Source organism: Terrilactibacillus tamarindi, assembly GCF_009718825.1.
GTDB lineage: Bacteria > Bacillota > Bacilli > Bacillales > Sporolactobacillaceae > Terrilactibacillus > Terrilactibacillus tamarindi.
In genome coordinates this window covers 1-57,671 of sequence record NZ_WNHB01000001.1, presented here as the reverse complement: position 1 = coordinate 57,671, position 57,671 = coordinate 1, and the positions used below count along the sequence as shown (strand labels likewise).

Here is a 57,671-nt window from a genome sequence, read left to right as displayed (position 1 = left end):
ATGAAGTAAAATGGCCCCCGTTTGGTTACCTGTTAAAACCGTGTATTCACCTTCATTGTTTTTCACTGCCACTCCAACACGGTCGCAATCTGGATCTGTACCGAGAAGCACATCTGCATCAATCTTTTTACCATATTCGATGGCAATTTCAAAAGCGGCATGTTCTTCTGGATTCGGTGATTTTACAGTTGAAAATTCTGGATCAGGTTCCGCTTGTTCTTTAACAACTGTCACATTTGAAAATCCCCAATTTTTGAGTCCTTGTGTGACTGGAATATAAGATGTTCCATGAAGCGGTGTAAATACGATTTTCAAATCATCGCCAACTTGTTTAATCACATCTGGTTGGATTGACAACGTTTGAAGTTCCTTTTGATACGCTTCATCAATTTCTTGACCTACAATGGTTAATAAACCACTGGATTTTAATTCATCTTCATGACCAACGGCTACTTCTAGTTCATCCGTCACTTCATCAACATATTGAATCAACTGGCTCGCTTCCTCAAGTGGAAGTTGTCCCCCAAATTCGTTGTATACCTTATATCCATTATATTGAGGTGGATTATGACTTGCTGTAATTACAATCCCTGAAAAAGCCTTTAGATAACGAACGGCAAAAGATAGCACCGGTGTTGGTCTAAGGGATTCAAAAACATACGTTTTGATGCCATGCTTCGAAATGGTTTTGGCTGCTTCCATCGCAAACTCTGGTGAGTAGTGTCTGGAATCATAGGCAATAACCACGCCGCCGTTAATCGCTTTTTCTCCGTTTTTTAAAATAAACTGAGCAAGGCCTTCTGACGCTTTGCGTATCGTATAACGGTTTAACCGGTTGGTTCCTGGACCAAGTTCACCGCGCATGCCACCTGTACCAAATTCCAGGTTTTTATAAAAGCAATCCTCTAATTGAATTGGTTGATCACTAATGGCTTCTAATTGTTCTTTTAAATCAGGATCTAAATCTTTTTTTTGTTTCCATTTTTTATAGACGTTCTCCCATCCCAATCTTTCCACCTCCGAGTATGTATACAAAGCAAATTAAAATTCATTTCAGTTAAACAATTGTATTATTAAAAGGATAATTATAGGACAAGTATATCAAAAAAACAGGGTTTCTGACTAGAAAAAGATGGGTATATGGTAGAATTACAGTAAAATATTTTTTTACACAAAACAGCAAGAATCTCCTATTGAGATCCTTGCTGTTTTTTATGCCTACTTACTCGTGTTACATCCTCTACTTGTTCCACTTAATTTGATAGAGATCCTTCCGTCTATCTTTCAACTGTGTCACATTTCCAGCGTTCCGTTGACGTCTTAAAATTTCGAGATCAACATCCCCTACGACAATCGTTTCGATATTGGGAGCACACTCTTCAACAATTCCATCTCGAGGATAACTAAAGTCAGACGGGGAAAAGATACCCGATTGAGCATATTGAATATCCATATTTTCTACAGAAGGTAAGTTACCCACTGTTCCAGCAATCACCGTGTACACTTGATTTTCGATCGCTCTTGCTTGAGAACAATAACGAACACGTAAATAGCCCTGTCTCTCATCTGTACAGAATGGCGTAAATATGATATTAGCTCCTTGGTCTGTTGCATAACGCGCTAATTCCGGAAATTCAATATCATAACAAATGCATATTGCGATCTTTCCACAATCCGTATCAAATACTTTCATCTCATTACCAGGTGTAATTCCCCACCATCTGCGTTCGTTAGGTGTGATATGAATTTTATATTGTTTTTCAATTGTACCGTCTCTTCTAAAAAGATAAGCCACGTTATAGATATGATGGCCTTCCTCCACAAAATGTGAGCCTCCGATAATGTTAACATTATAACGGACGGAAAGACGTGAGAATAATTCTAAATATTGAGGCGTGTAAGTAGTTAATTTTCGAATGGCTCCGCTCGGGCTTTTCTCATCTAGAAATGACATGAGTTGTGTTGTGAAAATTTCTGGAAAAACGACGAAGTCAGATTGATAATCCGCAGCTACATCCGTAAAATATTCTACCTGCTCAGCAAAATCATCAAAACAACTTATTTTACGCATTTCATATTGGATCGCACTAATTCGAACTGGAAAGGATGTTTTATACAATCGCTTACTTTGTCTTTTAAAATCGATATTATTCCATTCCATTAAAGTCGCATTTGATTTAGATGCTTTATCATCAGGTAAATAGGCCGCATTAAGACGTTTTACAACAAAGCCATTTAGAAGTTGAAAAGTTAGAACAGGATCATAAATGTTATGTTCGATTACTTCATCTACATATTCCCTAGGCGTCATTTTATCTGCGTATTTTTGATAATTTGGGATTCTTCCGCCAATAATAATGCTTTCAAGATTCAAACGACGGGCTAAATCTTTCCTCGCATCATATAGACGGTGCCCTATTTTCATTCTCCGAAAGTCGGGATGCACCATCACTTCTATGCCATAAAGATTCAAACCTTCTGGATCGTGATTGGTTATATAACCTTTATCCGTAATTTCATCCCAAGTATGTTGATCACTGTATTCATCGAAGTTAACAATAAGACTAGAGCATGAGCCAATGAGTTTGTCTTCGTATGTGACACAAAATTGGCCTTCAGGAAATATACGGAGATGGCTCTGCAGTTGATCGACAGTCCAAGGATCCATGTTTGGAAAACAAAGGGATTGAACCTCTAGTAATTCAGGAATATCGTCTTCAGTTAAGTTTCTAAGTTCTATTTTCTTCTCAAATTGGGTTGTATCTATTTTAGGCATATCTGTTGTTCCCTTCGAAATTCAATGTTACGAAACTAAACGATTTAATTGATTAGGCTGTAAGGTTAGTCACTTACTTACTTTATCTTCAAACAATTGGATAATTGATTCAATTTGTACATTTTCCAACGTATCTAATCGGTGATCAACATGATCAAATGTCATATTTTTTGTAACAAAGTTTGGTACCACGACACAATATAAACCTGCATTTTTTGCACCTAATGACCCATTATAAGAATCCTCAATAGCCAGTGCTTCATGTGGTTCGACACCTAAACATTTAACAGCCTGCAAATATAATGCCGGATCTGGTTTTACTTTTTCTACGTCACCAGCCGTACGTATACAAGAAAAATAGTCTCTTAGTCCCAGACGTTTTAAATGTCCTTCAGCCCAACCCGCTTCCGAGCTTGTGGCTAAGCCTATTTTTAATCCTAGTGAATCAATCGTTTTGATTAACGCTTCGACACCTGGTAGAGGGGTTTCTTTTTGTGCTCTAGAGAGAAAAAGTTCATCTCGTTCTTTATAAAATGAATCAGAATCAATCCTTTTCCCCGTTTGTTCTTCTAGATATGCAATCGGGTCAAATCCACCGTGTGTCCCAACTGCTTTCCACCAAACCTCAAGGGGAAGATCAATTCCATATTTTTGATACATTTCCCGCATCGTTTTATACATCACGGTTTCACTGTCCATGATAACCCCATCAAAATCAAATACAACCGCTTTAATCATTTAACCAATCCTCTCATTCTTCATGTTGTTCTTGTTCTATCGTCTTTTTCATTCATCTCCATAATAACAAATATCACTACCCATATCTAAACATATCATAAACCTTAACTAAATTTACGAGATCTTAAATCATCCTTCCCGCTTATTCATTTACAAGAGTGTCGATATATTGGAGTGCATCTCCATAATAAAAGGAAATCGTGTTTCCATCACTTGTGACAACAATGGTCCCTAATAAATCGGTTCTATAGGTTGGTATTTTTAAATACCTAAGGCGATTGATAACAGCAGGCGCAGGGATCGATTTATAGTTATGTCGGCCTGTTGATATGATGGCTGCTTCAGGATTTACTTTTTTTAGAAAAGGTAACGTTGTGCCCGTATCCGCTCCGTGATGACCAATTTTTATGACATCCGCCTTTACATTAACATGTTTAAAGAGAAGTTCTGCTTCACTTTGTTCCCCAGCATCTCCCATTAAAAGGAACGAATTATGGTTATAAACGAGTTTTAAAACATAACTATAGTCATTCATATTATCGTATTTGCCCTGAACCGGTCCAATAAAGTCAATGGCCAAATGACGTGAAATTTCAATATTGTTTCCAGCTTTTGCTTTAAAAATCATGATGTTTTTCTTCTCTAAGCTTTTTTTAAGCGTTCGATATATTTTTGTATGATGGGTCATTTTTGGCATGTAGAAGGCTTTAATTTTAAAGGAATTTAATAAACTTGGGACCCCGCCAATATGATCATGATGCGGATGAGTGATAATCATCGCATCTAGTGTTGTTATCCCTTTATTTTGTAAATACTGTGTGACTTTCTTTGCATAACGCTCGGACCCCGCATCAACTAAAATATGCTTGTGATTCGGCGTTTCAATGAAAATACAATCACTTTGATCCACGTCAATAAAATGGATTTTCAATGGACCTTCCTCTGCTTGTCCTTTGGAACATGAGAAGCCAATCAAAAATAGACAGAGTAGTAGGCATGTCATGATTCGCATATGATACATCCTCCGTAAATCTCTATTTATTCTTTTGTTACGTTCCCCTTGACTTTTTGTTTTTATCCATTTTCCTATAGTCAAACCTAAACTGAGAAGAATCAAAAAAAGCGCTTAAAAAACATAGTCAATTTCATCTTTTTGTAAAAAATAAAGCAAATATTAGCTTGGTTTGCATAGAATAAAACAATCAACCTTTTTAATGATAAGGGAGATTGGATGATGTGTTCTTTAAGTCGGTGTTCACCTTATGACATGGTTAAATATAACTTTGACTTGGAAAAGTAAAGATTCATGCAGAATTTAAACGGTGATAATATGATCAGAAGGGAGCCCTATCCAATGAAGAATTTTTTAATTGCTGAGGAATCATGGGATTTACACCGAAAAGGTTATCAAGATCAACGGCGTCACGCTGAAAAAGTAAAAGAAGCGATTAACAGTAACTTACCTGATTTGGTGAGTGAAGAAAACATTATCATGTCAAATGGTCAGAATATTACAAGAATACCTATACGTTCTTTAGATGAATATAAAATACGTTATAACTTTGACAAAACAAAGCATGTAGGTCAAGGAAATGGTGATAGTAAAGTCGGTGATGTCATCGCAAAAGCGCCCGGATCAGGTAAGGCTAATAAAGGGTCTGGAAAAGGTGAAGGAGCAGGGGAAGAACCTGGCGTTGACTACTATGAGGCTAATGTATCATTATTAGAAATAGAAGAACTGTTTTTTAAAGAACTCGAATTACCAAATTTAAAACAAAAACAAGAAGCGGATATTGTTGTCGATTCCTTTGACTATCGAGATATTAGAAAAAAAGGTTTAATGGGGAATATCGACAAAAGACGTACCATCCTTTCTGCCATAAAACGAAATGCTTCCAAAGGAAAAGCTACAATCAATCCGATCAAAGAAGAAGATCTAAGATTCAAGACTTGGGAAACCATCGTTAAACCTGAAAGTAAAGCTGTTGTTCTTGCCTTAATGGATACCAGTGGATCAATGGGTATGTGGGAAAAGTATATCGCAAGAAGTTTCTTTTTCTGGATGACACGTTTTTTAAGAACGAAATATAAACACGTCGATATTGAATTTATCGCTCATCATACAGAAGCTAAAGTTGTGTCAGAAGACGATTTCTTTAACAAAGGGGAAAGCGGTGGGACCATTTGTTCATCGGCTTACAGAAAGGCTCTTGAAGTCATTAACTCTTCTTATCCCCCTGAAAAATATAATATTTATCCTTTCCATTTCTCAGATGGTGATAATCTCTCATCTGATAACAAAAAATGCGTGGAACTTGTTAAAGAAATTATGTCGATTACAAGTTTCTTCGGTTACGGTGAAATCAACCCATATAATCGGAAAAGTACACTGATGAATGCTTATCAAACGCTCCATGACTCAGAGGCATTTCAATATTTTGTATTAAAACAAAAAAGGGATGTATATTATGCGATGAAACATTTCTTTTCAAAAGAAGACGATAACAATAAAATAGCCGCATTAAATGTTTAATTAATGTTAGAATTCCTTATCACTAAGCTTAAGTAAGCGTAGTATTAAACGATCTAACTCAAGACTATCTCTTTTTTAATCAGTTTATACTTTGAGTGACAAAACCAACACCACTTATGGTGTTGGTTTTCACTGTATTATTCTTTATTTATCTGGGTTTGTTAGAAAGGAAAATTTAGACATCGGCCAGTATCTAACATTCACTTTACCAACCACTTTATTTAATTTGACCGGACCAAAAACTCGGCTATCAATACTATTTTGCCTATTATCCCCCATCACCCAGATGGTGTTTTTAGGTACGGTAATCGTCCCGTTGTTTGGGAAATCATAGGTGAGATCACCTTGTATATTTTCCTTATACCGCTTTAAATAGGGTTCCTTCATGGCTTTTCCATTAACATAGAGAACATCATTGCGATAAGCTATTTTATCCCCAGGAAGACCAATAACCCGTTTCACGTAGTCTTCCGTTTTCGTTGCATGAAAGATGACAATATCAAATCGATTAGGTTTACTAATCTCATAATCAAGTTTATTGACAATCAACCGATTTCCATCTTGTAAATTCGGCATCATTGATTTTCCCTCTACTACATAATTTGTAAAAATAAAACTTCGTACTAAAACCGCAATTATAACGGCAATTCCAAGCGCTTTAATCCATTCAAACGCTTCTTTTCGTGATTTCTTCATCAATATGCCTCCATCTATGTATGAACGTACTATCTTTAATTTACATGATAAATGATAAAAAAAGGATACTCAAGCTATCTTATCCCATTTTATACAGATCTATTTCTTTGTAAACCCTCGTCACCTTTTATCCCACCTTAACGGCAAGTAAAGACCCCCACCTCAGGATTATGAGTATTCAAAGAAGATAGGTGGGGGATCAACTGCCCGTAAAGGTCCGATTGGTTCAGCTAACCATCAGTGGGGGATGAAAAACCCCCCCACTGATGGAGTTTACACTTTATTCATTCGTTAATTTTTTCTTTTTTACTGCCCATTTACCTTTATTAGGTTAAAAAATCATATTAGACAAGAAAAAACCGTTCAAGAATCTTTATATGATTCTTGAACGGTTTTACGCTTTTATCGATTGAGTAAGCTACCGACATAGCGTAAGAGCTCATTAGCAGAAGTAGAATTATACCCATATTCATCAATCAGTCTTGCGATAACTTCATTAATCCGTTTAAGCTGTGTTTCATCTGGAGTTTTACTTGACGTCGTTATTTTGACGACATCTTTCAAATCAGCGAATAACTTTTTCTGGATTGCTTCACGTAAACGCTCGTGCGAATTATAGTCAAATCGCTTTCCTTTTCTAGCATAGGCAGAAATACGAATGAGGATTTCTTCACGAAAAGCTTTCTTCGCATTTTCTGAAATTCCTATTTGCTCTTCAATCGATCGCATTAACTTTTCATCAGGATCAATTTCATCTCCTGTAATTGGATCATATAATTTATTTTTATTGCAATAAGCTTCAACATTATCTAAATAATTATTCATCAACGTTTTAGCCGATTCTTCAAATGAATAAACAAAGGCCTTTTGAACTTCTCGTTTGGCCATCTCATCATACTCATGCCGTGCAACGGAGATGAAATCCATGTAGCGTTCCCGATCTTCTTTTGATATAGATGGGTGTTGATCAAGACCGTCTTTGATGGATCGCAGGATATCTAGTGCATTGATCGAGGGCACGCCCTTTTTAATAATGGCTGACGAAATTCGGTTAATGACGTACCGTGGATCAATACCACTCATACCTTCATCTTGATGTTCGTATTTTAATTCTTTTATGTCAGCTGAATTAAATCCTTCTACACTTTCACCATCATATAATTTCATTTTTTTAACAAGATCGATCCCACGACTTTTAGATTCTTTAAGTCGAGTAAGAATTGAAAAAATAGCGGCTGTTTTTAAAGCATGCGGCGCAATATGAACATTGGAAACGTCACTTTCACTAATCATTTTACTATATATTTTTTCTTCTTCGCTAACTTTCAAATTATACGGAACAGGCATCACAATAATACGAGAATGCAAGGCTTCATTCTTTTTATTGCTAATAAAGGTTCGATATTCTGATTCATTGGTATGAGCAATAATGAGTTCATCGGCAGAAATCAATGCAAAACGTCCAGCTTTGAAATTTCCCTCTTGCGTTAAGGACAGTAAATGCCATAGAAATTTTTCATCACATTTTAACATTTCTTGGAATTCCATTAATCCCCGGTTAGCCTTATTTAGTTCCCCATCAAATCGATAGGCTCTTGGATCTGATTCTGATCCATATTCAGCAATGGTGGAAAAATCGATGCTACCCGTTAAATCTGCAATGTCTTGTGATTTAGGGTCTGATGGACTAAAGGTACCAATTCCTACCCTTTTATCTTCTGATAGGAAAATTCGCTCTACTGGAACATCTTCAATACGACCACCATATTCCTTTTCAAGTCGCATGGTATTTAAAGGTGATAAGTTACCTTCAATTCGTATGCCTGTTTCTTCAAAGAATGATTCACGTAAATGATCAGGGATGAGATGAAGTGGATCCTCATGCATTGGGCATCCTTTTATGGCATAAAGAGCACCTTCATCGGTTCTAGAAAATTGTTCCAATCCTCTTTTTAATAGGGTGACAAGGGTTGATTTCCCTCCACTTACAGGGCCCATAAGTAATAATATCCGTTTTTTAACATCAAGACGTCTTGCGGCAGGATGAAAATATTCCTCTACTAATCTTTCAATGGATTCATCAAGACCATAAATACTATCATCAAAGAAATGATAATGTTTATGACCGTTTTTCTCAGATACACCTGCAGAAATAATCATATTATATAGACGTGAATGTGCGGATTGCGCTATTTCTGGTTGTTTTCTCACTAGTTCCAAATATTCTGCAAAGGTGCCTTCCCATTTCAATCGCTCTTCGTAGGCACGATACTCCTTGATTTTTTCAAGAAAGTCCATATAATCCCCCCAAAAAATTGTACAAATCGTATTAGATCGAGTGCAACGACTGTCCTTTATTTATAAAATCAAGCCTTTTACAAATTCATATTCGCTAGAATCGAAAAAAATGACCAATCTATCAAATTAATCTTGGCAAGATGAAAAAGGAATGAAAAGCTTAACTCAAAAAAGCGTACTTCCCATATCGCTGAGAAGTACGCTTTTTATTTACGATTTGTTCAACCAATATCAAAGCCATTCAAAAGTAAGATGGACGTTTTGATCAGGATTCAAATGAGGCGAGAGACCTCTGCCAACATTCTGTTACACAACTAAAAATGATCACTTTGGTTCTGAAAACTCAAGATCTGGATAACCTTGTTGTCTTAGGGCTTCAAACACCATAATGGCTGCCGTATTGGACAAATTTAAGGAACGCATCACTTTAGTCATTGGTAATCTTAAACAATGTTCTTTATTTTCTGCAAGAAGTTCTGGGGGCAAACCACTTGTTTCACGACCAAAAACAAAGAAATAATCTTTTGACGTATCACTATAATCAAAAGAACTATGGGGCTTGTCACCATGTTTCGTCAAATAGAAAAATTCGCCTTCACGGTATTTATCAAAGAATTCTTCTAATGAATCATAATAGCTAACATCAACATATTTCCAATAATCGAGCCCTGCTCTTTTCAAGGCTTTATCATCTGTTGAAAACCCTAATGGACGAATTAAATGTAACTTCGTATTCGTCCCTGCACATGTTCTTGCAATGTTTCCCGTATTAGATGGAATCTCTGGTTGATATAAAACGACATGTAATCCCATAAAAACTAGCACCTCTCACTTTTTTTATCATTATATCACTCAATGGTTATGATGAGCTTTGATCCTCAACATGAAAGAATTTATATTGAATATTCTTTGTGTAGGCTGGTGAATCTTCATAAGCCCAATAACGATGTCTCGTATTAATTGTATGTGCGTTAACAAGAGGCATTTGAAATGCATCCTGACTCGTTACAAAGGTGTTATGGTCCCATCTTCCATCGCCATTAAAATCATAACAAATGATGTCGCCGGGAACAAGCTGTTCGGGACTTGATACCTCAATCGTGCCCATAATATTTTTATCTGAACTTAAATACCACCTCAAGCTATTAGCGACGGTCCAGCTATAACTCCAATTGTCTCCCTCATACCACCAACCCCGTCCACGGTTATACTTTCCGACCATAGGAACATTACCGGCCCGGATACACTGAGAGACAAAGTTTGTGCAATCATCAGAAAATCCCTTATAGGCCGGATTATAACTATTCCACCATCTTTCAGCATAACGAACAGCCTTCAAACGATCGTAAGTAAAATTTCGAGTGTTTAGTTCAACTTCTATATCTTGCTGATGATGCCTGCTCTCGTTCGGTTCCTCCTTTAGGTTATTAAAAATATAGGCCTTGTCTATCAAAAGGGATGATTCATCAAAATAGGCTTGCCTAGCTTCGATTGCCTCTTCTACATAGAAAGTGTCTCGTTGTTTAATTAACCACTCTGTATGCAGATGGTACATCAAAGAGTTCGCATCTTCTCGCTCGTTGTTTATTGGATGAGCATGAATAATAGCTTTAACAATTGAGGCTTCTCTCTGCCTAATCCCTTGCTTTTTCTTTTGCATGGTTTGTCTCTCATCATCCGACACATACGAAAAGCGATCCGTATTCTTATCCACCCAAAAATCAGATAACGCTTGTAAATATGTATTAAAACTATCTAGCCATTGAGATCTCATTAGTCAACCCACTTCCCTTATTATAGGTCTTATACACGATATGAGAGCAAACTGTCCTTTTATGAAAAAAGTGAGGAGAAATTTAGAAAAGAACTTGAATTATTTCTTTCAAAGGATATTTTAGGAATAAAAAAAGGCTCCTTTATTTGAAGGAGCTCTAATAATTAGACCGTTTTTTCTAATTCCAATAGAAATTCTTTTTTGTCTAATCCCCCGGCGTATCCAACCAATCGACCATTCGTACCAATCACACGGTGACATGGAACAACGATTGGAATGGGGTTTTTATTATTGGCTGAACCGATGGCCCTTACCGCTTTAGGGTTACCAATGATGGATGCGATCTCTTTGTACGATTTTGTTGTTCCAAACGGTATGGCTTGAAGTGATTTCCAGACCTTAATTTGAAAAGGTGTCCCGATGTACACAACTGGGCAATCAAACGATTGTCTTTTTCCACTAAAATAATCCTGTAATTGATGAATGATTTCTTCATGAGCCCCTTGACCCAATTGGATTTCACCCTGAATCTTATTTTTTTTCAACCATCCTTGGATTCGAGGAAGTGTCACATCGACTTTACCAAAATCAATTTTACAAAGTCCCTTTTCTAAGCTAACCAATGTTAAAGGACCCACTGGCGTTTCCATTTCTTCAACAAAAACATAGGGCTTGTTAACCATTTTATTCACCTTTTCAATCTATTTGAATTCAAATCAGTTTTAGGAATCTAAGTTTTTATAAACTTGAGACACGGTGTTTTTTAAGTAGTGAATGTAACATTCTACATAACTTTTTATCTTCTGTCTCTTTCTCTAATATTTTATGAATTTTCGATTCGGTTTCCTGCACTTTTTTCTCATCTAAACGCGCCCAAATTTTATCTAATGACCAAACAGCTGTATGTTTAAGAACAGGTCTTGGGTCATTTTGGATAATGTCTAAAAGAAGATGGACAGCCGTGGTATCTTTATAATTTCCTAGAGCAATAATCGCATTTCGCTGAATGGGTTTCTTTCCACGCCATGAGCCTGACATATCGCCATATGTTTCTTTAAATTCTCGATTACTTAATTGCAATAAGGAGTGAAGCAGAGGCTTTACTTTTTCAGCATCTGGCTCCATTTCTTTATGGAAATGATTATTTACCCCTCGATTGTAAGGGCACACTTGCTGACAGGTATCACAGCCGTATACTCGGTTTCCAATCGCTTTTTTATATGGTTCAGGTATATCATCTTTAACTTGAGTTAAGAAAGCAATACATTTATGGCTGTTGAGCTGGCCGCCTTGGACGAGTGCTTCCGTAGGACAATGTTCAACACATAAATTGCAATCACCACATTGGTCCCCTATTGGCCTATCTGGTTCGAAAGGAATACTGGTCAACATTTCACCAAGGTAAACATAGGATCCATATTCCTTTGTCACTAAGTTGGTGTTTTTTCCAATCCAACCTAATCCGGCTCTCTCGGCAACAGCTCGGTCTGATAATTCCCCTGTATCAACCATCGATTTTACTATGGCATCAGGAACATGCCTCTTTATAAATTCTTCAAGTTTGGCTAGTCTTTCTTTCAATATTTGATGATAATCGAGGCCCCAAGAAACCCTTGCAAAGGATCCTCTTCTCGATTCTTTTGAATTTTTAGGTCTTTCATCTAGCTTAGTTGGGTAAGATAACGCAATAGCAATAATGGACTGAGCTTCTTTCATGATCAGTTTCGGGTTGGACCGTTTTTCCAAATCTTTTGCTTCAAAACCTGATTGATAGCCTAGCATTTGCTGTTGATATAATTTTAGCCTAAGATCTTCAAATGGTTCAGCAGTCGTAAAACCAATCTTATCTATTCCAATGGTTTGACTATAATCAATAATTTTTTGTTTCAATGTTTGTTCTTTTAATCCCAACTTTTCTCGCCTTTCTTTAACAAATCTTTTTCAGTTCTTAAAAGGAACAGTTCTTTAAACGAACCATTCACTCTATGTCTTATCTATTCTCACTTGTATCACTTTTTGTCTAAAATTAACACTCAATATGTTACACTTAAATAAAGGAAGCATATCCCATGTTTTTGATTATTGTCTATAGTAAGCCTGATTTACTTAGGCTTTCATAACAAATCCGCACCTTACTTTCTATGTCTTAACAAGATAGAAAGAATAATAATGAAAGGTATGAGACGATGACGACCATAACCATCTCTAATGAGCTTAAACAAACTTGTCCAAACATACAAATTGGTGCTATTACGTACCATCATATCGTGATTGAATCGATCCCGCAAATGATTGAGAGACGTATGTCTGTTTTTTTTAACGAGCTAAAGCTATCTTTAGAGAATAAGAATGTTTCAGACATTGATGGCGTTTCTCAATTTAGGAAAATATTTAAAGCTGTTGGTACAGACCCTTCGCGCTATCGCCCTAGTCAGGAAGCATTATTTCGCCGAGTTAAAAAATCAGGTGAATTGTATTCTGTTAACTCAGCTGTCGATCTTAATAACTTTTTTAGTTTACATTATGAAATTCCAATTGGTGTATATGATTTAAAACAGATTCATGGAGATATTCAGTTAAAAATTGGAGATGACGAGGATACATATGAAGGCCTTAATGGTCGGGTCATGTCGATGAAGAATAAAATCACTTCTAGAGATGAAAGTGGGGCGTTTGGAAGCCCCATTGTCGACTCCAAAAGAACGATGGTAACTGAAAAAACAACCGATGCATTAGCTCTTGTTTATTTAAAACCGTCCATGCAAGAAGAAGAAGCTCATCAACTTCTTCAAGCGATGAAAGACATGTTTATCCAAGTTCATGGTGGCGATGCATCTTATGAATGGATTAAATAATATTCAGAAAAAAATAGGAGGAACCTTAAACAATGGCAAATACAGATAAATTTAGCGTCGACTTTTTTACGGAAGCTTTAACTCTCCATATTGAAAAAAATAAAGACGTCATGACGCCCACTCAGGCGGCAAATAGTTATTTTCATTCAGTTGTTTCAGCCATCATTCATGACAATTTAAACAAAAATTTTGAACTTGTAAGACGAGTACGAAACTTAGATGAAGCATACAAAATCGTTAAAGAAAAAATGACAAAAGAAAATGCCTGAATATTAATTTATGCATAGGCTCTAAAATTATCACTTTAGCACGTAACAACACCACATGAAATGACCCATGTGGTGTTTTTTTAGAGTCTACAAATATGAAGTGGACATTCTTCACAATGACAGATCGTTTTTAAATAATCTAAATCCTTAATGACAATCGACCCTTGCTTGTAATCAATCGCTCCATCTTTTTTTAATGCTTGAAGCATTCGATTCACGGTTTCTCTCGTTGAACCAATTAATTGAGCCAAATCCGAATTCGTAAAATTGGTTGTAAACTGAATTCCATTTTCCGTTTCTTTTCCATAGGAATGTACCATTCTAATCAAAGTTGAAGCTAGTGCTCCATTTTTCCCGTAAAAAAGAAGATCACGCATTTTTATTTGTGCATACTGACTCATATAACTCATCCATTTAGTAAAATCAATGGATAAATCGCTATTTTCTAACATTAATAGTTCAATGTCTCTTTGTTTTAGTATACCGATTTTACAATTCTTTGTGGCTTCAGCTGTAAAAGTATAATTTTTGGGACCAAAGCAGGCTAATTCACCAAACAAATCATCCGTGGAAAAATAATTTAACACAAGATCTTTTCCATCATCTGCTGATTTAAACACTTTAACCATTCCTGATAGGATGAAAAATAACCTTTCTGCTGCATCGCCTTCCCAATATATGGTTTCACCTTTTTTGTAGTCATTAACTGTCATCACTTTATGAAACAATTGAGCATTTTTTTCTGAGAATATCGTTACGTTTTTTATTGCATGATTAACCTTTTGATCCATTTAATCACACCTTCCGATGGACAAAACAACAAACTTTAAGAGGTTGTTCAAAAAGTCACCAAATGATAAGCTACGAATCTCCGACGCTATCCAAGAGGATCTTCAACTAAAATCGCTCACGTCCTGTGGCTGGCGCCTGAAGCCACCACATCCTGTGGAAGTCCGGTCCTCATGTAGTAAAAACCTACATTCCGGTCCTCGAAACGGCGCCGCCTTGATCTTCTTGCTTCTAATTTGTCACCTTTTTGAAAATACACTTTAACTTTATTATACTGGTTAAAGGCCGTGTTTTCATCAGAAAGTGTGACAATAATCATACATTTACTCAAGTAATAAACCAATTGGATCTTCTAAAAGTTGTTTTATTGTGACTAAAAATCGAACGGCTTCACTGCCATCAACAATTCTATGATCATAACTAAGTGCAATGTACATCATGGGTCTTGACTCAATGACATCGCCTTCTGGTTTCTCGATCGTTATGGGACGTTTTTGAATATTATGCATACCAAGTATCCCCACTTGAGGATAATTAATAATAGGAGTTGACAGTAATGAGCCAAATGTTCCACCATTCGTAATCGTGAATGTTCCCCCGCGAAGATCTTCCAATGTTAATTGATTATGGCGTGCTTTATCTGCAAAATAGGCAATATCCTGTTCAATTTCAGCAAAACTTTTCTTATCAACATCACGGACGACAGGTACGACAAGCCCTTCCTTTGCACCCACAGCAATTCCAATGTCGTAAAACTTCTTTAAGATAATATCATGACCATCGATTTCAGCATTTAAATGTGGAAAGACTCTTAAGGCTTGAACAACAGCTTTTGTAAAAAATGACATAAACCCTAATTTTACTTGGTGTTTCTTTAGAAAATCCTCCTTCTTTTTTTGTCTAATTTTTATAATCTCAGTCATATCAACCTCATTAAATGTCGTGAGCATGGCCGTTACACTCTTTGCATGAACTAAGTGGTTCGCGATCGTTTGTCGTCTTCTAGACATGGCAATTCGCTCAATTTTTTGTTCGTGTTCAGGAATTAAAGATTGTCTAACTTGTGATTCTCTTTCGTTAGGTTCAGATTTTTCATTTTGGTTTTGTATATCATGCGATCTAATCCTACCCAGTGGATCCTTCGCTTTCACCTCGCGTAAATCTATCCCATTTTTACGAGCCAATTTTCTCGCTGCAGGTGATGCTAATGGAAAACGTTCAACTTCATTTTTGATTCCTTCTTTTTGTTCTTTTTCTTGGTTTGAAGAACTTTTGTCTGTGTCTTGATTCGTTTTTGTGATGTCACGTTTCATATTATTAGCGTCTGCTGAATCATTTAACTTACCGATAACTTCGCCTACTTCAACGGTCTCACCAGCTTGTTTAATGATTTTATCTAAAACCCCTGTCTCCTCCGAGGTAATTTGAATATTTACTTTATCTGTTTCAAGTTCGACTAAATCATCGCCTTTGTTTATGGCATCTCCGACATTGACCAGCCATTTAACAATCGTGCCTTCTGTAACTGATTCAGCAAGTTCTGGGATTATGATTTCAAACATTGGCTGATACCCCCTCTATCTCCTGGATAATTTCAAAAGATGGTCTTTCTTTAAACTTTAGATTACATGCTATACAATTACGCTTGATGACCAGACCATCGATCAACACGTGATTCTCCATAATTAATAAATAGTCAGAGAGTCAATGGTATTTTTCGTTTACTTGGATTGTTTAAGTGCTTCAACGATGATTCGTCGTTGTTCTCGTTTATGAATATCTGGTTCACCACTTGCTGGACTAGATCGACGTGGTCTTCCAATGTATTTAAGGTCCATATGATGTGGTGCACATTCACGAAGGTAGGGTGCTATATACTGCCAAGCCCCCATATTCTTCGGCTCCTCTTGTACCCATACGAGTTCCCTTAGATTTGGATAACGTGATATCAAGTGTTCAATCTCTTCAGCAGGGAATGGATATAACTCTTCAATACGAATAATCCTCAACCAAACGCATTCTTTTTTTATCTTCTCTCTTTCAGTCTCCAGATCTATAGCCATTTTGCCACTACATAATACAAGTCTCTCCACTTGGTCAATCGAGTCACTAGCATCATCCGGTTCCAAAACGGGCTGGAATCCGCCCTCGGAGAATTTCTCAATCTTTGAAGCTGCTTTGGCATGTCTTAATAAACTTTTAGGCGTCATAATAACTAATGGTCTGACTGACTCATGACCTTTAATTAAGGCTTGCCTGCGTAAGACATGAAAATATTGTGAACTACTTGTCACGTTAGCGACTGTCCAATTATTTTCGGCAGCCAATTGCAAGTAACGTTCAAGGCGGGCACTTGAATGTTCAGGTCCCTGACCTTCGTAACCATGAGGGAGCAGCATAACAAGTCCTGATTTTTGCCCCCACTTGGCTCTTCCTGCTGCGATAAATTGGTCAAAAATCACTTGAGCCACATTGGCAAAATCCCCAAATTGGGCTTCCCAAATCACCAAAGTTTGGGGAGCAAAAACATCATAACCATATTCGAAACCTAGAACGGCCGTCTCTGACAGTGGACTATTAAAAATTTGAAATGAACCTGTAGCTTCATTCAGATGTTGTAATGGAATATAGGTTTCTCCATTTTCACTATCTTTTAATACAACATGACGATGTGCAAACGTTCCTCGACCAACATCCTGGCCTGTGAAACGTATGGATCGTCCATCTTTTAAAATGGAAGCAAAAGCTAACGACTCTGCTAACCCCCAATCGACCACCCCTTGTTCAGATAGTGCCCTCATTCGACGGGTCAGAATTCTTTCTAACTTAGGATAAGGATGAAAGGATTTTGGCCAATCCATTAATTCACCATTTAGGGCCTGTAAAGTCTTTAGTGGTATGGCCGTATTTATTTCAGGCAACTTAGCTGGAAGAATGTCGAGTCGTTCAAAGTTTTTCTCTTTATCTTTAGATTTTATATCAGCGTAAATCCTTTGAAATTGGTCATGTAACGTGTTCTTCATGTCTTGTATGGCATTCTGAGTGATTAATCCTGCCTCTTCACAGACCTTTGCATAAATAGACTGAACAGTCGGGTGTTGTTGTATTTTCTTATATAGTAAAGGTTGCGTCGTCATGGGGTCGTCTATCTCGTTATGTCCAAAACACCGATATCCAATTAAATTAATTAAAAAGTCTTTATGGAATATTTTCCGATATTGATAAGCTAATTCTGCTGCTTGAAGGCAAGCTTCTGGATCATCACTATTGACATGCACAATGGGGATTTCAAATCCTTTGGCTAAATCACTCGCATATTTCGTTGAACGAGCATCCATCGGATCGGTCGTAAATCCTAATTGGTTATTTGCGATAATATGAATGGTCCCACCTGTTTCATATCCCTTTAATCGACTTAAATTTAGCGTTTCAGCTACAACTCCCTCACCTGGAAAAGCGGCATCTCCATGTATAAGGACAGCAAATGACTTTTGAATATATTGATGTGAATGACCTTTTTGATCCAGTTCTTCCTGGGCTGCTCGCGTATAGCCTTCAACGACAGGACCAATAAATTCTAAATGACTTGGATTATTCATCAATGTAACTTTAACTTCGGTTGATCCCTTGTCTGCAATCGTCCGATTGGCTCCTAAATGATATTTCACATCGCCCGTCCAACCAAAATTGATTCCTTTAGACCCTTCTGATGGAATCATTTCTTTATTAGGGGAGTGAACAAATTCGGAAAATATCTTATGATAGGGTTTTCCGAGGACATGGGCTAGAACATTTAACCTGCCTCGGTGTGCCATACCCAGAATGACGTTTTTACAGCCTTCATTAACCCCAATACCGATCAGTCTATCTAAAATCGGAACGAGCATATCTAACCCTTCAATTGAGAATCGCTTTTGCCCAACAAACGATTTATGAAGGAAGCGTTCAAATTCCTCGATTTCAGTCAACCGTTCTAGTAATTGAACTTTATCATTATCAGATAATGATAAACGGAGATGATCTTGCTCAACCATGTTTGTTAACCATTCACGCTCTTCTTGCTCATAGACATGATTAAATTCATAAGCAAGCGTCGAAGAATACTTTTCTTTCAAATATGTCACAACATCATAAGCGGATGTCAAAAAGTTTGGAGCATCTTTCCATATATAGTGTGCAGGTATCACTTGAAGATCTTCAATAGTCAAATTAAACTCTTCTAAGTTAAGAAAAGAAGGCAAAGAATGAATGTTATTTACACCGAATAACGGATTGATACGAGCAAGCAGATGGCCATATGTACGAATATTTTCCACTAATCTAACCGTAGAAACAACATGCTCTATGTTTATCGATTGATCCATAACACGTTCTGGTTTGGGGGCTGTTTCAAATTCATTTACATTAGGACGTCCGTAGTTTTCAAAAAAATAACGATCATGCGGATCAACGCTATTTTTATCCTTTAGGAACTTCTCATATTTATCCAAGACATAACCCAAGTTAGGTCCTGAAAAAGATAACCAAGGATTGGAATTCATATGTTTTTCTGATGTCATAGCTGCCTCTCCTTACTAAAAAAATTTCTGTTAAGAATCTTATTGATTGATTATTCTGTCAAAATATATGGCAAGATAGCTTATCTTTTCTTATTCCTACTTTTAGAACCTAAATCAATAATTTTTCATTCAAGAGAAGTTTATACAGATATAATGCTGAAATGACTGTAAATGTTAGGTTTAGAACCTTATTTTCTTGTTAAAAATATTTTAGCATAATGCCTAATACTTAGCACTTTTCTAAGATGTTATTTGCAAAAAATTAATAAAAGTCGATTCATGGTATAATAATCCTTTAGAAAATGAATGATATTTTTAGATGGCAAAGTTATTAACATTTATAGAGGAGATACTTAACATGAATGAATTCTATCCAGGAACTATAATCGAATGTGATGTTGTTCGCGAAGCACCATTTGGATATTTTTTATCAAACGGGAAAGAGGAAGTCCTCCTTCACCACAATGATATAGAAGAAGGCACAACACCAAGCGGGAAAATTCGGGTATTTTTATATCAAGATCACCAAGGCAGACTTTGTGCGACCATGTCTATTCCATCCATTACTCTTGATACATATGATTGGGCTGAGGTTGTTGAAGTAAAAAGACGTTTAGGTGTATTTGTTGATATTGGCATCTCAAAAGACATTCTCATATCAACAGATGACTTATCGGAGGAATGGTCTATTTGGCCATATAAGGGAGACAAGCTTTACATTTCTCTTAAAACGGATAAGAAAGATCGGTTGTTTGGAAAACTAGCCGATGAAGAAACGATGAGAGCCATGTCGGCTCCAGCTTCTGACGACATGTTTAATCGTGATATTACGGCATACGTATATCGTCATTTAATGACAGGCACTCGTGTCATCACGGAGGATCGTATTATTGGCTTTCTACATGAAGATGAGCGCAATAACCAACCTGAACCAAGACTTGGTCAAGCCATCCACGGACGTGTGATTGAAGTCAAAGAAGACGGAACCATCAATATAACCTTACGTAAAAGAGGCTATGAAGCGATGGATGAAGATGCAAGAAAACTATATGACTATATGGTCTCTCGAAATGGCGCCATGCCTTTTTGGGACAAGAGCTTGCCAGATGATATTTATAATAAATTTGAGTTGAGTAAAGGTGCCTTCAAGCGTGCTCTAGGCAAACTTATGAAAGAAGGTAAAGTTTACCAAGAAGACGGCTGGACATATTTAAAGAAGAATGAATAGAAGATCATGTTAGGCATTATTGAAAGACAGGAAAATGGGACCAACATACATCATGTTGGTCCCTTATAGAGGTTGTTCAAAAAGTCACCAAATGATAAGCTGCGAATCTCGGCGTCGCCTTGCTTCTGATTTGTCACCTTTTTGAACACAATTATAAGTATTTAGATACCTTTTATTTTATATTAAAAAGGACTAGCAAATATGGCTAAAGCAATGATTCCACCTATAACCCCTACACCAGCAAAGTCCATCATAACATCGGAAACCGACACATCTTCAAATAACTTTTCTACGGTTTTTACATTTTTCATGTCTTTCCCTCCACTCTTTAAGATGGTTTAATACGATGACGGTAGTGTTTCATTCTTGTTAAAGTCATTTTTCCCATTTATTAGATGATTTAAACTAAAAAACCATTTATCTCGGTCAATTTTGAGATAAATGGTTCTTTAGTCGATGTATTGGTAGATAAAAAACACTAGGTTATATGTTTTTAGCCCTATAAGAGGTTGTTCAAAAAGTCACCAAATGATAAGCTACGAACCTCGGCGTTGGCTTGTTTTTCCGGTCCTCATGTAGTAAAAACCTACATTCCGGTCCTCAAAACGGTGCCGCCTTGATCTTCTTGCTTCTGATTTGTCACCTTTTTGAACACGTATTATACAAGGTTGTTCAAAAAGTCACCAAATGATAAGCTACGAATCTCGGGCGCTATCCAAGAGGATCTTCAACTAAAATCGCTCACGTCCTGTGGCTGGCGCCAGAAGCCACCACATCCTGTGGAATGCCGGTCCTCAGGAACTGCGCGCTCTTATCTTCTTGCTTCTGATTTGTCTCCTTTTTCAACACGAGCTATAAGGTTCGTTCTTTCGTCCACCGTAATCGGACCGTTTGCCATATTAAAGCTAGAAAATAAAAGATGGCTTCAATCATCGTAATATAAAAACTAACAGGCACATTCGTTAAGTAACTTAAACTTAAACCTGCCCAAACCCCAATTAAGGAGAAGAGGGATGAAAGAAGGATCATTCCAAAAACGGAATGTGTCAGATACCGAGCGGCTGAAGCTGGTACTGTTAATAGGGCAAACACAAGCAAGGCACCAACAATTTGAACAGCTTCCGCAACTAAAATAGACAAAACTAATAAAAATCCAATTGAAATAAAACGAACAGGTAAACCTGCTGCATGGGCACCCGCCGGATCAAACGAATCAAACTTCAATACTCGGTAGCTTAGAATAAGTACGATTAATAAAATTAATGAAATGATAACAATCTCGATGACATTTTGGAAACTGATACCTACAACACTGCCAAAAAGAATGGTTGTTGCAAAATTGGTTTGCTTATTTGACAGAAATAAAAATAAGATACCTAGACCGAGAAAAAGACTTAAAATGACACTTACTGCCGCATCTCGTCTAAAAATTTTAACTCCCATTTGACCCACAGCAAGTCCACTTACTGTTGTAAACAATAATAACCCAGTTAATGGATCCCATCCCATGAATACAGCGAATGAGGCACCAGAAAAACCGATATGTGAAAATGTATGACTAATAAAAGATAAACCTCTAGCCATAACAAAGACACCAAAAGCCCCGCACATCACAGCAACAAACGTACCTGCAATGAAGGCATGTTGCATAAAATCATATTGGAACATCTAAAAACATCAACTCCCAACTCCAAACTTTTAACTATACTATTTAGTAAGTGCGAATGCGTTCATCATTTATCTCTTGATTGATTTGTTGATCAACCGAAGTGATTGATTCATCAGAGTAAGGTGGGTGCAAACAGAGAGAAAGTTCCTTCTCATCTTTCATGATCTCTTCTGTTTTCCCAATAATATACTGTCCTCTTGTCATATGCAAAATCCGATGGGCATATTTTTTCACCAAATGAAGATCGTGGCTAATAAATATAATGCCGATATTTCGACTTTCACAAAGATGATGGACGAGTGACGTCATAGCTTCTTGAGCATCGGGATCTAAATTAGAGGTCGATTCATCTAATAGTAAGACATCAGGATCTCTTGCAAGTGCTTGTGCAAGATAGACACGCTGCTTTTCCCCGCCAGATAGTTTTCCAATTGGCTTCATAGCGAGATGAATCGTGTCCGTTTCTTCCATCATTTTACTTACTTTATTTCGCTCTCTTCTCGTTAGCCATGGACGAATCATATTCGGTAAGCCAAGAGACACAAAATCCCATGCACGAATGGGCATATCAGCATCTATTAACCGTGACTGTGGAACGTATCCAATCACAGGTTTTTTATTTGTACTTTGAATAGAGACTTTCCCCTCTTGTGGCGTGATGAGTCCTAAGATGACTTTTAATAAAGTCGATTTCCCTGCACCGTTTGGGCCTATGACACCTAGCATCTCTCCCTTATGAACAGAAAAAGAAAGGTCTTTAAGAATCCGTTCGCCATTAAAAATAACATTAATATGATCAACATCTAATGTTTTAAACACTTTTTTTCACTCCCTTAAATTTTATTTATCATATAAAGAGCCGGTTACCCTTATTTTGATCGAGAGTTACCGGCAGTAAATGTTATTTCGACAATCAATCTGTTATTGTTAGCTTTTCGATTCGGATTAATCTTGAATTTGTTTTATTTGCCTTAATGCATCTAACATCCACGTTTTATATGTTTTCCCTTTTGGCAAGGTTTCCGTTACGTTAACGATAGGAATATCCTTCTCACGAGCCAATTTGAGAAGTGATTTTAATGTCGGGTTTTCTACTTGTTTATTATTGACAAAGAAGTCTATTTTTTTACCCTTTATATCATTTTGCATCGCAGCTAGATCCTTAGGAGCAGGATCAGAACCTTCTTCAACTGCTAAAGAGAACTTTGGATTTTTTACTTTATAATTGAGTGCAGTCAACATATTATCAAATAAGGGTTCCGATACGTCAACACTTTTTGCTTTAGACTGTTTAAGTTCCTTCACTAAGCTCGTTACAGGTTGTAAAGATTTGTTATAGACTTTTGCGTTATGATTATACGTATCAGCATTCTTAGAGTCTATTTTAGCTAATCGACCTGCTAGATAACTAGCTAGTTTCGGCATTGTTTTTGGATCGTACCACAGGTGCTCATTGTCACCCTCTTGTTTTTTCATGACATCTTCACCCACACGTATGGTTGGCACATTCTTATTTGTTGAATTAACCAATTTCTCCATCCAATTATCATACCCTATACCATTATAAATAACGAGATCTGCTTTACTTACCGATATCGTCGTTTGTGCAGTGGGATCAAATTCGTGTGGGTCTATATTAGGCGAATTTATAATAGAAGTAACATGGACATGTTTTCCACCAACCGCTTTGGCTACTTCACCATAAAAATCTTCTGCTACAACAAGATTAATTTTCCCTGATGCATGATTAGATTGTCGGGTTTGCGAACCACAAGCAGTTAAGACGAGTAGACTACCCATTAATAAAAAAATTCCTATGAACTTACGGATCTTGTCTTTCTCTGCCAATGAGCCTTTCCTCCTTAAGTCGTTCCTTATGTATTTTTAATCGTAATGCTTCCGATTTATTAACAAATGCATATTAAATAGTAATAGTTACGATTTATTTTGTCAAGTAATTGATTTTATTCATTCATTGTAACCAAACCTTCCTATTCTATCCCAATCTAGTAGCTATTCATAGTAATGCGAGTAAAAAACGTTGCACAATATTTTTAATTGTATGACCGATTTTACGTCTATTGTTCAATTTTCTGTTTTTTCTTTTTCAATGGTGCGTTATAATAACCCTAATTCATACTTTTATCGTAGAGAGAGAAAACGGAGGGAATAACAGTAATGACGCAATTCCATGTCGAATTAAAAAGAGTTGTCGATGATTCATATAATATCGAAATTGGACGACAGCTTTTTCCAAAACTAGTTGAAGATATAAACCATGGTTTAATAAAAAATGTAAATAGATTAGCCATCCTTTCAGATTCCGTTGTTTCAAAGTTTTATGGTGACAAACTTCTCCATTTGTTAAAAGAGGCAGGTTACGACTGTCATTTATTCACGGTACCGAATGGTGAAAAGACAAAAAATAGAGAAACAAAAACAGACATTGAAGATCAAATGTTAGCCCTCGGTTATGGAAGAGACAGTGCCATCATTGCATTAGGTGGCGGCATGATTTCTGATCTTTCCGGTTTTATTGCGAGTACATTTTGTCGAGGTATTCCATACATTAACTATTCAACCACGCTTCTTTCTGCTGCTGATGCTTCGGTTGGCGGGAAAACAGCGGTTAACACGCCTGTCGCAACAAATTTAATAGGAACGTTCTATCAACCAACCAAGGTCTACATTGACTTAGATACATGGCAAACTCTACCTCTTCGCGAGTTTCGTAGTGGACTCGCTGAGACGATTAAACATGCCTGTCTCGCTGATAGCGACTTCTTCAGTTTTCTCGAAACCCATATGGAGGATATACTAACTTCAAATGAACTGATATTAAATGCCAATGTTTGTTCACATGTTGCTTACAAAAATTGTGATATTAAATTTCATGTCGTTGAAAAGGATGAAAAAGAATCCAATCTCCGTCAAATCTTAAACTTGGGTCATACTGCAGGACGAGCTTTGGAAGCGCTAAGTGGCTATACTTTATTACATGGTGAAGCCATTGCTGTTGGACTTGTTATTCAAGCTAAAATAGCCAATCAATTAGGTTTACTCGAAGCTAAAGAAACAGTCAGAGTATATGACTTACTCAAAAAAGCGGGATTTAATCTTACTATCCCGGAAAATATTACGCCAGACGCATTGGTCAAAAAAATGTACACAGATAAAAAAGTGCGAAACGGCCAAATTAGATTTGTTCTGATGTCTAAAATTGGACAAATGAAACAATTCGATGACGGTTCATATTCCGTACCTGTTAGTGAAGATCTCATCTATCAAGCTATTCAATCCTTATAAAAAAAAACAAGGGAACCTAGTAAACTTTACTTCACACTAGGTTCTTTTTTCCTGCTTTTAGAATAAAACACCCAAATAAAGGACTTTTATCCTAGTAAAATAATATTAATTGTTGCAAGTTTCGATTTTTTTCAACAATTTTTTATCCAATTTTTTCTTCTCTGTGATACTATAATGATGTTGAAACCTTATACAAAACAATTAAAAAGGAGGGGAAAATGAAAAAGTTTAGTAAGTTAGTAGCTATGGCTATGGCTATTTTCCTAATTGTTAGTACTATCCCACCTAGTACCTCATTTGCAGCTACTACATATACAACAACGGACAATCTTAATGTCAGACCAACCCCAAGCACCAGTAAAAAAGCGATTGGATTGTTGAAAAAGGGATCAAAATTAACAGTCACAGGAACGAGCGGAAGCTGGCTTAAAATTAAGTACAAAAACAAAACTGCCTATGTCTCTGGAAAGTATGTCAAGAAAACGGTTACGTCATCGCCATCATCTTCCTTTAAAAATCTTAACTATCAAGGTTACGGAGCGAACGGCGTCTACATTCGGGCAACGCCTAATGGTAAACACTTAACCACTTGGTCAAAAAACACCCCAATTACCGTTGTCGGACAAATAGGCAATTGGTTAAAAATTAAGTACAACAACGGATATGCCTATACGTACAAAACTCACGTCATACAAGGGAAACCTCCTGTAGCTTATAAAGCCTATGGCAAGGACAATGTCTACGTTAGACAAACACCTAACGGAAAACACTTAGCTACGTGGCCAATAGACTCTCAGTTTAATGTCTATGCTCAAAATGGGAACTGGATGGTCATCGGGTATGGTAACGGCTATGCTTATACCTATAAAACACATGTATCAAAGACATCTCCAATTAAAAGAATCAACTTTTCTGGCTATGGAGCAGACGGCGTCTACATACGCCAAACGCCTAATGGTAAACACTTAGCTACTTGGTCAAAAAACACCCCAATTATTGTTGTCGGACAAGTTGGCAATTGGTTAAAAATTAAGTACAACAACGGATATGCCTATACGTACAAAACTCACGTCATACAAGGGAAACCATCTCCACTTTACCGCGCGTATGGCAAGGATAATGTCTATATTAGACAAACACCGGGTGGTAAACACTTAGCTACGTGGCCAGAGGGAACACCGTTTAATGTCTATGCCCAAAACGGGAATTGGATGGTCATCGGGTATGGTAACGACTATGCTTATACCTATAAAACACATGTATCAAAGACATCTCCAATTAAAAGAATCAACTTTTCTGGCTATGGAGCAGACGGCGTCTACATACGCCAAACGCCAAATGGTAAACATCTTACCACTTGGGCAAAAAACACCCCAATTACCGTTGTCGGACAAGTTGGCAATTGGTTAAAAATTAAGTACAACAACGGATATGCCTATACGTATAAAACTCATGTCAAAAAAGGAAATCCTCCTGTAGCTTATAAAGCCTATGGTAAGGACTATGTCTACATCAGACAAACACCTAACGGAAAACACTTAGCTACGTGGCCAGAGGGAACACCATTTAATGTCTATGCCCAAAATGGGAACTGGATGGTTATTAACTATGGCCGCGGTTATGCTTATACGTATAAAAGTCATGTAACGAAAAATGCACCATCTGAAAAAGTTTTGTATAAGGGAACAACAACCGCTAATTTAAATGTCAGAGGTACTGCAAGTGGTACCGCTACGAAACTTGCCACATTGCCAAAAGGTACAACTGTTGAAGTTGTCCGGACCGGTAGTTGGCTTAAAATTAAATATAAAACTGGTTACGCCTTTGTATCTGGTCAGTATGTAAAAAAACAAAAACTATCTGCACCTGCACAACCTAAAAAGTTAACCAACTATCAGGCAAAAACTTATAACTATAGTTTAGATACAGTAACCAAAAAACAAATGGGTGCCAGCCCGCAAACGGATAAACATTATAATATGTTCATCTCTCAAGGGGCCTTTGTCTCAAATGGAAAACTTAAGATTTCAGGGTCTTCTGGTATAGTACAAAGCGGAACGTGGAACGTTCGTGGTGGCCCAAGTACAAATAACTGGGTAGTTACTCAGATCTCTAATGGTAAAAAAGTGACCATCAAGAAAACTGTTAAATCAGGAAAAAATACATGGTACCAAATTGATTTTCCTACAGGTTGGGTAAACGCAAGCCCTGCTGACGTTGAGTACTATTTAAATCCAGCAAACTTCCAAGCTGGATCTACTCAATACTATCAATTTCTTAAACTCTCATCTGCAACAAATTTAAGCACTAATGAAGTAAATGAGAAAATACTAAAGGAAAAAGGCGTTCTTGCAGGTAAAGCAAGTTCATTTATCCAAGCTTCTAAAGAACAAGGTATCAATGAGCTCTATCTAATATCACACTCTCTACTAGAGACGGGTAATGGTACTTCATCCCTAGCTAAAGGGATTATAGTTAATAGTGTGAATGGAAAATCCGTTACGCCGAAAAAAGTTTACAACATGTATGGTATTGGAGCCGTTGACTCTAACCCTAAGAAATATGGTGCTGAGAGAGCCTATAGAGAAGGATGGTTCACACCGGAAGCCGCTATCGTTGGTGGAGCTAAGTTTATTTCTTCAAGCTATATCAATAACGGACAAGACACATTATATAAAATGCGTTGGAACCCAGCAGAACCAGCTACACATCAATATGCATCAGATATTGGTTGGGCTGTAAAACAAACGTCACAGATAAAGAAACTCTATGATCTATTATCAAGCTACACAATCACATATGAAATACCAAAATATCAATAATTAAATTATTCGATAAAGCTACCTGTTTTAGGTAGCTTTTTTTATCCCCACTGGTTAGCTGAACCAATCGGACCTTTATAGTTGATCCCCACCTATCTTTTTTCACTTTATTCAACATCAGATGGGCTCCTTTCCCTCTCACACTACTTATTTACCGGTAACATTTGACTATTTTTTTAAAAACGCGACTTTTTTCTACAAAAAAAAACTATCCTTTAAGTTGCTATGATATTATTAGATTAGTAATCTGAATAAAAAAAAATCTACTACATACATAAAGGAGACGAAATGAAAAAGTGCGTTAAAATCATAATAACTTCTATTGCCATTTTACTTTTTTTCAACATCGTTTTACCGAGTATTTCCTTGGCGGCAACGGCGTATACTGCAATAGAAAATTTAAATGTAAGATCAACACCTAGCACAAATAAAAAACCTATAGGTTTAGTAAAAAAAGGAACCAAACTAACTGTTACAGGAACAAGTGGAAGTTGGTTTAAAATAAAATACAACAATAAACCTGCTTACGTCTATTCCAAATATGTCAAGAAAACAACGACCTCATCACCTTCGTTTGTTAATGTGAAATATGAAGGTTATGGTGCAAATGGTGTCTATATTCGAGCTACTCCTAATGGAAAGCATTTGACAACTTGGTCAAAGAACACCCCCCTTTCCGTTAATGGACAAATCGGTAATTGGCTGCGAATTCGTTATAACAATGGTTATGCTTATACGTATAAAACACATGTCACTAAGGCTAAACCAACACCTCTTTATAAAGCTTATGGAAAAGGCGCAGTGGACGTGCTAGATGCCCCAAATGGCAAAAAATTAAAGACATGGCCGGAGGGAACCTCTTTCAATGTCTATGCACAAAATGGTAATTGGATGGTTATTAATTATGGCAGTAGCTATGCTTATACAAACAAAGGACATGTTACAAAGACGGCTCCCTCGTTAAAAGTCTTAGATAAGGGGATTACCACTGTTAAGTTAAATGTCAGGAGTGCTGCAAAGAGCGATGCAACGATTCTATCAACCCTATCTAAAGGTACAACAGTAGAAATAGTTGGGTCATCTGGCAGTTGGTTAAAAATTAAATACAATCCAGGGTATGCGTATGTTTCAAAGGCCTATGTCACGAAACTATCAACTAATAAACCCAAACCTGTACCTAAACCAACTACAATTGAAAAAAAAGTGATTTATCAAAACTCTCCTTATGATCTTCAAACCGCCATAAATAGTCAAGTTGGCCGGGCACAGACATATTATAATAAAAGCAACGTTTCATTTTACATTATCAAAGATGCACTATATTATGATGCTAAATCAATGAAGTGGATGGCAAATGACACATGGAATGTACGAAGCGGTCCTGGAACCAATTATCAGGTTTTAACAACTTTAGGCGCTTCAAAAAAAGTGGACATTGATAATCAAATTAATGGTTGGTATAAACTTAAGAATTTTTATCCGACGACAATTAATGCCAGTACTGAGGAAATCGAAAAATATTTAAATCCAAATAACTATTCAACAAATGATTTTCAATTTCTCAAACTCTCATCTCCATCTTATGCCAGTAGCTCTGAAATAAATGAAAAAATACTTAAAGGTAAGGGCATTTTAGAAGGCAAAGCGGATAGTTTTATTAAGGCCGCCGAGCTATATCATATAAATGAACTTTATTTAATAGCCCATGCGTTACTTGAAACGGGTCAAGGAACTTCTAATCTAGCAACAGGGAAATTAAAAATTAATCCGAATACCGGAAAATTATCAACAAATGGTTCGGGAATTTCAGTTTATAATATGTATGGTATTCATGCATTTGATGGCACAGCAGAGAAAAGTGGCGCCGAATATGCGTATTCTATTAACAGTAAAAATGGAAAAGAAAGATGGGATACTCCAGAAAAAGCCATCATTAATGGAGCTAAATGGATAGCTGACGGTTATATAAATGCCGGTCAAGATACCCTTTATAAAATGCGTTGGGATCCTAATCCTACTAAACCTTATTCCCATCAATATGCGACTGACATTGCATGGGCTGTAAAACAAACATCTAAAATAAAAAGCATGTATGATCTTCTATCAAATTATTCAATTACCTTTGAAATCCCAAAATATAAGTAATCCCTTTACCTTGAGGATATCCTCAAGGTTTTTTACACTTTTAGAAAGTATAAATGCAACTAGGCCTCTGCCTGCGCCTTATAGGCCCCGCAATCTGCAAGTTTTCTTTATCAAACGACCTCATCATATTTGCTACCCTACTTTCAGGACAGTCATATAATAAACTAAATAAATCTGAGTTTTTTGGGTATATATAATATAGATCGGCATCTGAATTTTATATATATCTGTAACTTTAATACATATTATTCTAGGAGGTACATAATGGAAGGCAAATCACTTATGGAGGTTGAAAAACTCGCCGCAAAAAAGCTGAAAATTTTTCGCAACAGTAAAACACGATTTTTATCACGGGCGATTGTTGCAAGTATGTTCATTGGATTTGGTGTTATCGTATCATTTAAAACAGGAAATTTCTTTTATTCCGTAGATTCACCAGCAGCTTATCCCATGGCTGCCCTTGTGTTTGGTTCGGCTATTATCCTGATTTCTTATGGCGGTGGTGATTTATTTACAGGAAATACATTTTATTATACTTATGCTGCATTACGAAAAAAGATCCCATGGTTGGATGTTGCGAAAATTTGGACCACGAGTTATGTCGGAAATATTATCGGTGCCGCCTTCTTTGCTTTAATTATTTATTTAACAGGCTTGTTTAATAGTCCAGATGTCAATCGTTTTTTACTTCACGTAGCTAATCTTAAAGTACACGCCCCTATTATAGAACTCTTTTTTAGAGGCGTTCTCTGTAATTGGCTTGTTTGTCTTGCTTTCTTCATTCCGATGACGTTAAAAGGTGATGGACCCAAACTTTTTTCCATGGTACTCTTCGTATTCTGCTTTTTTATTTCGGGGTATGAACATAGTATTGCTAACATGTGTACTTTTGCCATCGCTCTTGTCATAAATCAGGACCCTGCAATAAATATTATCAGTGTTGTTCGAAACATTATACCAGTTACGTTGGGAAATCTCGTTGGTGGTGTCTTTTTCATGGGGGTCATGTACTATTACGTTAATAAACCTTTTTTGGATGAACTTGATGAAGAATGAGTGACATCTATAATTCATCATCAGGTGGAATGAGATATTCACGATAATAATAGTTGTGATTTGCTACAAAAATTTTATTCTGATGCATAAACCAAAAACCTAACTCCTTCACCTTGAGACTAGTTACTTTACCATCTTGATCTATCAAAGGTGCTTTAAAGCGAATAAGTCGATTTCTAAAAGAAGAAAGATTCATTGTTATATTTTTGACTAGTACCAAATAAGTCCCTTGCTCATCAAGGGACGGATCTAATTCTATAGTATCTAATCGCTTCCATGCACCGTCTAAGTTTATTTCAAAATCAACTAGCATCAACAATCATCCCTTTCTAAATACATATCATCATTATGTCCATGGGATATCTCTTGTTAGACATGTATTATGGGATTAAGAGAAGCAAAAATGATTTAAATTAAAGGATGAGATCCATGAGAACCGTTAAGTATAATCCACAATATTGCACAGGTATCTTAAAGTGTGAGATCGAAGAAATTTCTGATTCGATCCAAGCACGGTATATCCTCTCGGTGAAATTGAATCATGATAACAATCGAACGATCGCCTTTATTCTGATGAATCCAAGCAAAGCAACAACAGCCACCTCGGATATGACCGTCAATAAAGTGATCAAATTTGCTTATTCTGAAGGATATGGTAAAGCCCTATTTTTTAATCTCTTTCCATTTTATGAAACACATTCAAATGGTTTATCAAATATTTTTACTGCCATTAGTAGCCTAGACAATCATGACCTAGATAAAATTTTTGAGAAAAACTTAAACCACATAAAACTCTATATGAGTAAAGCAGATAAAGTCGTATTCGGTTGGGGGGACCCATCAAAAAACATATCTGAATCCTTACATAATAAACTCACTCAATCCATTATTGATCATTGTAAGAAGATGAATATTACCCCGTATGTTTTTAAAACGCATTATCAATCCCTATTAACCTTGAAAGGTTCTCCAAGACATCCCATTCGCCCAAGATTAGAAGGGATTGTACCTTTTAGGGTGTCAGGTACCGAAGAAAGACATTTCCTTAGATAAGTCCACGCTAGAAAGACACTGAGACAAAGAAAAAAAGACTCCAACATGATCGTTGAAGTTCTGGCTATCAAACGGGATACACTAGCAGACTATTTGACAAACTCAGGCTCAATGTATCTATTACTTTTTTCGCTTTATCGCTTTATTTTCCACAGCATTTTTTATACTTTTTTCCACTTCCACAAGGGCACGGCTCATTTCTGCCTACCTTGACAACCTTTTTGCTATCATTTTGGTTGAATTTAGATGTTGGTAATGGTTGTAAAGGTTCTTTCTTCTTTGCACTTAACTCTGCTGGTGCATAGCCTTTAAGAATCCATTCCCTCGTGTTATTCATGAGATAAACGACTCTATCCATCACAGCTTGGACAGTTTCCATACTATCAAATTCAATTGCACGACTTAAAAACTTTAAAATGTCACTAGGAGCTTCACCGCTCCTTGCTGCATAGACACATTCTTCGACAATACTATCCGCTTCTTCCCTATCGAGTTCAAAGTTTTGTGTAAGGAAGTTCACTAATTGTAGATAGCTTTTATTTCTCTCTACAAATTCAGGTTCACCTGCTTTAAGAAGTTGCTGTTTTGTAAAAGGATAGTAAGATACACTTTTCCTCGCTTGATGTTCCTGCTTCACTCTTTTTGGATCAAACACTCGAATATTTGAGAAGCCATTCTCATCTATATAGGTTTGCTTACGATAAGAATTAGCTTCATGAATGACTTCAAAGTAGTCTCTTAAATTTATGGTTTCTTTAGTATACTTTTCTATCATGGATATCATTTGTTGTGTGCTTAATGTTCCATAATAATAAAGAAGACCGGCTGTAAGTTTAATCCACTCTGTATTTCTATTAACCGTAGCTCTTACTTTTATATTGTCTTTCAATGCAATGATTTGTTCGATAAGGTCATCAGGTACAGCCAATATCTTCTTTCCTTTAAATGTCCCGGTGTAAATTAAACCATTATCACGAAAGTATTCGATTTGATCGTCTTCTAAATCCGGTGCATCGATCTTGCCACCATTGCTAGCGGCATTTGTTAATAATTTAAATCTTTCGGAATCCCATAGAAGGTGAATTTGTTTTAAAGAATCAGGTATCTGTTCTTGTAATAATGCAATGAGCTCGGCTTTTTTCAAACTACTTGCATTTTTTATTTCTAAATTTTTTCTAATCGTATCTAGTTCATATTTCGTATAGTTATTAAGTCTTTCATGGAGCGTAAAAGGAATTTCTATTTCACTCCAGTACTTTTTATATCTTTTTTCCTTTTGTTTCCTACTCGTTTCTTTTAAGCCTAATAAAACCAATTTCATCTGTTTTTCTAATTCTTGGTTGGTTTTGCCGCTCATCGTATTCACCTACTCTTTCATAACTTTTATTCTACCATTCTTTCCAAGACGTTTATTAATTTTTCGAATAATACCTCGCACTCGTTGATAGGGAGTATTTTACTTTATATTTATGACCAAGTTCTTGTTTTACTTTTTCAGTTAAAGCCACCCCAATTTGATTAAACTCATCTTCCAGTTCAATACCGTTAGGGAGCAATTTGTCTTTGTCCCAATCAATCCATTCTCCGTACTTCATTGCCCAAGATACTAATTCCTCTGCTAATACATCTGAAATCGGAATATCCTCTATGTCAAGGTTGCAACCGCATTTATTACACCAAATCGGGTCTGCTCCGACATCTCCTTCTATTTTTAAATCATTTGTTTCTCTGTTCCCGCAAAAACAATTCATACTCCCCACCCCCACATACAGTTTCATTCCTAGCATCAAAATTATCTTCTACCCAAAAAGCTCCTGCTTCTATCAACCTTTTAAGGCGGTAATCCAAGAAGGTTTCACCTCTAGTTGCCATAATCAATCTAAATGCCGCAGCACTCTTTTCCATGTGAATTTTAAAGAACACTATGTATTTATCTTATCAAAAAACCCTGAAGAAAAAATCTCTTCAGGGGATTATGATTCATATAAAAGGAAATTAAATTTTTACCTATCATTTTTAAGATTAGATTTAGTACCCTTAGAATCTCTTTTTATAACACTTTTGAAGATAATACTGGATAACCCAGTTTTTTGATTGTTTCTTCTAGTTGACTTGCCTTTACTTGGCATTCATCAAACTCAGTTTTTACCTTACTTGAGTTAAACATGACTTTGGCGGATTCTACACCTTCAGTCTTATTGAGTGTTGTTTCAATTTTTTTAATACATGATGGACAAGTTAATGGTTCTAATTGGAAAGTAGCTTTTGCTTTTGACATTTTTTATTGCCTCCTTTTTCTTTTATTTTAAATCGTTTCTTCATTTAAAAAATTGATGCTTATCAAGTTGTAGATTTTTTTTATGAAACATAAGACTCTCTTACTTTATGATGTTGTTTTTTATGTTTTTGGCTGGCTTTCGTTTTAAACCCGATTAAACGCATGGCATTCAAGATGACAACGAGTACGCTGCCTTCATGGATAAACATCCCACTAGCGAGATGCAATTGTCCAGCAAGTACACCAAGGATCAAGATGACGACAACTGCTAAGGCAATCGTGATATTTTGATGCATGTTCCGTATTGTCGCTTTTGATAAAGAATAGGCATGTGCATATTGAGAAAGTTTATCTGCCATTAAAACAACATCCGCTGTTTCCATTGAAACATCTGTGCCGCCTTCACCCATAGCTATTCCAATATCTGCCGTTGCAATGGCGGGTGCATCATTGATTCCATCCCCAGCCATGGCGACAATGGCTCCTTGTTCTTTTAATTTCTTCACATACTCTACTTTTTCATTTGGCAATAATTCTGCATGAAACTCATCTATTCCAAGTTGATTTGCTACGGCTTCAGCTGTATGACGGTTATCCCCTGTTAACATAACCATTCGTTTTATTCCATTTGCTCGCATATCTTCTAAGGCCACTTTAGTGTCATCTCGAATTTGGTCTGCAACCGATATAATCGCAACTAACTGGTCATCAATAGCAATGAAGATCGCTGTGTTCCCCGCTTTTTCTCGATCAACCGCATATTCTGCCGCGTCAGAATGGATCTCGATTCTTTCAGCGTCCATCAGCTTACGGTTACCTGCAACAATTGAATAACCATCAACTGTAGCTGTGATACCATGACCTTTAATGGCTTCGCCTTCACTAATTGTGTAAGAATTTAAATCCATTCTCTTCCTTTCTGCTTCTTTAACAATCGTTTGACCTAAATGGTGTTCCGAGATCGATTCTGCTTTTGCAACTAAGCCAAATATCTTGTCAGCTGGCATAAAGGTAAAAGTGTGCAAATCCGTTACTTCCGGTTTTCCTTTTGTTAAGGTCCCTGTTTTATCAAAAACTAACGTATCAACCTTAGCGAAATTTTCCATGATGTCACCGCCTTTGATCAAAACGCCATTTTTTGCTCCGTTACCAATCCCCGCAACATTAGAAACTGGAGCTCCGATGACCAGTGCACCTGGGCAAGCAATGACTAGGAACGTAATAGCTAAGTGCAAATCACGAGTCATGATATAAACGAGTACAGAAAGAAGAGCAATTGTTGGTGTATAGTAACTGGAAAATCGATCTAAGAAACGTTCTGCTTTTGATTTAGACTCCTGTGCCTCTTCGACAAGTTCAATAATTTTCGCAAAAGTTGTATCATCCCCAACCTTTTCTGCAATAATTTCGAGATAACCTGTGTCAAGGATTGAGCCACTGTATACGTGGTCATTGTTTGCTTTGTTAATGGGCAGAGATTCACCCGTAATAGCGGCTTCGTTGATTGACGCGTGACCTTGTACAATCACCCCATCCACCGGAATCTTACCTCCAGGTAAAACAACTAAACGGTGACCTTTTTGTACATCATCAATGCTAATAGTCTGTCTGGTACCATCCTCGCGAAGTAATGTTGCTTCCTGAGGCGCCATATCCACTAATTCCTTCAGTGATGAACGTGTCTTTTGTAACGTTCGGACTTCTAAATAATCTCCGAACAAAAATAAGAAGGTCACGACGGCTGACTCCGTATATTCATGAATAAAAACAGCTCCAATGACAGCCATTGTCACGAGTAATTCAATACTAAATACCCTCATGCGAATCGCTTGCCAGGCTTTAATCGCAATCGGAATAACGGCAATGATGGTTGCTACAACAAGAAGACCATTACTCCATTCGGCAATTTTAAATACCTTTGCTATAAAAGCTGCGGCAATTATAAAACCAGAAAGCAAAGTCAGATGATTTTTGTAACGATGTATTCTTTCTATCATTTTGATTCCCCCATTTTTTGATCTTATTTCCCTATGATGACTTAATCTTAAAGGAATCAAAACTAGAAGGAATTGACCTTGGTCAAGAAATGAAAAAGAGTTTTCTAAAAGTAAGGAGATCTGCTATTTAGCGTATTGAAGTAATTTATCTAAGTCAGGAATTCTAATCTTCCTTTTTGGTAATTGTTCAATTAATCCTTTGTGTTCTAGCTCCGTAAATTTCCGACTCATGGTTTCAGGCGTTGAACCTAGATATGAGGCTAAATCTTTTTTTGCCATAGGTAAAGTAATTGTGGGACTATTTTCTTCATCATTTTCCACACAGTCTACTAAAAATGCAATAATCCGTGTTTCGACCTTTTCTATCGCTACTTGCATGGTTTGCTTTTCCGAACCTTTTAAGCGTGAGGACATCTCTTCGATGATTTTTAAGGCAATCGTCGGATGCTGTAACAAATGGGCTTGTAAATCGGTCTGTTTGATTAAGCAAATTGATGTTTTCTCTATAGCTTCCGCATAATTTTCATGAACCTCACCAGGATGAAATAAGGTCCATTCCCCAACAAAATCTCCAGGATTCAATATTCTGATCAGTTGTTCTTTTCCTGAATCAGCTAAACGGTAAATTTGAACTTTTCCTTTACTCACAATATACAAAGCATCATCACTTTCTCCAGCACGAAAGAGCATCTCCCCCTTTTGCAACTCCAACGTTTTTGCCGATTCGGCTATTTTATTCATCTGTTGGTCCTCTAAGTGATTAAAAATAGGTACCAAACGAATACACATTGCATGGCTATGTTTTGAATGATGTGTCATGTGAATATCTCCTCGTATCTTAGATTAGACCCTCAAATTAGACTGTAATGGATTTAGGCTATCCCTCTACCGACGATTCTTGTGGCTTCGCTTTTAGGATTGATTAATATCTCTATTATCCCGCATTAAAGACAAGTAAAGACCCCCACCTCAAGGTAATGAGTGCAAACGAGCATTCCTAGGTGGGGGATAACTAATTCTACTAATAATCAGTTGGGAATGAAGAAAACCCTCATTGATTGAAGCTTAATATTTGATACCAGGCACTTGTCAAAAGTTATCGAGTAATGCACGCACTTCATCTGTTGTCTTTGTACTCATCAATTGATTTCTCAATCCACTCGCCCCTCGAAACCCTTTGACATATATCTTAAAAAAGCGATGAAGAGCTTTGAATGGACGTGGCTCTAATTCTTTTGAATATTTATCATGGAGATCAAGATGCAATCTTAAGAGATCCAGCAATTCCTTACTGCTATGATCTTTCGGCTCTTTTTCAAAGGCAAATGGATTTTTAAACACACCACGCCCAATCATAATCCCATCAACACCATATTGATGAGCGAGCTTCAAGCCGGTTTGACGGTCAGGAATATCCCCATTAATCGTCAAACATGTATCTGGTGCCACACGATCACAAAGTTTCTTGATCTCCGGAATCAACTCCCAATGAGCATCTACTTTGCTCATTTCCTTTCTTGTACGCAAATGAATAGAAAGATTAGCGATGTCTTGTCTCAATATATGTGTTAGCCAGTCCTGCCATTCGGCTACATCCGTATAACCAAGTCTTGTTTTCACACTTACAGGCAATCCTCCTGCTTTTGCTGCTTGTATTACATCTGCAGCGATTTCTGGACGACGGATAAGTCCGCTTCCCTTCCCATTGGATGTCACATTAGGTACAGGACATCCCATATTGATATCCACACCCTTAAACCCTAGTTTCGCCATACCCATACTCATTTGCCGAAAACATTCGGGCTTATCCCCCCATATATGTGCAACCATTGGTTGTTCATCCTCTGTAAAAGTTAAACGCCCACGCACACTATGGTTTCCCTCTGGGTGACAATAACTCTCCGTGTTTGTAAACTCTGTAAAAAACACATCAGGTCGACCTGCTTTACTCACTACATGGCGAAAAACTACATCCGTCACATCTTCCATTGGTGCAAGTACAAAAAATGGTCGTGGTAAGTCACGCCAAAAATTATCTATCATATTCAAATTCAAATCCTCTCATTATCGGATACAAAGTCAACCTCTTAATATTTGGTGCTAGACACTTGTCGATTATATTCTTCCTTAAACTAAACTTAAATTACCTCAAATGCTGTAATGATAATATAACGTCAAGGTGCTGTCTGCGTTTCTTTGATATTTTTAAAGACCCATCTTCAAGTACTTCTTCATAATCAAGAGTATAACCGTTTTCCATTGTATCGTAGTATTTCTTGTATAAAACTTCCATTAATACTTTGTTTTTTTGTAATGCTTCAGATATGAAAAATTTCTGCTCAGTTTTTTCTTGATAAACAAAAATGTCGGAATCAAAGTCATTACGTATAATATAACGTGATCTTTGATATTCAAATAAGAAAAAATTTCCATCTTCCGTATACAATATCATACAGTTTCTAATAGCTTTGGATAGACGGTGTAGTTCTCGATCATAATCGGAATTTGACTCTGAGTATACCTTTCTACCCTTCCTTTTACAATCTTTGCATAGATGTTTACCGTGGCCTGTCCCGCCAAATTTCTCATTGGCTAGATAATCCCCACATGCTAAACAGTAATGGCCTCGTTTCTTATTTCCCACTTATAAAACTCCCTGTTTAGAAATTGGTCAAACTTTTCCTAAATTATATTCTATCATTTTCAAAAACCTGAAACATGATTAAGTCTTTACACATTTCGGTTGCGTAAAAAATGAAATGTGTAAAATGAATTCATATCCTACCTTGTTTTATCCCTTTTCTAGCAAAATAAAAAACACTCACAAACATTGATATATCAACATTTGTGAGTGTTTTATCGTTTTAAAATAACTCATTCTAAATCGCCGAATGGTGCCAGGCACCGTCAATTATGCGCTTACATATTCGGGTTGAACATTAGGGTAAACCGGTTTACATAGTATATAAGTAAGTGTTGCCTTCTTTCGCTGTCAATTATATTAACCGTTCAACCAGTTAATATGTGGCCTAAGAATGCGGACTCCGACTATCCTTTTAACAGCTGCTTTGATTAGACAAATAAATTGATAATCAAGACGATGAAGAATGCTGCAAAAGAGAGCAACGTTTCCAATACGGTCCAGGTCTTGAATGTCTGCTTCACGGATAGGCCCAAATACTCCTTAACCATCCAGAAACCGGCATCATTCACATGAGAAAACATCAGCGAGCCGGCACCGATCGCAATAACTAAAAGCGGGAGATTTATCCCGGTCATATGGACGATGATGGGATCGATTATGCCGGCAGACGTTGTCAGTGCAACTGTCGCCGAACCGGTTGCGATACGAATCAGCCCGGCAACAACAAAGGCCATAATAAGCGGAGAAAGTTGCCATTCCGTCGCAACTTGGGCTATCGCATCGCCGACACCTGAGGAGATTAGAATTTGTTTAAATGCACCGCCCGCACCAATGATCATCATAATCGATGCCAGTGGGGCCAGAGAGCTTCCAGTTAGCTTATTAATCAATTTCCGACTGATACCCTGTCTGATTCCTAATAGATAATAGGCAACAAACACTGAAATCATTAAAGCGATCAGTGGATTACCTATGAAGCTCAAAACATCTGCCAGCTGAGAAGGCATTGGAGTAAATGGTACTATAACCGTCCCAACCATTAAAAAGATTGGTAGCAGAATCGTAAAAAATGAAACACCGGCGGACGGATAGGTTGTCGCTGAAACATTCGCAGCAACGACTTTCGGTTCCGTTTCCGGTTTAACCCTTTTGCTTATATAGTAAGCAAACAGCGGGCCGCCAATAATACCGGCAGGCAAAGTAACAATTAATGAATAAAGCAGAACCTGACCTACATCAGCATGAAAGATTCCGATGGCTGCCATTGCTCCCGGATGGGGCGGAACAATGCCATGTGAAATGGACATTGCCGAAATCATTGGTATCGCAATTAACAGCAGATTCTTTTTTGTCGTTTTCTGAATTGCAATGACCAGTGGTAGCAGAATAACAAGTCCGACTTCAAAAAATACCGGGATACTAATAATCAATCCAGCAAAGAAAGTGGCCCACGGAAGATTTCGTTCACCAAATGCCCGGGTAAAAAAGTTTGAAATCTGAACACCCGCTCCTGATTCAGACATCATCTTACCAAGAATCGTGCCCAGAGCAAGGATACCTAGCAATGAACTGAGGATATCACCGACACCTTGCTCATAATCTATAGCAATTTTCGTGATTGGAAGGCCAGCCGCAAGGCCAAGCAGTATACTTGCGACTGACAAACTGATAAATGCATGCCATTTAAACCATGTCACCCCGACAATAACGAGTGCAATGGCAAGAACAGTAATCGAAATGAGATAGGCACTGCTCATGAAAACCACATCTTTCTTTTAATGTTTTTGACTATTTTCATTTGAACACGATCAAATAACTATCTTGTTTAACAACTATAAGCGCTTACTTTATGGGCGAACTGTTCCGCGTTCTCCTCAACGCACGTGTAGTTCCCCTTTTCCGCACCTTTTGTCAGTACACTGCCGACTCCAACTGCAAAGCAGCCCTGATCCAGCCATTCTGTAACATTTTGCAGATTAACACCACCGGTCGGCATTAGTTGGATATTAGGTAGTGGCCCTTTGATATTTTTGATAAATCCGGTTCCAACGGTACTTCCAGGGAAGACTTTGACGACATCCACACCAGCTTTCAAAGCCTCAACCATTTCGGATACAGTCAGACAGCCAGGTAAATAGGGAACGGAATACAGGTTGCATACTTCGCAGATCGCTTTTGAAAAATTCGGACTGACAACAAATGCGGCGCCGTAAAGGATTGACAGCCGGGCTGTTTCTGGATCAAGAACTGTTCCCGCACCGATTAGCGCATCACGCTCCTGATCGGCTAGTTTCCGAATAGCCTCCAGGCAATTCGGTGTAGTAAAAGCGACCTCAATACTTTGGATCCCGCCGCGAATGCAAGACTCTGAAATATTGATTGCATCCTCTGCGTCACTTCCGCGAACGACAGCTACCAACCGACCTTGATTCATTTTGTTCAAAACTTCATATTTATTTAACATGTTTTCTCTCTCCTCTCATTTGATCAGACCATGCGTACGGCGCCATGAGCGGCCGATGCAGTACTCTCAGCGTAAAGTTTTAGGAATTTACTGGCTTCTCGTTTGATGGTGTTCAGTTTCTCTCTTCTTTCAGATAGTTCATTCTCACTGACTTCAAGCTCAATGGAGCGATCAGGCACGTTGATAGAGATCATGTCGCCATCCTCCACTAGTGCCAATGTTCCTCCTTCGGCAGCTTCAGGACTCATATAACCAATCGATAGGCCTGCCGATGCGCCGGAGAAACGACCGTCCGTAATTAATGCAATATTTTTGAACCGTGATAGAATTTCTGTGCAGCGATGCAGTTCGCGCATTCCTGGTCCACCTTTTGGTCCTTCGTAGCGAATCACAACCACATGGTTTTCCGAGATTTTTCCTGCATTATAGGCTTCTTGGAACTGTTCCTCCGAATTGAAAACCATCGCTGGGGCAGTGAGCTGCATCAAATCTTCCGGAACCGCTGATTGTTTGATTAATGCACCCTGCTCTGCCAAGTTCCCTTTCAGCACCGCAATGCCGCCTTCTAGCTCAATCGGCTGGTTCAAAGGATGAATCATTTCGCGGTCATGGACTTTGGCTTCGGCGATGTTTTCACCTGCTGTCTGCCCAGTCACCGTAAGACTATCGAGGTGAATAAGTGGCGACAGTTCTTTCATCAATGCAGGGATACCACCAGCTTGCTGCAAATCATTGGTTGTAAAGTTATTGTTATTTGGCGTAACCGCCGCAATAAAGGGAACCTTTCTGCTGATTCGATCGAACGTATCCAGTGGAAGTTCAATGCCAGCTTCACGCGCAATAGCCGGAAGATGCAGGCAGGCATTTAAAGAACCACCCATAGCAAGCAAAACAGAAATCGCATTTTCAAAAGCCTCTTTTGTCAGAATATCTCTCGCCCGGATATTTTTTTTCACAAGTTCAACGGCTTGACGGCCAGCGGCTTTGGCAGCTTCAAACTGTTCGTCTGATAAGGCTCTCATCCAGGACGTGCCCGGTAAAGCCAGCCCTAAAGCCTCCGAGAGCCCCTGCATCGTATTCGCCGTCCCAAGGAAAGGGCAGACGCCGGCGCATGGATAGTATTTCTGCGTAACTGAAACGAGCCCTTTTTCGTCCAGATCACCGGAAAGGAACTGCTGGCGGGCTGCTTTGGACTCCTTCGGCTTGATATAATTAGGCATCACGCCACCAAGCACAACAACGCTTGGGAGATTAAGACGCGCCGCACTCATCAGCATCCCTGGGACAATTTTATCGCAGGAACTGAGCATTACCATGCCATCGAAAATTTCATGGGCACGGATCATAATTTCGACACTGTCAGCAACGGTGTCCCGGCTTGGTAGGGAATACTTCATCCCGTCATGTCCCTGAGCAATACCATCGCAGACGGCAATTGTATTAAATTCAAGAGGGTAGCCACCCGCCTCCAAAACGCCTTTTTTCACGTATTCCGCAACTTCTCTAAGATGTACATGGCCAGGAACGATTTCATTCCATGAATTTGCGATGGCGATAATCGGACGATCCATCATGTCATAAGGCACTCCACTTGAACATAAATGCCCTTTCAAAATAGCCCGGGTGTAGGGTTTGATCTCTGATAAATGATTTTTCATTTTTTAAGACTCCTTTTAGCTCAAAGTTAGTTTTTTTTCGAGCCTGTTAGTATTCAAACAATTATGCTGGAAAGAGGCGATATCCTTCCATTCATCATTTAGCTTCCTCGAGAGCCGGATGAAAATGGGAAATATCTGTTCATAAGCTGCTGCATTCTCCTGAATCGGCTGATGACTGTGTACTGAACCGATCATCTGCGAAACAACATTCAAGTTGTCAACTACTCCGGTCGCATACAGACCAAGAACAGCTGCTCCAAGGCAGGAACTCTCGAAGCTCTCCGGGACATTTACGGGTTGATTAAAAATATCAGCCATCATCTGGCGCCATAATGCTGAACGGGAAAAACCTCCAGTCGCCTGAATCAGTTTCGGCTCGCCAGTCCGTTCCTGCATAGCCAGCATGACACTGTAAAGGTTGTAAATCACGCCCTCCAGTACAGCCCGAATCATGTGTTGTTTCTGATGATGCAAATTCAATCCAAAGAAAGCGCCACGGGCATTCGGATTCCACAGGGGTGCGCGTTCACCGCTGAAGTAAGGTTGAAAAATTAATCCATCGGAACCAGGGTTAACACGCGATGCCATTTGGGTAAGCACATCATAAGAGCTAATGCCTAGCCGCTTAGCTGTTTCAATTTCCGAAGCGGCAAATTCATCTCTTGCCCATCTCAGTACACCGCCTCCGTTATTAACAGGGCCGCCTACCACCCATTTGTCCTCAGTCAGTTGATAACAAAAGAGCCGTTCTTTCGGATCCGCAGAATAATGATCGACCACTGTCCGAATAGCTCCACTCGTACCTATGGTCACCGCAACATTGCCCGGTTCAATTGCATTTACACCTAGGTTGGAAAGTACACCGTCACTAGCTCCGAGAACGAAAGGGGTGTCTTCCCTCAACCCCATTTGTTCAGCATACATTGGATCAAGGTCTTTCATTATATAAGTTGTCGGTACTGGATCAGACAAGTGACTTTCAGTAATTCCGGCAATCTTCAACGCTTCTTGATCCCAAGTCATCTGGTCCATTCTCATGAGTCCGGTGCAAGAGGCAATAGAATAATCAACGATATATTTATGGAATAATTTATAAAAAACATATTCTTTCATTGAAATGAACTTGGCCGATTTGTTAAATATCTCAGGTTTCTCATGGCGCATCCAAAGCAATTTCGAAAGTGGAGACATCGGATGATTCGGTGTCCCTGTCCGCATATAGATCTCATGTCCGCCCATGTCTTCTTTCAGTCTGCAGCACCAGTCAATACTTCGATTATCCGCCCATGTCAAGCACCGCATCAGCGGTCTGCCTTCCCGATCTACTGGGATGACACTGTGCATGGCACAGCTGAAGCTAACAAACTGGATCGTTTCCGGTCTTTTGTCACTCTTAGCCACCACTTCATGAATGACACTAAGAACAGTATCGAAAATTTGATCAGGATCCTGTTCAGCGGTAAATGCGTCCGGCGTATACAATGGATAACCTTGATTCGCATATGCCACGATGGTTCCGTCAATTGTATAAAGTACCGCTTTGGTACTGGTTGTTCCAATATCAACACCTATCATGTATGAGCCATTCATCATAAAAACCTCCTCGTCCCATGAAACTGCTACATGGGTATTTGAATACTTGTCGACAACTTAAGCCTCTAATTCTTCACTATCACTTATCGAATCTATCTTTCTCTGTTTCTAATTCTGGAAACGATTTATCAAGCGTTCTTTTTGAATCTTGAAAATAGGAAACAACCGATTGTTCTACATCTTTCTTATTTCCTGTTAAAAGACTGCGTACTATTTTTCGATGTTTTTCGATGACCCAGGCCACGTGATCTGAACCATGGGCAAAGACATCCTCGGTTGTCACAATGATGACAGCCATAATCAGCGATCTCATGCTTTTCCACAGATTCATGATACGTTTGTGATTGGCATGCCGGATAATCTCTTCGTGAAAGATTAGATCAAAATAAGCAAAGTCGTTGTGATTATTGTATTTTGCTGCAAGCTCCATTTTATCGATCATCTGATTTAACAATCTGGATAATTGGTCCTGATAGCCTGCTGAGACTCTTTGCTGCGCAAAATCTTCAATCATTTCACGTACATCATACAGTTCATGTATATCATTCAAGCTCATTCCTAATACACGGGCGCCCATTCGTTCTAGTCGAATTAGGCCATCATTAGCAAGCGCTTTCATAGCGTCGCGAACCGGTGAACGGCTGGTTCCATATTTCCTAGCTATCTGATTTTCAGAAAGAATGTCCCCAGGTTTTATCACATTTTCAAGGATAAGCAGGCGTAATTCGTTTGCTATACGTTCACCAAGCGATGCATCTTTCATCCATAATTCAGGAAAATGCAACATATTAAAAACTCCTGTCGTCAAGTCATAGTGATTAGGAGGAAAGCGGTTACCAAAAAACATTTCTCTATTGTTGAAACTGGTTTGATATGGCTCGATCCTCAGCTAACAGCGTGGCCGCCGAATTCATTTGGCAGTGAGACAATCCTTGGCCGGTAAAAGTATCTTTTTCGAGGGAACGATAACGCATAATTAATGACAAGGTAATAACTGGTGTGAACGCTTTCAAATTAAATCAGATTCAACCGCTCATTTCCCTTCCAAGCCCATCTTACCAATCTCCATAAGCATCCCCCTTTTATCTGTATACTTGTCAACAACTTCATATAGAGTCAGCGCTTTCATTTTTAATAGAATGGAAATGTAAGCACTTCCTAACTTCCACTTTATCTTAATCTCCTCATCGGATCACGTCAATACGTTATACGAGAGATTCATAGAAACGACACATTTAGGTGCCTGGCACTTCGACATTAATCGACAAACTTCGGGTGGTGACAGGCACTGAAATTAAAAAGAACGTTCTTAGTGAACGTCCTCTCTAGTTGACGGTATCATAGGGATTACATTTTCCCTTTCCACCAGTAAGGTTGATTAGTTGTATTGATTTCTCGTATTTCGAGATAACCATTTTCATAGTCTTTTACGACAGTATGAATTTTGCCTTTATAGAAAACCCATTTTAAACCCGATATATTAAAGACCTACTTTATCGACACCGTAAGTTGCCTCTTCTTGTGTATATCCGTCGAACTTTAACTGGTCAATAAGTCCTTGACGAGAAAATGAAGAATAGTCCATGTAATCTTGTGCTGTTTTTACAGCCTGTTCTTTCCAATCAACCTCAATATGATTTACAGCGAAAGTAGCGTCAGCAGTTGAATACTTATCGAACTTTAATTGTTTAATAAGTCCAGATTTAGAAAAGGCTGTATAATCAAGATAATCCTTAGCTGTTTGAATTGCATTTTCCTGAGAAACCGTTAGTTCAGGTTCTTTAGGTTCTTCCTTAACTTCTTTCTTAGGTTCTTCCTTAACTTCCTTCTTAGGTTCTTCCTTAACTTCCTTCTTAGGTTCTTCCTTCTTAACAGGTTGTTGTTTAGGTTCTTCCTTAGGTGTTTCTTCCTTAACAGGTTCTTCCTTAACAGGTTCTTCCTTTGCAACCTCTTTAGTAGTTACCGTTTCAGTTTTGGGCTTGCTGGCTGTTTCAGTGGATTTACTAGATTCATCGTTTCCTCCACCTTGACTTCCGATCCCCCAAACGATAATAACAGCGATTACCCATACCCACCATTTCTTATAGAACGGTTTTTTAACTTTTTCCTTTGCCATTATATACCTTACCCCCATAAGTTTACTAGATTACAATAACAGTAACAATTTTAACATGCCTGTAAATTTATTGGAATACTATATCTCGACATTTATAGGATTAAAGTTTTATTTCGAAAGTCTGATACCCAAAAAGTCCTAAGAAAAATGTTCACCTAGATTCATATAAAATTGCGATTCTGTCAACCACTCCTGTTTATACAGGGTCATATAAGGGATTGGAGTGAATAATCACCCACCTAGTAAAAGTTAATTCGCTTAAATTCCCCTCACCAACACGACTATTTGACATATATATATATTTGTGGTGAGTACTCCTTTTCACACTTCCATTGTTTACCATAAAAAAGTAGCCAATTTGGTACATATATTTTGTGAACACTAGACAGGGCATCTCTGGTACCTTGCCCACTCTATATACCCCCCATAAGTATCTTGACATTTGTTTGGTGCTAATCTTATTGCGTTACTATGGTTCTGTTGGTGATGTTCGTTTCTCTTTTTTATTCTTCTTTTATTCTATTCATTTCGTTTGTCTTACTGTTGGTCTCGCTTGTCTTGCTGTTGCCCTTGTGTGACTGTCCTATCACACTTGCTACCCTTCTCCTATTCCCTTGCCTGTATCGGTGCTGTATGGCTGTCATATGTGCTGTGATAGGTGCTTGTGATAGTATCCCTTTGTACTTCCTTAATATAGGTGCCTGGCACTCCGATATTACTCGACAAACTTCGGGTGGTGTTAGGCACTGAAATACTCGAAAAGAACCGAAACCATGGTTGTTATACAGCGGGAATACAACATAATAGAATAAGGATAACGGAGAAAAGATGACTAAAAGAACGGGACCTGTGGATCGAAGCCTACTTTATACACACAATTGATATAAGTATCTTTACTATAAAAAAAGAACCTAGTAACCACCATTACTATAGTTTTCTGCTGCGTTAGCTTCATAAATTATTTTACTTCTATATCAATATGATTTTTAAGATTCACATTGGAGATGGTCTCATAGTGAATAATATCAAAAAAGTAGGGTAACGGATATTCCTCGTTTAGTAAATCAGATAACATATATAAGGTTTTGAAGTAATACCTTTCCCCTTAGATATTATCACCAATAGTATTTGCTTTATTTCCATTATAGAATGTAAATAGCGAACAGTTAGAGTGACTGTTCGCTAATAGAATTCTACAATTCTTCTACTTATATATTTTTTTAGTTGTGCTACACTGTTAACTTCCGATTCATCAAATTCAAACTAATAATTTCCTGTTCCAATTTCACATTATTTTCTAACATGTAATTAACTGTATGCGCATACAAATCCATCTCTTTTAATTCTTTAAGTCTAGCTATATCATTTTCTGTAAGGCCATGCAAGCAAGACTCATACTCTTCATTTTTAAGTTCATCAGAAGACATATAAAACAGAGCAAAATTAATTCCTGTAATCTCACATAAATTATGATGTATCCAGAAACCACCTGCATCAATATCTCCAAAGTGCATATACTTTGTATCTGGATTTGTGTCATGAATCATTTTTATAAATTCACGCTGATATCTGTTAGCATATCCTCCAAGATAAAAGCTGACAGTATCATTATCTTTGTATCTCAAGAATGATGTTTTATTCTCAATTGTCATAAACTTCGAAGCACATATTTTTATCGATTGAATATTTGTAAGATCTGAGGCCATGATTTCTATTCCTTCAGAAAAACCACTAAGATCCACATCGTTCCCAGAGATGGTTATCACTACATTTCCTTTAATACAAAGTTTCTGTGGCTCTTTATAAATGTGATAATCCACCAGAATTTCATCAATCAGCTCATTTTCCTCAATAGTTCTATCTGAATACTTGCGTAACAAAGTACACACCGGTTGCAATGTTACATTCTCAAAGAACTTTGAATCACCATAAACCTTCATTGAAACTTCTCTGATGTATAAATCCGTCTGGTTATTTTCTATGAACGAAATTGCTTTGAAAACAGCATCAAGTTCTTTATAATTCTTTGGAACCTTTCTATTATCAACGCTTTCCGATAATAGCGCACATTCCTTTTCACATATAGGAGAGGCATTCTTGTAATAATCAACTAACAGCTGTAACTGCTCAATCTTCATATCCTTTGAAACATAACCATACTTATCACTTAGGTATTTCTCAATATCGAGAATACTCTCATCAACAAGATAAATACTCTGTATTTGAGTTCCGAAGGCTTCTGTTGTGCTATAAATAAAACCTTTCTCCGTCAACTTATTTACCAATTGATTCAATCTGGATATCTCTTCAAAATCACCATCATTAGCATTATACTTTTTATATATTTTTTCAGGTTTTACCTGCGTTCTCCTGTTAGTTTTGTTATTTCCAGAATCCTTCTTACTCTTCCGATAATTATCAACTAGGTATGTGAGGATTTTCTCTTCGTATTCCATCACTACACTCCTTTATGCATTTCAACAATTCCTATCTCCATCAAATTCACTTGGGTTCTAAGAACGGGTAAAACAACTTCACATTCATTACCAATCAGCTCAGTCTTATCAGGAGCACAGAAAATCATCTGTAGATTCTGCACCTTCATAAATCCAAGCATTATTTTGACGTTAGTTGGATCCATTTTTGCAAATGGTTCATCGATAAATACAAGTCTTGTAGAATTAAGCTTATCATTGTAAATCATTAACAATGCCGATAACAAAATAAGCATATATGGAATCTGAACTTCAGCACCAGAATTATAACCAGATTGTTTTGAAAGCTTCGCTGACTTAAGAACATCATTTGTAAGTAAGATTTCGTATGTCATATAATTACGATAATCTGCATAGTGCTCAATCTGGTCCTTATCGTTACTCCCAACAATTCGGTTGATAATCTCCCGTATATCCTTTTCCAGCTCTTCTCCCTTATCATCGGAATATGATGTCATTGCATCAAAAGTCATCTGACTTGATGGAGTTCCAAGTTCCTCGCGTTCCTTTAAGTAATTAGCATATTCAAGGATTTTTCCATAATCAGAACTATCCTTAACGTACTTAACATCAAATGCATATCTCGACTTAAATTTCAGTCTTGCTAACTCCGCATTTATTAACTTCAAATCATCTCTTGCTGCATCACAGGACTTCAACACAGTAAGCACAAACTCATTCTTAAATATTTCTTCATATCGTCTGGTTTGTTCTTTTAACTTGTGCTGTATCTCCTGCAAATCATCCATCCAGATTTTAGATTTTCGTGACTCATATTCAGCTCTGGATTTATCAGACAATGGTAAACGATTATCGACAGCTCTAGTAGCATTATATGAAGCTTGAGCTCCTTTAAGCTTCTCTTCTGCTTCTCTAAGAGAACGTTCTGAACGCCCTCTATCCTTCAATACGCCACCAGCACTGCCTGGACCATTCGCAATATGCTTTTCGTAATCTTCAATAGCCTTTACATAGACTACATTATTAGTGCTTTCTAAATCTTTTAAATTACTCTCTATACTTGTGATACTCTTATTCTTTTCATTCAGTGTGTTTTCGTTTATCCTATGTTCCGTCTGCATATCAGACTTGTGGGCACGAACTGCATCCTGTTCACTAATCACAGCCTCAAAATCCTGCTCGAGTCTAGAGACTTGCTCAGCAAGTTCCAAATACTCTTGGTTATTCTTTTGAGCGTCTATTAAACGTTCTAACTCATCCTGTTTTTTTGCACAATCAATTAATACTTCATCATACAATCTGCAAGCATCGAAATTATTATCACCAAAGAACTCCATAGCTGTTTCTAGATATGATTTCTTCGATTCTTCCTGTTGCAATCGCTCATGAGATTCCTTGTATTCAGCAGTTAGTGCTTCCAGTGCTTTTATAGCTTTTATTCTGTTTAGCTCCATTGTTTCCTGTCCTAAAAAGTAAAACCCTATCTTATCAAAGCGCAGAAAAAAACTATCCATAGCAACAGATACTCTTCCATCTTTTGATATAGCATTCTCGTAATTTCTAACCTTGTCCTTTGTGGTTGCATGAAAACGCCCAAGCTGGTAATCAAAATAGTGCTTTGCAACCCGATTCTTTACTTCAATAAATTGAACAACTGAATCCTCTTCAGGTGTTATCTCTTTTTTCATTAAAAGCTTTGTATTGAATAAATGCGCATACCTGTTTTTTGATACATTAAGCACATCATCTGCAATGTCATAATACTCCGGCTCAATCAAAATAGTATATCTCCGTCTCCCAAGATAGCTTTCAATTGCATCTCGCCATGACTCATCTGTCAGACTGATAACATACTCACATGCAAAACGAGCTTCAGATGGTATGCCTCTTTTTTCAAATTCTCTGTTAATCCCATTCTTTAATGCGACATAATCAGGTATTTTTGAAAATGTTGTCTTCTTAGCATTATAATCATTAATAACCTGTTGCCACTTTGATTGTTGCCTTCTATTTTCTTCTAATTTATCCTTAACTCTAGTTATTTCAGCTAAAATCTCATCCCTATGATCTTTGATTTCCTTTAAAAGATAATCAACACTACTTTCTTTTTGTATCTTTGAGAAATTATCCAAGGTTAATGAAGTTAATACATCCTGCTGTACAATTGCCATGTTTTCTTTATAAAACCAGGATAACAATTCACTTACTCTAGTCTGAAATTCAAAAAGAGCGTTCTTTTCATTTTCAAGTTTCTCTTTTTCAACCTGTGCATTCTGCAAAGCTTGCCTAGCTTCTTCTATTGCTTTTGCAGAGTCCATAGAATTCAAATTATCTTTCGCTTTATAGTAAGCTACACGAAGCTCTTTTTCACGATCAGCAATTGCTTCAAGCTTTTTCTCATCTTCCGCAATCTGTCTATTAGCAATGTCCAATTTTCTTGTAGCTTCTTCAATGTCCTTTTTACACTCCAAGAATTTTTTATATGCAATCTTTACATTATCCGCTAGGATGACATTTCTGGCATTCTGCAAGCCGTCAAAAAGCTTTATTATACTGTTAAGTTCTTCAATTTCAGCAGCGATAGTAGCAAAACTCATATTCAAGGAATCAATATTATTTTTTGCTTCTACCAGCTTTGAGAAATCAACCTTCTTTTCCTCTAATACACTTTCTCTGATAAACTGATCAATCTTAGCATTTGGATCATAAGACATAATACTTCGAAGTTTTCTTCGGAAAGATGCTAACTGCTGCTCATTCAAGCGAAGCCCGGTTCGCTGCATAAATTTGAGTACACCCTCTTTTACATCCATCATTTTTACACCCAGAGCCTTTTGCAATTCTGATGTACTATATGGAATGACCTGTCCGTTATCTTTGTATGTATGAGAAATGTTCTCAAGTTTCTCATTCTCTAATACATATCTTCTGGTGACAAATCCATTACCAGAGTCTGTATCTATCACTGTTCCAAGGATAAAACTCTTTCCCAGTTCCATCTCAGCCATCTCTAGCACAACATGTGTATATACATTTGCCATTTGGTCTGCAGGTCTAATAAAGGTGGCTGCAGTGGCATCAAGCAGACCTCGTGTATATGAAGTCACCGTTCTGCTTCCTTTATTCTCTGTAGACTTATTAAATACTGTATCCCCGTACAATGCATATTTTATGGCATCTAACAAAACTGATTTACCATTTCCATTCTTACCCGCAATTAAAGTGAAGAAGCCTATAGGTACAGTAATCTGGCTGAATCCATACCAGTTAATCAATCGAATTGATTTCAATTTGATCATTCCACATCCTCCTCTTCTTCATCACTATCTGAATTTTGTTCTTCTGGGTCATCTTCTAGCTGGGTGTTCTTCATGTATTCTGCAGAAACTGACTGGAATTGTGCAACATCCCAACCAAACTGCAATGACGGATACAATGTGATAATTGCATCTTCAGACTGATCCTTTGAATCATAATCAACCAGATCATATTTCTTAAAAATCTTCATAGCTGATGATAACTTTTTACTATCCATGTCTACTTCATATGCTTTGACTTTATCAATAAAATCCCCACGCATTACAACATTCTCATCACTATAACCCAGGTTCTCCAGATATATTTCCCAAAGCACAAGCAGGAGATGGTATTGCTCTGTTGTGAAAGTCACAACATTTGCTCGTTTTAATCCTACTGCTTCTTCATCAGCCTCATTAGGCTTAAGCATTGCAATTCGTACATTTGTATCTACTAATACATCAAATCCAATCATACGTAAGTAATCTGAAACATCATGTCTATTTGATTCTCTTGATATAAATGCATACAGTTTCACTTCCTTGTCACCAACGATGAACGTTGAATCCAACAACTTACGAATGCAACGTTTGAACAATATGTTATTTTCTTCTTTTACAGAAATGTTTAATTTGATATCACCCATTTAATTCTTCCTCTTAATACGTATTTTACTAATCGTTGCATTTTCTGTTTCTATAGTTCCTTCCAAGAATTCAACCTTATATGGAAAATCTTCAGTCCCGGAATATATAATACTGGCTGCTACCATCATGGCATCATCTCTAGTTTTAACCAATGTATCATTCGGTATTAAGCTCACCTTATCTTCAAGTAAGTTATTAAAGTAACTTATTGCTTGCACAACACTGTATTTGTCCGGATATTCATATAACAATTCCTTAGTAAGCCTTGCTTTATCTTCATCTGATAATGAACTGGTAATAATAGCTGCACTCTTGATATTGGGTTTACGTTTCTTTCGACGTTCAATTGATTTTCTTCCAACATATTTGTATGACTGCAAGCCAAAACACTTGGAAATAGAATCTATAATATCCTTCTTTTCATTTGGATCAAAATCCTTAATTGTCATCAGTAAGTCATTTAAATAGGTCTGCATATTCATACTATTGCTTAAGACCATAAGGATTCTTGTAGAGTATAGGCTGTAATAGTTATTAATTTTCTTATCTATGTAATCCATCTCTTTGACATAATCGTAGCTGATAAAACTTTGCACTTCAGAAAGCTGGCTATCTATTATTTCACGAGCTGCGATATCGGTTGCGTTATTAATTTTTTGATATTCCTTAATCATATTTTCATAGACTTCCGTATTGGTGATAAGTCTAAGCATTTTTTCGATTTCAGAAATATATCCGGGTATTAAACCATCCTTCTTTATGAAAAAGTAATCATTAAAGAAAGACTCCATCATTTCATCTTTGATAAGGAACTGTCCTAATTCATTGGTCTCCGTCATTTTTATAATTATACGCATTATAGACCTAATGCTATCTTTAAGCACCAATAGTTCATTTTTTAAGTCTGAAACACTATCCGATACCGGTACAAGAATATTGGAATATGGTCTATGAGTTCTACCATGATCTATAAAAGCAGAATGCAGAATATCATAAATGGAGAAAATGTGGTTAGTCAAATCCGCACTGGTATCACGATTAAAGATTCTCTCTATCGAATCAATCATCTTCCTACAATAAGGCATAACAGTAGCAATATTGTCCCCATTCCTTCCAATCTCACGCTCTGAAATCCAACCACAATATCTGAAATATCTTAGAATTGCGCTGGCATTTTCAGTTTCAGATTTCTTACTGCTAATATTCTCGTCAGCATTCCCAGTGTTATTTTCTTCTTCCATCTCGTAAGAATAGTTACGTAGATATAAAATCAAAATGTCTCTGGCATCAGTTTCATAAAGAAGCGGAACTGACTTTGACTTTTCAATGAGCTGTAAAATGCATTCATAATATATCCTTTTATTTTTACAACTAAGCGGATTAAAAAAACGATCGTATTCTACATTATCAAACAGAATCATATTTCTCCTCCTCCCAAATACTTAATTCATATTGCACTACTTAGAATCAAAACATAAAGTATTCAATATATTTTTCTATTTAAATAGTTAAATCTGAATTATACTTAATAGTATAGGAAAAATTACCCACTTATATAATATCATTATAGATTCATTAAATATAATTAATTTTTCTAGTATTACTTTTATTCATATTTAAAAGCCTACAATTCCGAATAAGGAACGAATGATTCGAGCTTATAGTGTTCCTATACTTGCTTTCAAATCGTTTATATCACATTCGAAAATTTCTCTAGCATTTAAAAACCTCATATATTTATGTATGGTTCACTTTGATTAATCCCAAAAATCTTAAATGTGACACCAATCCAATTCACGAACTCTTTCTCCACAATCTGGACCGATTGTTGAAAGCCTACCACCATAAAATAAAACCTCCATAAACTCCGTAAACAGTCAAGGTATTCTCTTGTGTAAAAAATGTGTAAAATCATTTCAAAACCCACCTTTTTTATCTTTTTCCCCACAAAACAAAAAACACCCGCAAACATTGATGTATCAACATTTGTGAGTGTTTCATCGTTTCTAAATTGAACTAGTTTTTTCTAATGATACCGGTGGTCGGGGTCGAACCGACACTCCGTGAGGAACACGATTTTGAGTCGTGCGCGTCTGCCAATTCCGCCACACCGGCAAATTAAATATGGCATATGGTATTAAAATAATTATGGTGCCGAGGGCCGGACTTGAACCGGCACGGTAGTCACCTACCGCAGGATTTTAAGTCCTGTGCGTCTGCCAATTCCGCCACCCCGGCATGGGTCAGGACTAACTAATTTAATAGTGGAGGCGGCACCCGGATTCGAACCGGGGATAAGGGTTTTGCAGACCCGTGCCTTACCACTTGGCTATGCCGCCATTTAATTTATTATTTGGAGCGGAAGACGGGATTCGAACCCGCGACCCCCACCTTGGCAAGGTGATGTTCTACCACTGAACTACTTCCGCATATTGGCTGCCCCAGCTGGATTCGAACCAACGCATGACGGAACCAAAAACCGTTGCCTTACCGCTTGGCTATGGGGCAAAAATGGGGCGGCTGATGGGAATCGAACCCACGAATGTCGGAACCACAATCCGATGCGTTAACCACTTCGCCACAGCCGCCATCAACTTTTTTATAATGGCAGGGGTAGTAGGAATTGAACCCACACTGGAGGTTTTGGAGACCTCAGTTCTACCTTTAAACTATACCCCTATTTAGTGGTGGAGGGAGAAGGATTCGAACCTTCGAACTCGTAGAGAGCGGATTTACAGTCCGCCGCGTTTAGCCACTTCGCTATCCCTCCAAAATAAAAACCTATTTAAATGTTTGCAAGCAAAAAAATGGTGCCGGCCAGAGGACTTGAACCCCCAACCTACTGATTACAAGTCAGTTGCTCTACCAATTGAGCTAGACCGGCACACTTAATGGTGGCTCGAGACGGAATCGAACCGCCGACACGAGGATTTTCAGTCCTCTGCTCTACCGACTGAGCTATCGAGCCATTAAATGGCGGATCCGACCGGATTTGAACCGGCGATCTCCTGCGTGACAGGCAGGCATGTTAACCCCTACACCACGGATCCATATGTTTGGTTGCGGGGGCAGGATTTGAACCTACGACCTTCGGGTTATGAGCCCGACGAGCTACCAGACTGCTCCACCCCGCGACAATATGAGATATTTAATTATAGATTTACTAAATGTTTTAAAGACTGTCCCTACCACTTACGTGCCTACGGGACAACTCGAAGCATATTCGATGATGATTCGCTCGTTGCTCCACCCAACAATGGTGTTGAGTATTAATTTTTAAAATTTATGGTGGAGGATGACGGGCTCGAACCGCCGACCCTCTGCTTGTAAGGCAGATGCTCTCCCAGCTGAGCTAATCCTCCATACCGAACAGGACAAGTACTATTATAACATGTCTTCATTCATTTTACAAGTCTTTTATTTGGTAAATGGTGACCCGTACGGGATTCGAACCCGTGTTACCGCCGTGAAAGGGCGGTGTCTTAACCGCTTGACCAACGGGCCAGTATTAAATACTTATGTATTATTCATTAATACATGATATTTCAGTGGCGGAGAGCGAGGGATTCGAACCCTCGAGACGGCGTTGACCGTCTACACGATTTCCAATCGTGCTCCTTCGGCCACTCGGACAGCTCTCCAACTGGCTCCACAGGTAGGATTCGAACCTACGACCGATCGGTTAACAGCCGATTGCTCTACCACTGAGCTACTGTGGAATAGAGAAATCTCCACTACTATTAAGTATTTACCAGCCTAGCGACGTCCTACTCTCACAGGGGGACAGCCCCCAATTACCATCGGCGCTGAAGAGCTTAACTTCCGTGTTCGAGATGGGAACGGGTGTGACCTCTTCGCCATTGCCACTAGACAATGAAGGTAATCCTTCAAAACTGAAAGTGAAAGAACGCCGCACAGGACGTGCAAGTGTCAGTGTTGTCACAGGACGTGACGA

Annotated in this window: 46 protein-coding genes, 16 tRNA genes, 1 rRNA gene and 1 pseudogene (1 of these 64 running past the window's edge); 10 read left to right on the top strand and 54 right to left on the bottom strand. The window is 37.7% G+C overall.

Annotation, left to right across the window (positions count from 1 at the left end; all coding sequences use genetic code 11):
* The 4 genes from GMB86_RS00300 to GMB86_RS00285 all read right to left on the bottom strand — a co-directional run.
* Positions 1–1,008, bottom strand: partial view of a phospho-sugar mutase gene (locus tag GMB86_RS00300; RefSeq protein ID WP_155215648.1) — the 5' portion only. It extends 735 nt beyond the left edge of the window; only the first 1,008 of its 1,743 coding nucleotides appear in the window; it begins with the start codon at positions 1,006–1,008; its stop codon lies beyond the left edge, outside the window.
* Positions 1,009–1,240: 232 nt separating this feature from the next.
* Positions 1,241–2,776 carry a bifunctional GNAT family N-acetyltransferase/carbon-nitrogen hydrolase family protein gene (locus GMB86_RS00295; protein ID WP_155215646.1) on the bottom strand — a complete coding sequence of 512 codons (1,536 nt, stop codon included), beginning with the start codon at positions 2,774–2,776 and terminating at the stop codon, positions 1,241–1,243.
* Between the two features lie 69 nt (positions 2,777–2,845).
* The gene (locus GMB86_RS00290) at positions 2,846–3,514 is read right to left on the bottom strand and encodes an HAD family hydrolase (protein ID WP_155215644.1); all 669 of its coding nucleotides are present in this window, start codon (positions 3,512–3,514) and stop codon (positions 2,846–2,848) included.
* Positions 3,515–3,656: 142 nt separating this feature from the next.
* Positions 3,657–4,526, bottom strand: coding sequence for a ComEC/Rec2 family competence protein (locus GMB86_RS00285; RefSeq protein WP_196220075.1), 870 nt, complete (start codon positions 4,524–4,526; stop codon positions 3,657–3,659).
* 342 nt (positions 4,527–4,868) lie between these two features.
* Here GMB86_RS00285 and yhbH point away from each other — a divergent pair, with 342 nt between their 5' ends.
* A complete protein-coding gene (gene yhbH, locus GMB86_RS00280; protein ID WP_155215640.1) occupies positions 4,869–6,047 on the top strand; it encodes a sporulation protein YhbH in 1,179 nt (392 codons plus the stop codon).
* Positions 6,048–6,191: 144 nt separating this feature from the next.
* On the opposite strand, the gene lepB is transcribed toward yhbH, so the two are convergent.
* From lepB to queG, 6 genes are all read right to left on the bottom strand, one after another.
* Positions 6,192–6,743 (bottom strand): signal peptidase I, encoded by a 552-nt coding sequence (gene lepB, locus GMB86_RS00275; RefSeq protein ID WP_155215638.1) that lies wholly within the window; start codon positions 6,741–6,743, stop codon positions 6,192–6,194.
* Between the two features lie 402 nt (positions 6,744–7,145).
* Entirely contained in the window at positions 7,146–9,041 is a 1,896-nt protein-coding gene (locus tag GMB86_RS00270) for a PrkA family serine protein kinase (RefSeq protein ID WP_155215636.1), read from the bottom strand.
* A 324-nt stretch (positions 9,042–9,365) separates the two neighbouring features.
* Positions 9,366–9,854 (bottom strand): tRNA (uridine(34)/cytosine(34)/5-carboxymethylaminomethyluridine(34)-2'-O)-methyltransferase TrmL, encoded by a 489-nt coding sequence (gene trmL / locus GMB86_RS00265; protein ID WP_155215634.1) that lies wholly within the window; start codon positions 9,852–9,854, stop codon positions 9,366–9,368.
* 46 nt (positions 9,855–9,900) lie between these two features.
* Positions 9,901–10,815: an amidase domain-containing protein gene (locus GMB86_RS00260; RefSeq protein WP_155215632.1), complete on the bottom strand. Its 915-nt coding sequence runs from the start codon at positions 10,813–10,815 to the stop codon at positions 9,901–9,903.
* A 164-nt stretch (positions 10,816–10,979) separates the two neighbouring features.
* The gene (locus GMB86_RS00255) at positions 10,980–11,498 is read right to left on the bottom strand and encodes a methylated-DNA--[protein]-cysteine S-methyltransferase (protein WP_155215630.1); all 519 of its coding nucleotides are present in this window, start codon (positions 11,496–11,498) and stop codon (positions 10,980–10,982) included.
* 55 nt (positions 11,499–11,553) lie between these two features.
* Positions 11,554–12,726 (bottom strand): tRNA epoxyqueuosine(34) reductase QueG, encoded by a 1,173-nt coding sequence (gene queG / locus GMB86_RS00250; protein ID WP_155215627.1) that lies wholly within the window; start codon positions 12,724–12,726, stop codon positions 11,554–11,556.
* 275 nt (positions 12,727–13,001) lie between these two features.
* Between queG and GMB86_RS00245 the strand changes: the two genes are divergently transcribed.
* Complete coding sequence (locus GMB86_RS00245) at positions 13,002–13,670, top strand: B3/B4 domain-containing protein (protein WP_155215625.1); 669 nt, start codon at positions 13,002–13,004, stop codon at positions 13,668–13,670.
* Between the two features lie 32 nt (positions 13,671–13,702).
* Entirely contained in the window at positions 13,703–13,939 is a 237-nt protein-coding gene (yvfG, locus tag GMB86_RS00240; protein ID WP_155215623.1) for a protein YvfG, read from the top strand.
* Positions 13,940–14,019: 80 nt separating this feature from the next.
* On the opposite strand, the gene GMB86_RS00235 is transcribed toward yvfG, so the two are convergent.
* The 4 genes from GMB86_RS00235 to GMB86_RS00225 all read right to left on the bottom strand — a co-directional run bounded on the left by GMB86_RS00235 (position 14,020) and on the right by GMB86_RS00225 (position 19,287).
* Positions 14,020–14,730: a Crp/Fnr family transcriptional regulator gene (locus tag GMB86_RS00235; RefSeq protein WP_155215621.1), complete on the bottom strand. Its 711-nt coding sequence runs from the start codon at positions 14,728–14,730 to the stop codon at positions 14,020–14,022.
* A 116-nt stretch (positions 14,731–14,846) separates the two neighbouring features.
* Complete coding sequence (locus GMB86_RS15410) at positions 14,847–15,059, bottom strand: hypothetical protein (RefSeq protein WP_230458935.1); 213 nt, start codon at positions 15,057–15,059, stop codon at positions 14,847–14,849.
* On the bottom strand, positions 15,052–16,290 hold the full coding sequence (gene odhB / locus GMB86_RS00230; protein WP_155215619.1) for a 2-oxoglutarate dehydrogenase complex dihydrolipoyllysine-residue succinyltransferase: 1,239 nt from the start codon (positions 16,288–16,290) through the stop codon (positions 15,052–15,054). Before odhB ends, GMB86_RS15410 begins: the two co-directional genes overlap by 8 nt.
* Positions 16,291–16,449: 159 nt before the next feature.
* Positions 16,450–19,287, bottom strand: coding sequence for a 2-oxoglutarate dehydrogenase E1 component (locus GMB86_RS00225; RefSeq protein ID WP_155215617.1), 2,838 nt, complete (start codon positions 19,285–19,287; stop codon positions 16,450–16,452).
* Positions 19,288–19,645: 358 nt separating this feature from the next.
* Here GMB86_RS00225 and GMB86_RS00220 point away from each other — a divergent pair, with 358 nt between their 5' ends.
* A complete protein-coding gene (locus GMB86_RS00220) occupies positions 19,646–20,515 on the top strand; it encodes a CvfB family protein (RefSeq protein ID WP_155215615.1) in 870 nt (289 codons plus the stop codon).
* 182 nt (positions 20,516–20,697) lie between these two features.
* Here the strand turns inward: GMB86_RS00220 and GMB86_RS15880 are convergent, their stop codons facing one another.
* From GMB86_RS15880 to GMB86_RS00205, 4 genes are all read right to left on the bottom strand, one after another.
* A complete protein-coding gene (locus GMB86_RS15880; RefSeq protein ID WP_268987273.1) occupies positions 20,698–20,826 on the bottom strand; it encodes a hypothetical protein in 129 nt (42 codons plus the stop codon).
* Positions 20,827–21,367: 541 nt separating this feature from the next.
* Complete coding sequence (locus tag GMB86_RS00215) at positions 21,368–22,183, bottom strand: metal ABC transporter permease (protein WP_155215613.1); 816 nt, start codon at positions 22,181–22,183, stop codon at positions 21,368–21,370.
* A gap of 43 nt (positions 22,184–22,226) precedes the next feature.
* Positions 22,227–23,003, bottom strand: a complete 777-nt coding sequence (locus GMB86_RS00210; RefSeq protein ID WP_155215611.1) for a metal ABC transporter ATP-binding protein — start codon at positions 23,001–23,003, stop codon at positions 22,227–22,229.
* A gap of 126 nt (positions 23,004–23,129) precedes the next feature.
* On the bottom strand, positions 23,130–24,032 hold the full coding sequence (locus GMB86_RS00205; protein WP_230458934.1) for a metal ABC transporter solute-binding protein: 903 nt from the start codon (positions 24,030–24,032) through the stop codon (positions 23,130–23,132).
* A 330-nt stretch (positions 24,033–24,362) separates the two neighbouring features.
* Between GMB86_RS00205 and aroB the strand changes: the two genes are divergently transcribed.
* The 4 genes from aroB to GMB86_RS00185 all read left to right on the top strand — a co-directional run bounded on the left by aroB (position 24,363) and on the right by GMB86_RS00185 (position 31,513).
* Positions 24,363–25,490 carry a 3-dehydroquinate synthase gene (gene aroB / locus GMB86_RS00200; protein ID WP_155215609.1) on the top strand — a complete coding sequence of 376 codons (1,128 nt, stop codon included), beginning with the start codon at positions 24,363–24,365 and terminating at the stop codon, positions 25,488–25,490.
* A 218-nt stretch (positions 25,491–25,708) separates the two neighbouring features.
* Positions 25,709–28,312, top strand: coding sequence for an SH3 domain-containing protein (locus GMB86_RS00195; RefSeq protein ID WP_155215607.1), 2,604 nt, complete (start codon positions 25,709–25,711; stop codon positions 28,310–28,312).
* Positions 28,313–28,600: 288 nt separating this feature from the next.
* A complete protein-coding gene (locus GMB86_RS00190) occupies positions 28,601–30,457 on the top strand; it encodes an SH3 domain-containing protein (RefSeq protein ID WP_155215605.1) in 1,857 nt (618 codons plus the stop codon).
* A 264-nt stretch (positions 30,458–30,721) separates the two neighbouring features.
* Complete coding sequence (locus tag GMB86_RS00185) at positions 30,722–31,513, top strand: formate/nitrite transporter family protein (RefSeq protein WP_155215602.1); 792 nt, start codon at positions 30,722–30,724, stop codon at positions 31,511–31,513.
* 7 nt (positions 31,514–31,520) lie between these two features.
* Here GMB86_RS00185 and GMB86_RS00180 read toward each other — a convergent pair whose 3' ends face one another.
* A complete protein-coding gene (locus tag GMB86_RS00180; RefSeq protein ID WP_155215601.1) occupies positions 31,521–31,826 on the bottom strand; it encodes a hypothetical protein in 306 nt (101 codons plus the stop codon).
* 116 nt (positions 31,827–31,942) lie between these two features.
* Here GMB86_RS00180 and GMB86_RS00175 point away from each other — a divergent pair, with 116 nt between their 5' ends.
* Positions 31,943–32,566: a DUF1643 domain-containing protein gene (locus GMB86_RS00175; RefSeq protein WP_196220073.1), complete on the top strand. Its 624-nt coding sequence runs from the start codon at positions 31,943–31,945 to the stop codon at positions 32,564–32,566.
* Positions 32,567–32,708: 142 nt separating this feature from the next.
* Here GMB86_RS00175 and GMB86_RS00170 read toward each other — a convergent pair whose 3' ends face one another.
* The 14 genes and pseudogenes from GMB86_RS00170 to GMB86_RS15405 form a co-directional block, all read right to left on the bottom strand.
* Positions 32,709–33,923 (bottom strand): YecA family protein, encoded by a 1,215-nt coding sequence (locus GMB86_RS00170; RefSeq protein ID WP_155215597.1) that lies wholly within the window; start codon positions 33,921–33,923, stop codon positions 32,709–32,711.
* Positions 33,924–33,978: 55 nt separating this feature from the next.
* The gene (locus tag GMB86_RS00165) at positions 33,979–34,317 is read right to left on the bottom strand and encodes a hypothetical protein (protein WP_155215595.1); all 339 of its coding nucleotides are present in this window, start codon (positions 34,315–34,317) and stop codon (positions 33,979–33,981) included.
* Positions 34,318–34,616: 299 nt separating this feature from the next.
* The gene (locus GMB86_RS00160; RefSeq protein WP_155215593.1) at positions 34,617–34,844 is read right to left on the bottom strand and encodes a heavy-metal-associated domain-containing protein; all 228 of its coding nucleotides are present in this window, start codon (positions 34,842–34,844) and stop codon (positions 34,617–34,619) included.
* 80 nt (positions 34,845–34,924) lie between these two features.
* Entirely contained in the window at positions 34,925–36,841 is a 1,917-nt protein-coding gene (locus GMB86_RS00155; protein ID WP_155215590.1) for a heavy metal translocating P-type ATPase, read from the bottom strand.
* A 123-nt stretch (positions 36,842–36,964) separates the two neighbouring features.
* Positions 36,965–37,660, bottom strand: a complete 696-nt coding sequence (locus GMB86_RS00150) for a Crp/Fnr family transcriptional regulator (protein ID WP_155215588.1) — start codon at positions 37,658–37,660, stop codon at positions 36,965–36,967.
* Positions 37,661–37,930: 270 nt separating this feature from the next.
* Positions 37,931–38,884, bottom strand: coding sequence for a tRNA dihydrouridine synthase (locus GMB86_RS00145; RefSeq protein WP_155215961.1), 954 nt, complete (start codon positions 38,882–38,884; stop codon positions 37,931–37,933).
* 100 nt (positions 38,885–38,984) lie between these two features.
* Entirely contained in the window at positions 38,985–39,485 is a 501-nt protein-coding gene (locus GMB86_RS00140) for a hypothetical protein (RefSeq protein ID WP_155215586.1), read from the bottom strand.
* A gap of 428 nt (positions 39,486–39,913) precedes the next feature.
* A complete protein-coding gene (locus GMB86_RS00135) occupies positions 39,914–41,242 on the bottom strand; it encodes a GntT/GntP/DsdX family permease (RefSeq protein WP_155215584.1) in 1,329 nt (442 codons plus the stop codon).
* 68 nt (positions 41,243–41,310) lie between these two features.
* Positions 41,311–41,949, bottom strand: coding sequence for a bifunctional 2-keto-4-hydroxyglutarate aldolase/2-keto-3-deoxy-6-phosphogluconate aldolase (locus GMB86_RS00130; protein WP_155215582.1), 639 nt, complete (start codon positions 41,947–41,949; stop codon positions 41,311–41,313).
* Positions 41,950–41,972: 23 nt separating this feature from the next.
* Positions 41,973–43,607 carry a dihydroxy-acid dehydratase gene (ilvD, locus tag GMB86_RS00125; RefSeq protein ID WP_155215580.1) on the bottom strand — a complete coding sequence of 545 codons (1,635 nt, stop codon included), beginning with the start codon at positions 43,605–43,607 and terminating at the stop codon, positions 41,973–41,975.
* Positions 43,608–43,622: 15 nt separating this feature from the next.
* Positions 43,623–45,197 (bottom strand): gluconokinase, encoded by a 1,575-nt coding sequence (gntK, locus tag GMB86_RS00120; protein WP_155215959.1) that lies wholly within the window; start codon positions 45,195–45,197, stop codon positions 43,623–43,625.
* Positions 45,198–45,279: 82 nt separating this feature from the next.
* Entirely contained in the window at positions 45,280–45,987 is a 708-nt protein-coding gene (locus tag GMB86_RS00115; RefSeq protein WP_155215578.1) for a GntR family transcriptional regulator, read from the bottom strand.
* 98 nt (positions 45,988–46,085) lie between these two features.
* Positions 46,086–46,216: pseudogene (locus GMB86_RS15635) on the bottom strand (phosphogluconate dehydrogenase (NAD(+)-dependent, decarboxylating)); the annotation flags it as partial.
* 464 nt (positions 46,217–46,680) lie between these two features.
* Positions 46,681–47,316 carry an Ltp family lipoprotein gene (locus tag GMB86_RS15405; RefSeq protein ID WP_196220072.1) on the bottom strand — a complete coding sequence of 212 codons (636 nt, stop codon included), beginning with the start codon at positions 47,314–47,316 and terminating at the stop codon, positions 46,681–46,683.
* A 374-nt stretch (positions 47,317–47,690) separates the two neighbouring features.
* Here GMB86_RS15405 and GMB86_RS15400 point away from each other — a divergent pair, with 374 nt between their 5' ends.
* A complete protein-coding gene (locus GMB86_RS15400; RefSeq protein ID WP_196220071.1) occupies positions 47,691–47,894 on the top strand; it encodes a hypothetical protein in 204 nt (67 codons plus the stop codon).
* A gap of 651 nt (positions 47,895–48,545) precedes the next feature.
* Here the strand turns inward: GMB86_RS15400 and GMB86_RS00105 are convergent.
* The 21 genes from GMB86_RS00105 to rrf form a co-directional block, all read right to left on the bottom strand.
* The gene (locus GMB86_RS00105; RefSeq protein ID WP_155215576.1) at positions 48,546–49,772 is read right to left on the bottom strand and encodes a Wadjet anti-phage system protein JetD domain-containing protein; all 1,227 of its coding nucleotides are present in this window, start codon (positions 49,770–49,772) and stop codon (positions 48,546–48,548) included.
* 2 nt (positions 49,773–49,774) lie between these two features.
* Complete coding sequence (locus GMB86_RS00100) at positions 49,775–53,071, bottom strand: SbcC/MukB-like Walker B domain-containing protein (protein ID WP_155215574.1); 3,297 nt, start codon at positions 53,069–53,071, stop codon at positions 49,775–49,777.
* Complete coding sequence (locus GMB86_RS00095; protein ID WP_155215572.1) at positions 53,068–53,715, bottom strand: DUF4194 domain-containing protein; 648 nt, start codon at positions 53,713–53,715, stop codon at positions 53,068–53,070. The genes GMB86_RS00100 and GMB86_RS00095 overlap by 4 nt, the downstream gene beginning before the upstream one ends.
* Positions 53,716–55,137: a Wadjet anti-phage system protein JetA family protein gene (locus GMB86_RS00090; protein ID WP_155215571.1), complete on the bottom strand. Its 1,422-nt coding sequence runs from the start codon at positions 55,135–55,137 to the stop codon at positions 53,716–53,718.
* A gap of 612 nt (positions 55,138–55,749) precedes the next feature.
* Positions 55,750–55,831: transfer RNA gene (locus GMB86_RS00085), tRNA-Leu, on the bottom strand.
* 34 nt (positions 55,832–55,865) lie between these two features.
* A tRNA-Leu gene (locus GMB86_RS00080) sits at positions 55,866–55,954 on the bottom strand.
* Positions 55,955–55,981: 27 nt separating this feature from the next.
* Positions 55,982–56,055: transfer RNA gene (locus tag GMB86_RS00075), tRNA-Cys, on the bottom strand.
* Positions 56,056–56,070: 15 nt separating this feature from the next.
* Positions 56,071–56,145, bottom strand: a tRNA-Gly gene (locus GMB86_RS00070).
* A 4-nt stretch (positions 56,146–56,149) separates the two neighbouring features.
* Positions 56,150–56,224: transfer RNA gene (locus GMB86_RS00065), tRNA-Gln, on the bottom strand.
* Between the two features lie 4 nt (positions 56,225–56,228).
* Positions 56,229–56,304 (bottom strand) — tRNA-His (locus tag GMB86_RS00060).
* A gap of 17 nt (positions 56,305–56,321) precedes the next feature.
* Positions 56,322–56,395: transfer RNA gene (locus GMB86_RS00055), tRNA-Trp, on the bottom strand.
* Between the two features lie 6 nt (positions 56,396–56,401).
* Positions 56,402–56,486 (bottom strand) — tRNA-Tyr (locus tag GMB86_RS00050).
* A gap of 38 nt (positions 56,487–56,524) precedes the next feature.
* Positions 56,525–56,600 (bottom strand) — tRNA-Thr (locus tag GMB86_RS00045).
* An 8-nt stretch (positions 56,601–56,608) separates the two neighbouring features.
* Positions 56,609–56,684 (bottom strand) — tRNA-Phe (locus GMB86_RS00040).
* A gap of 6 nt (positions 56,685–56,690) precedes the next feature.
* Positions 56,691–56,766 (bottom strand) — tRNA-Asp (locus GMB86_RS00035).
* 7 nt (positions 56,767–56,773) lie between these two features.
* Positions 56,774–56,850: transfer RNA gene (locus GMB86_RS00030), tRNA-Met, on the bottom strand.
* 152 nt (positions 56,851–57,002) lie between these two features.
* Positions 57,003–57,078: transfer RNA gene (locus tag GMB86_RS00025), tRNA-Val, on the bottom strand.
* Between the two features lie 67 nt (positions 57,079–57,145).
* A tRNA-Glu gene (locus GMB86_RS00020) sits at positions 57,146–57,220 on the bottom strand.
* 45 nt (positions 57,221–57,265) lie between these two features.
* A tRNA-Ser gene (locus GMB86_RS00015) sits at positions 57,266–57,357 on the bottom strand.
* Positions 57,358–57,360: 3 nt separating this feature from the next.
* Positions 57,361–57,435: transfer RNA gene (locus GMB86_RS00010), tRNA-Asn, on the bottom strand.
* 35 nt (positions 57,436–57,470) lie between these two features.
* A 5S ribosomal RNA gene (gene rrf, locus GMB86_RS00005) occupies positions 57,471–57,587 on the bottom strand.
* Between the last annotated feature and the right edge of the window lie 84 nt (positions 57,588–57,671).

Excerpts from the sequence above, each read along its gene's own strand:
- GMB86_RS00100 (WP_155215574.1), bottom strand. The coding sequence starts at position 53,071 with ATGATCAAATTGAAATCAATTCGATTGATTAACTGGTATGGATTCAGC.
- GMB86_RS00220 (WP_155215615.1), top strand. The coding sequence starts at position 19,646 with ATGAATGAATTCTATCCAGGAACTATAATCGAATGTGATGTTGTTCGC.
- GMB86_RS00105 (WP_155215576.1), bottom strand. The coding sequence starts at position 49,772 with ATGGAATACGAAGAGAAAATCCTCACATACCTAGTTGATAATTATCGG.
- GMB86_RS00245 (WP_155215625.1), top strand. The coding sequence starts at position 13,002 with ATGACGACCATAACCATCTCTAATGAGCTTAAACAAACTTGTCCAAAC.
- GMB86_RS00155 (WP_155215590.1), bottom strand. The coding sequence starts at position 36,841 with ATGATAGAAAGAATACATCGTTACAAAAATCATCTGACTTTGCTTTCT.
- GMB86_RS00225 (WP_155215617.1), bottom strand. The coding sequence starts at position 19,287 with ATGACATCAGAAAAACATATGAATTCCAATCCTTGGTTATCTTTTTCA.
- GMB86_RS00130 (WP_155215582.1), bottom strand. The coding sequence starts at position 41,949 with ATGTTAAATAAATATGAAGTTTTGAACAAAATGAATCAAGGTCGGTTG.
- GMB86_RS00180 (WP_155215601.1), bottom strand. The coding sequence starts at position 31,826 with ATGCTAGTTGATTTTGAAATAAACTTAGACGGTGCATGGAAGCGATTA.
- GMB86_RS00270 (WP_155215636.1), bottom strand. The coding sequence starts at position 9,041 with ATGGACTTTCTTGAAAAAATCAAGGAGTATCGTGCCTACGAAGAGCGA.
- ilvD (WP_155215580.1), bottom strand. The coding sequence starts at position 43,607 with ATGAAAAATCATTTATCAGAGATCAAACCCTACACCCGGGCTATTTTG.
- aroB (WP_155215609.1), top strand. The coding sequence starts at position 24,363 with ATGACGCAATTCCATGTCGAATTAAAAAGAGTTGTCGATGATTCATAT.
- GMB86_RS00255 (WP_155215630.1), bottom strand. The coding sequence starts at position 11,498 with ATGGTTAACAAGCCCTATGTTTTTGTTGAAGAAATGGAAACGCCAGTG.
- GMB86_RS00175 (WP_196220073.1), top strand. The coding sequence starts at position 31,943 with ATGAGAACCGTTAAGTATAATCCACAATATTGCACAGGTATCTTAAAG.
- GMB86_RS00165 (WP_155215595.1), bottom strand. The coding sequence starts at position 34,317 with ATGAATTGTTTTTGCGGGAACAGAGAAACAAATGATTTAAAAATAGAA.
- GMB86_RS00195 (WP_155215607.1), top strand. The coding sequence starts at position 25,709 with ATGAAAAAGTTTAGTAAGTTAGTAGCTATGGCTATGGCTATTTTCCTA.
- odhB (WP_155215619.1), bottom strand. The coding sequence starts at position 16,290 with ATGTTTGAAATCATAATCCCAGAACTTGCTGAATCAGTTACAGAAGGC.
- trmL (WP_155215634.1), bottom strand. The coding sequence starts at position 9,854 with ATGGGATTACATGTCGTTTTATATCAACCAGAGATTCCATCTAATACG.
- GMB86_RS00160 (WP_155215593.1), bottom strand. The coding sequence starts at position 34,844 with ATGTCAAAAGCAAAAGCTACTTTCCAATTAGAACCATTAACTTGTCCA.
- GMB86_RS00260 (WP_155215632.1), bottom strand. The coding sequence starts at position 10,815 with ATGAGATCTCAATGGCTAGATAGTTTTAATACATATTTACAAGCGTTA.
- GMB86_RS00185 (WP_155215602.1), top strand. The coding sequence starts at position 30,722 with ATGGAAGGCAAATCACTTATGGAGGTTGAAAAACTCGCCGCAAAAAAG.
- GMB86_RS00145 (WP_155215961.1), bottom strand. The coding sequence starts at position 38,884 with ATGATAGATAATTTTTGGCGTGACTTACCACGACCATTTTTTGTACTT.
- GMB86_RS15405 (WP_196220072.1), bottom strand. The coding sequence starts at position 47,316 with ATGGCAAAGGAAAAAGTTAAAAAACCGTTCTATAAGAAATGGTGGGTA.
- GMB86_RS15880 (WP_268987273.1), bottom strand. The coding sequence starts at position 20,826 with ATGAAAAATGTAAAAACCGTAGAAAAGTTATTTGAAGATGTGTCGGTT.
- GMB86_RS00115 (WP_155215578.1), bottom strand. The coding sequence starts at position 45,987 with ATGTTGCATTTTCCTGAATTATGGATGAAAGATGCATCGCTTGGTGAA.
- GMB86_RS00095 (WP_155215572.1), bottom strand. The coding sequence starts at position 53,715 with ATGGGTGATATCAAATTAAACATTTCTGTAAAAGAAGAAAATAACATA.
- GMB86_RS00235 (WP_155215621.1), bottom strand. The coding sequence starts at position 14,730 with ATGGATCAAAAGGTTAATCATGCAATAAAAAACGTAACGATATTCTCA.
- GMB86_RS00290 (WP_155215644.1), bottom strand. The coding sequence starts at position 3,514 with ATGATTAAAGCGGTTGTATTTGATTTTGATGGGGTTATCATGGACAGT.
- GMB86_RS00215 (WP_155215613.1), bottom strand. The coding sequence starts at position 22,183 with ATGTTCCAATATGATTTTATGCAACATGCCTTCATTGCAGGTACGTTT.
- GMB86_RS00090 (WP_155215571.1), bottom strand. The coding sequence starts at position 55,137 with ATGATTCTGTTTGATAATGTAGAATACGATCGTTTTTTTAATCCGCTT.
- lepB (WP_155215638.1), bottom strand. The coding sequence starts at position 6,743 with ATGAAGAAATCACGAAAAGAAGCGTTTGAATGGATTAAAGCGCTTGGA.
- GMB86_RS00295 (WP_155215646.1), bottom strand. The coding sequence starts at position 2,776 with ATGCCTAAAATAGATACAACCCAATTTGAGAAGAAAATAGAACTTAGA.
- GMB86_RS00135 (WP_155215584.1), bottom strand. The coding sequence starts at position 41,242 with ATGAGCAGTGCCTATCTCATTTCGATTACTGTTCTTGCCATTGCACTC.
- GMB86_RS00150 (WP_155215588.1), bottom strand. The coding sequence starts at position 37,660 with ATGACACATCATTCAAAACATAGCCATGCAATGTGTATTCGTTTGGTA.
- yhbH (WP_155215640.1), top strand. The coding sequence starts at position 4,869 with ATGAAGAATTTTTTAATTGCTGAGGAATCATGGGATTTACACCGAAAA.
- gntK (WP_155215959.1), bottom strand. The coding sequence starts at position 45,197 with ATGAATGGCTCATACATGATAGGTGTTGATATTGGAACAACCAGTACC.
- GMB86_RS00170 (WP_155215597.1), bottom strand. The coding sequence starts at position 33,923 with ATGAGCGGCAAAACCAACCAAGAATTAGAAAAACAGATGAAATTGGTT.
- yvfG (WP_155215623.1), top strand. The coding sequence starts at position 13,703 with ATGGCAAATACAGATAAATTTAGCGTCGACTTTTTTACGGAAGCTTTA.
- GMB86_RS00285 (WP_196220075.1), bottom strand. The coding sequence starts at position 4,526 with ATGCGAATCATGACATGCCTACTACTCTGTCTATTTTTGATTGGCTTC.
- GMB86_RS00190 (WP_155215605.1), top strand. The coding sequence starts at position 28,601 with ATGAAAAAGTGCGTTAAAATCATAATAACTTCTATTGCCATTTTACTT.